At 60.0% G+C, this 56,602-nt stretch carries 52 protein-coding genes (2 of these 52 cut by a window edge); 27 read left to right on the top strand and 25 right to left on the bottom strand.

The features are described from left to right. From ACA068_RS24265 to lpxC, 12 genes are all read left to right on the top strand, one after another. A protein-coding gene (locus tag ACA068_RS24265) for a UDP-N-acetylmuramoyl-L-alanyl-D-glutamate--2,6-diaminopimelate ligase (protein WP_497305339.1) crosses the window boundary here: on the top strand, window positions 1–1,367 show its 3' portion. The gene continues 97 nt to the left of window position 1, outside the view; the window shows 1,367 of its 1,464 coding nt (coding positions 98–1,464); the start codon falls outside the window, past its left edge; its stop codon occupies window positions 1,365–1,367. Continuing rightward, window positions 1,360–2,727: a UDP-N-acetylmuramoyl-tripeptide--D-alanyl-D-alanine ligase gene (locus ACA068_RS24260; RefSeq protein ID WP_497305338.1), complete on the top strand. Its 1,368-nt coding sequence runs from the start codon at window positions 1,360–1,362 to the stop codon at window positions 2,725–2,727. The genes ACA068_RS24265 and ACA068_RS24260 overlap by 8 nt, the downstream gene beginning before the upstream one ends. Beyond that, a complete protein-coding gene (gene mraY, locus ACA068_RS24255) occupies window positions 2,727–3,809 on the top strand; it encodes a phospho-N-acetylmuramoyl-pentapeptide-transferase (RefSeq protein WP_403107801.1) in 1,083 nt (360 codons plus the stop codon). Before ACA068_RS24260 ends, mraY begins: the two co-directional genes overlap by 1 nt. A gap of 5 nt (window positions 3,810–3,814) precedes the next feature. Next, window positions 3,815–5,161: a UDP-N-acetylmuramoyl-L-alanine--D-glutamate ligase gene (gene murD / locus ACA068_RS24250; RefSeq protein ID WP_497305337.1), complete on the top strand. Its 1,347-nt coding sequence runs from the start codon at window positions 3,815–3,817 to the stop codon at window positions 5,159–5,161. After that, window positions 5,158–6,375: a putative lipid II flippase FtsW gene (gene ftsW, locus ACA068_RS24245; RefSeq protein WP_497305336.1), complete on the top strand. Its 1,218-nt coding sequence runs from the start codon at window positions 5,158–5,160 to the stop codon at window positions 6,373–6,375. The genes murD and ftsW overlap by 4 nt, the downstream gene beginning before the upstream one ends. After that, window positions 6,365–7,435 carry an undecaprenyldiphospho-muramoylpentapeptide beta-N-acetylglucosaminyltransferase gene (gene murG / locus ACA068_RS24240; protein WP_219094429.1) on the top strand — a complete coding sequence of 357 codons (1,071 nt, stop codon included), beginning with the start codon at window positions 6,365–6,367 and terminating at the stop codon, window positions 7,433–7,435. Before ftsW ends, murG begins: the two co-directional genes overlap by 11 nt. Then, window positions 7,428–8,888 (top strand): UDP-N-acetylmuramate--L-alanine ligase, encoded by a 1,461-nt coding sequence (murC, locus tag ACA068_RS24235; RefSeq protein ID WP_497305334.1) that lies wholly within the window; start codon window positions 7,428–7,430, stop codon window positions 8,886–8,888. The genes murG and murC overlap by 8 nt, the downstream gene beginning before the upstream one ends. Further along, the gene (locus ACA068_RS24230; protein ID WP_497305332.1) at window positions 8,885–9,853 is read left to right on the top strand and encodes a D-alanine--D-alanine ligase; all 969 of its coding nucleotides are present in this window, start codon (window positions 8,885–8,887) and stop codon (window positions 9,851–9,853) included. Before murC ends, ACA068_RS24230 begins: the two co-directional genes overlap by 4 nt. Window positions 9,854–9,857: 4 nt before the next feature. Then, window positions 9,858–10,727 carry a cell division protein FtsQ/DivIB gene (locus ACA068_RS24225; protein WP_219094435.1) on the top strand — a complete coding sequence of 290 codons (870 nt, stop codon included), beginning with the start codon at window positions 9,858–9,860 and terminating at the stop codon, window positions 10,725–10,727. 15 nt (window positions 10,728–10,742) lie between these two features. Further along, window positions 10,743–12,002, top strand: coding sequence for a cell division protein FtsA (gene ftsA, locus ACA068_RS24220; RefSeq protein WP_046048247.1), 1,260 nt, complete (start codon window positions 10,743–10,745; stop codon window positions 12,000–12,002). Between the two features lie 72 nt (window positions 12,003–12,074). Next, window positions 12,075–13,268, top strand: a complete 1,194-nt coding sequence (gene ftsZ / locus ACA068_RS24215; RefSeq protein ID WP_033061342.1) for a cell division protein FtsZ — start codon at window positions 12,075–12,077, stop codon at window positions 13,266–13,268. A gap of 112 nt (window positions 13,269–13,380) precedes the next feature. Continuing rightward, entirely contained in the window at window positions 13,381–14,292 is a 912-nt protein-coding gene (gene lpxC, locus ACA068_RS24210) for a UDP-3-O-acyl-N-acetylglucosamine deacetylase (protein ID WP_008147525.1), read from the top strand. Window positions 14,293–14,410: 118 nt separating this feature from the next. Here lpxC and ACA068_RS24205 read toward each other — a convergent pair whose 3' ends face one another. From ACA068_RS24205 to ACA068_RS24175, 7 genes are all read right to left on the bottom strand, one after another. Then, window positions 14,411–15,907 (bottom strand): sensor domain-containing diguanylate cyclase, encoded by a 1,497-nt coding sequence (locus ACA068_RS24205; protein WP_497305330.1) that lies wholly within the window; start codon window positions 15,905–15,907, stop codon window positions 14,411–14,413. A gap of 147 nt (window positions 15,908–16,054) precedes the next feature. Next, window positions 16,055–17,374, bottom strand: a complete 1,320-nt coding sequence (locus tag ACA068_RS24200; protein WP_497305328.1) for an OprD family porin — start codon at window positions 17,372–17,374, stop codon at window positions 16,055–16,057. A gap of 195 nt (window positions 17,375–17,569) precedes the next feature. Next, complete coding sequence (locus ACA068_RS24195; protein WP_497305327.1) at window positions 17,570–17,794, bottom strand: hypothetical protein; 225 nt, start codon at window positions 17,792–17,794, stop codon at window positions 17,570–17,572. A 274-nt stretch (window positions 17,795–18,068) separates the two neighbouring features. Continuing rightward, window positions 18,069–19,433 carry a heavy metal sensor histidine kinase gene (locus ACA068_RS24190; protein WP_497305325.1) on the bottom strand — a complete coding sequence of 455 codons (1,365 nt, stop codon included), beginning with the start codon at window positions 19,431–19,433 and terminating at the stop codon, window positions 18,069–18,071. Then, on the bottom strand, window positions 19,423–20,100 hold the full coding sequence (locus ACA068_RS24185; RefSeq protein WP_007916978.1) for a heavy metal response regulator transcription factor: 678 nt from the start codon (window positions 20,098–20,100) through the stop codon (window positions 19,423–19,425). The genes ACA068_RS24190 and ACA068_RS24185 overlap by 11 nt, the downstream gene beginning before the upstream one ends. Window positions 20,101–20,109: 9 nt before the next feature. Continuing rightward, complete coding sequence (locus ACA068_RS24180) at window positions 20,110–23,211, bottom strand: multidrug efflux RND transporter permease subunit (protein WP_497305323.1); 3,102 nt, start codon at window positions 23,209–23,211, stop codon at window positions 20,110–20,112. Beyond that, window positions 23,208–24,368: an efflux RND transporter periplasmic adaptor subunit gene (locus tag ACA068_RS24175; RefSeq protein ID WP_497305321.1), complete on the bottom strand. Its 1,161-nt coding sequence runs from the start codon at window positions 24,366–24,368 to the stop codon at window positions 23,208–23,210. The genes ACA068_RS24180 and ACA068_RS24175 overlap by 4 nt, the downstream gene beginning before the upstream one ends. 1,682 nt (window positions 24,369–26,050) lie before the next feature. Between ACA068_RS24175 and ACA068_RS24170 the strand changes: the two genes are divergently transcribed. Continuing rightward, entirely contained in the window at window positions 26,051–26,422 is a 372-nt protein-coding gene (locus ACA068_RS24170) for a DUF6124 family protein (protein WP_497305320.1), read from the top strand. A 202-nt stretch (window positions 26,423–26,624) separates the two neighbouring features. Then, window positions 26,625–26,882, top strand: coding sequence for a hypothetical protein (locus ACA068_RS24165; RefSeq protein ID WP_007943495.1), 258 nt, complete (start codon window positions 26,625–26,627; stop codon window positions 26,880–26,882). Between the two features lie 155 nt (window positions 26,883–27,037). On the opposite strand, the gene ACA068_RS24160 is transcribed toward ACA068_RS24165, so the two are convergent. The 5 genes from ACA068_RS24160 to norR all read right to left on the bottom strand — a co-directional run bounded on the left by ACA068_RS24160 (window position 27,038) and on the right by norR (window position 31,589). Next, a complete protein-coding gene (locus ACA068_RS24160) occupies window positions 27,038–27,787 on the bottom strand; it encodes a YkgJ family cysteine cluster protein (RefSeq protein WP_497305318.1) in 750 nt (249 codons plus the stop codon). 83 nt (window positions 27,788–27,870) lie between these two features. Further along, on the bottom strand, window positions 27,871–28,197 hold the full coding sequence (locus tag ACA068_RS24155) for a hypothetical protein (protein ID WP_497305316.1): 327 nt from the start codon (window positions 28,195–28,197) through the stop codon (window positions 27,871–27,873). Between the two features lie 167 nt (window positions 28,198–28,364). After that, complete coding sequence (locus ACA068_RS24150) at window positions 28,365–28,823, bottom strand: GNAT family N-acetyltransferase (protein ID WP_497310657.1); 459 nt, start codon at window positions 28,821–28,823, stop codon at window positions 28,365–28,367. A 27-nt stretch (window positions 28,824–28,850) separates the two neighbouring features. Next, window positions 28,851–29,753, bottom strand: a complete 903-nt coding sequence (locus tag ACA068_RS24145; RefSeq protein WP_461955629.1) for a chemotaxis protein CheV — start codon at window positions 29,751–29,753, stop codon at window positions 28,851–28,853. Window positions 29,754–30,038: 285 nt separating this feature from the next. Continuing rightward, on the bottom strand, window positions 30,039–31,589 hold the full coding sequence (gene norR / locus ACA068_RS24140; RefSeq protein WP_497305314.1) for a nitric oxide reductase transcriptional regulator NorR: 1,551 nt from the start codon (window positions 31,587–31,589) through the stop codon (window positions 30,039–30,041). Between the two features lie 157 nt (window positions 31,590–31,746). Between norR and hmpA the strand changes: the two genes are divergently transcribed. From hmpA to cyoE, 7 genes are all read left to right on the top strand, one after another. Continuing rightward, window positions 31,747–32,928, top strand: a complete 1,182-nt coding sequence (gene hmpA / locus ACA068_RS24135) for an NO-inducible flavohemoprotein (RefSeq protein ID WP_497305312.1) — start codon at window positions 31,747–31,749, stop codon at window positions 32,926–32,928. A gap of 271 nt (window positions 32,929–33,199) precedes the next feature. Then, window positions 33,200–33,709, top strand: coding sequence for a disulfide bond formation protein B (locus tag ACA068_RS24130; protein ID WP_497305311.1), 510 nt, complete (start codon window positions 33,200–33,202; stop codon window positions 33,707–33,709). Between the two features lie 817 nt (window positions 33,710–34,526). Further along, a complete protein-coding gene (gene cyoA / locus ACA068_RS24125; RefSeq protein WP_497305309.1) occupies window positions 34,527–35,471 on the top strand; it encodes a ubiquinol oxidase subunit II in 945 nt (314 codons plus the stop codon). Window positions 35,472–35,474: 3 nt separating this feature from the next. After that, entirely contained in the window at window positions 35,475–37,505 is a 2,031-nt protein-coding gene (gene cyoB, locus ACA068_RS24120) for a cytochrome o ubiquinol oxidase subunit I (protein ID WP_497305307.1), read from the top strand. Between the two features lie 3 nt (window positions 37,506–37,508). Beyond that, window positions 37,509–38,135 (top strand): cytochrome o ubiquinol oxidase subunit III, encoded by a 627-nt coding sequence (locus tag ACA068_RS24115; protein ID WP_497305306.1) that lies wholly within the window; start codon window positions 37,509–37,511, stop codon window positions 38,133–38,135. Next, on the top strand, window positions 38,136–38,471 hold the full coding sequence (cyoD, locus tag ACA068_RS24110) for a cytochrome o ubiquinol oxidase subunit IV (RefSeq protein WP_497305304.1): 336 nt from the start codon (window positions 38,136–38,138) through the stop codon (window positions 38,469–38,471). Between the two features lie 11 nt (window positions 38,472–38,482). Beyond that, window positions 38,483–39,370, top strand: a complete 888-nt coding sequence (cyoE, locus tag ACA068_RS24105; RefSeq protein WP_497305302.1) for a heme o synthase — start codon at window positions 38,483–38,485, stop codon at window positions 39,368–39,370. A 208-nt stretch (window positions 39,371–39,578) separates the two neighbouring features. Here the strand turns inward: cyoE and ACA068_RS24100 are convergent, their stop codons facing one another. After that, the gene (locus ACA068_RS24100) at window positions 39,579–40,982 is read right to left on the bottom strand and encodes an aminotransferase-like domain-containing protein (protein WP_497305300.1); all 1,404 of its coding nucleotides are present in this window, start codon (window positions 40,980–40,982) and stop codon (window positions 39,579–39,581) included. Window positions 40,983–41,103: 121 nt separating this feature from the next. On the opposite strand from ACA068_RS24100, the gene ACA068_RS24095 reads away from it, so the two are divergent. Next, window positions 41,104–41,598, top strand: coding sequence for a RidA family protein (locus ACA068_RS24095; RefSeq protein WP_497305298.1), 495 nt, complete (start codon window positions 41,104–41,106; stop codon window positions 41,596–41,598). Between the two features lie 225 nt (window positions 41,599–41,823). Here ACA068_RS24095 and ACA068_RS24090 read toward each other — a convergent pair whose 3' ends face one another. From ACA068_RS24090 to ACA068_RS24080, 3 genes are all read right to left on the bottom strand, one after another. After that, on the bottom strand, window positions 41,824–42,528 hold the full coding sequence (locus ACA068_RS24090; RefSeq protein WP_497305296.1) for a hypothetical protein: 705 nt from the start codon (window positions 42,526–42,528) through the stop codon (window positions 41,824–41,826). Between the two features lie 120 nt (window positions 42,529–42,648). Continuing rightward, window positions 42,649–44,190 carry a sensor histidine kinase gene (locus tag ACA068_RS24085; RefSeq protein WP_497305295.1) on the bottom strand — a complete coding sequence of 514 codons (1,542 nt, stop codon included), beginning with the start codon at window positions 44,188–44,190 and terminating at the stop codon, window positions 42,649–42,651. After that, window positions 44,187–44,903 (bottom strand): response regulator transcription factor, encoded by a 717-nt coding sequence (locus ACA068_RS24080; RefSeq protein ID WP_497305293.1) that lies wholly within the window; start codon window positions 44,901–44,903, stop codon window positions 44,187–44,189. The genes ACA068_RS24085 and ACA068_RS24080 overlap by 4 nt, the downstream gene beginning before the upstream one ends. 152 nt (window positions 44,904–45,055) lie before the next feature. Between ACA068_RS24080 and msrB the strand changes: the two genes are divergently transcribed. From msrB to msrA, 3 genes are read left to right on the top strand one after another with little or no spacing between them, the layout of a single operon-like run. Then, the gene (msrB, locus tag ACA068_RS24075; RefSeq protein ID WP_497305291.1) at window positions 45,056–45,574 is read left to right on the top strand and encodes a peptide-methionine (R)-S-oxide reductase MsrB; all 519 of its coding nucleotides are present in this window, start codon (window positions 45,056–45,058) and stop codon (window positions 45,572–45,574) included. Window positions 45,575–45,617: 43 nt separating this feature from the next. Then, on the top strand, window positions 45,618–47,381 hold the full coding sequence (locus ACA068_RS24070; protein ID WP_497305289.1) for a cytochrome c biogenesis protein DipZ: 1,764 nt from the start codon (window positions 45,618–45,620) through the stop codon (window positions 47,379–47,381). 31 nt (window positions 47,382–47,412) lie between these two features. After that, window positions 47,413–48,120: a peptide-methionine (S)-S-oxide reductase MsrA gene (gene msrA, locus ACA068_RS24065; RefSeq protein ID WP_497305287.1), complete on the top strand. Its 708-nt coding sequence runs from the start codon at window positions 47,413–47,415 to the stop codon at window positions 48,118–48,120. A 12-nt stretch (window positions 48,121–48,132) separates the two neighbouring features. Here msrA and ACA068_RS24060 read toward each other — a convergent pair whose 3' ends face one another. The 3 genes from ACA068_RS24060 to ACA068_RS24050 form a co-directional block, all read right to left on the bottom strand. Continuing rightward, complete coding sequence (locus ACA068_RS24060; RefSeq protein ID WP_497305285.1) at window positions 48,133–48,537, bottom strand: GNAT family N-acetyltransferase; 405 nt, start codon at window positions 48,535–48,537, stop codon at window positions 48,133–48,135. Then, on the bottom strand, window positions 48,534–49,547 hold the full coding sequence (locus tag ACA068_RS24055; protein ID WP_497305284.1) for a sensor domain-containing diguanylate cyclase: 1,014 nt from the start codon (window positions 49,545–49,547) through the stop codon (window positions 48,534–48,536). The genes ACA068_RS24060 and ACA068_RS24055 overlap by 4 nt, the downstream gene beginning before the upstream one ends. Window positions 49,548–49,622: 75 nt before the next feature. Continuing rightward, window positions 49,623–50,528 (bottom strand): LysR family transcriptional regulator, encoded by a 906-nt coding sequence (locus ACA068_RS24050; RefSeq protein ID WP_497305282.1) that lies wholly within the window; start codon window positions 50,526–50,528, stop codon window positions 49,623–49,625. A 102-nt stretch (window positions 50,529–50,630) separates the two neighbouring features. Here ACA068_RS24050 and ACA068_RS24045 point away from each other — a divergent pair, with 102 nt between their 5' ends. Beyond that, complete coding sequence (locus ACA068_RS24045; RefSeq protein WP_497305280.1) at window positions 50,631–51,806, top strand: aspartate aminotransferase family protein; 1,176 nt, start codon at window positions 50,631–50,633, stop codon at window positions 51,804–51,806. 68 nt (window positions 51,807–51,874) lie between these two features. Here the strand turns inward: ACA068_RS24045 and ACA068_RS24040 are convergent, their stop codons facing one another. The 6 genes from ACA068_RS24040 to ACA068_RS24015 all read right to left on the bottom strand — a co-directional run bounded on the left by ACA068_RS24040 (window position 51,875) and on the right by ACA068_RS24015 (window position 56,396). After that, the gene (locus ACA068_RS24040) at window positions 51,875–52,309 is read right to left on the bottom strand and encodes a bleomycin resistance protein (RefSeq protein ID WP_497305278.1); all 435 of its coding nucleotides are present in this window, start codon (window positions 52,307–52,309) and stop codon (window positions 51,875–51,877) included. A gap of 12 nt (window positions 52,310–52,321) precedes the next feature. Beyond that, a complete protein-coding gene (locus tag ACA068_RS24035; protein WP_497305277.1) occupies window positions 52,322–52,831 on the bottom strand; it encodes a P-loop NTPase family protein in 510 nt (169 codons plus the stop codon). Window positions 52,832–52,845: 14 nt separating this feature from the next. Beyond that, window positions 52,846–54,768 (bottom strand): alkaline phosphatase D family protein, encoded by a 1,923-nt coding sequence (locus ACA068_RS24030; protein WP_497305275.1) that lies wholly within the window; start codon window positions 54,766–54,768, stop codon window positions 52,846–52,848. A 113-nt stretch (window positions 54,769–54,881) separates the two neighbouring features. Continuing rightward, entirely contained in the window at window positions 54,882–55,247 is a 366-nt protein-coding gene (locus ACA068_RS24025) for a hypothetical protein (protein ID WP_497305273.1), read from the bottom strand. A 104-nt stretch (window positions 55,248–55,351) separates the two neighbouring features. After that, complete coding sequence (locus ACA068_RS24020) at window positions 55,352–55,615, bottom strand: hypothetical protein (RefSeq protein ID WP_497305271.1); 264 nt, start codon at window positions 55,613–55,615, stop codon at window positions 55,352–55,354. Continuing rightward, a complete protein-coding gene (locus tag ACA068_RS24015; protein ID WP_497305269.1) occupies window positions 55,605–56,396 on the bottom strand; it encodes an MlaA family lipoprotein in 792 nt (263 codons plus the stop codon). Before ACA068_RS24015 ends, ACA068_RS24020 begins: the two co-directional genes overlap by 11 nt. 167 nt (window positions 56,397–56,563) lie before the next feature. On the opposite strand from ACA068_RS24015, the gene ACA068_RS24010 reads away from it, so the two are divergent. Next, on the top strand, window positions 56,564–56,602 hold the beginning of the coding sequence (locus ACA068_RS24010; RefSeq protein WP_094470782.1) for a response regulator. Its footprint extends 672 nt past the window's final position; the window shows 39 of its 711 coding nt (coding positions 1–39); its start codon is at window positions 56,564–56,566; its stop codon lies off the right edge, out of view.

The raw sequence follows: 56,602 nt of genomic DNA, 5'->3' as shown, positions 1-56,602 counted from the left end.
TGTTTCTCGCCGTCCCTGGCGGCAAGTTCGACGGGCGTGCGCACATTGCCGATGCCTTGCAGCGCGGTGCTGCTGCCGTGGCTTACGAAGTCGAAGGCGCTACCGTTTTGCCGATCACCGACGTTCCGCTGATTCCGGTCAAAGGCCTGGCGGCGCAGCTGTCGGACATCGCCGGTCGCTTTTATGGCGACCCGAGCCGTCACCTGAACCTGGTCGGCGTGACCGGCACCAACGGCAAAACCAGCGTTACGCAATTGGTTGCGCAAGCTCTGGATTTGCTCGGCCAACATTGCGGCATTGTCGGCACCCTGGGCACCGGTTTCTACGGCGCACTGGAAAGTGGCCTGCACACCACGCCGAACCCGATCGCCGTGCAAGCGACCTTGGCCGACCTGAAAAAGGCCGGCGCCAAAGCCGTCGCCATGGAAGTGTCTTCCCACGGCCTTGACCAAGGCCGCGTGACCGCGTTGGCGTTCGATGTGGCGGTGATGACCAATCTGTCCCGCGATCACCTCGATTACCACGGCACCATGCAAGCCTACGGCGAAGCCAAGGCCAAGCTGTTTGCCTGGAACGATTTGAAGTGCCGGGTGATCAATCTCGACGACGAGTTCGGCCGCCAGCTGGCTGCGGACAAACGTGAATCGCGCCTGATCACCTACAGCTTGGAAGATGCCAGCGCCTACCTTTATTGCCGTGAATCGCAGTTCGACGACGAAGGCGTGCGCGCCACGCTGGTCACGCCGCAGGGCGAACACCATTTGCGCAGCACCTTGCTGGGTCGCTTCAACCTGAGCAACGTGCTGGCCGCCGTCGGCGCTTTGCTCGGCCTGGACTACGCGCTGGACGAAATCCTCAAGGTCCTGCCGAAACTCGAAGGTCCGGCCGGTCGCATGCAGCGCCTCGGCGGCGGTACTCAGCCACTGGTGGTGGTCGATTACGCCCACACGCCGGATGCGCTGGAAAAAGTCTTGATGGCCCTTCGTCCACACGCCAAAGGCCGTTTGCTGTGCCTGTTCGGTTGCGGTGGTGATCGTGATCGCGGCAAACGTCCGCTGATGGCTGAAGTGGTCGAGCGTCTGGCGGACGGCGTGCTGGTCACCGATGACAACCCGCGTACTGAAGATCCTTCGGTGATTTTCGACGACATCCGCGCCGGTTTTACCGCTGTGGATAAAGTCACCTTCGTCGCCGGCCGTGGTCAGGCGATTGCCCAATTGATCGCCAGTGCTTCGGCGGATGACGTGATTGTCCTGGCTGGTAAAGGTCACGAGGACTATCAGGAGATCAACGGCCAGCGTCACGCTTTCTCCGATCTGGTCGAGGCCGATCACGCCTTGACCGCGTGGGAGGTGGCCCATGCTTAAAGCCCTGAAACTGAGCGAGCTGACCGGCGCGCTGAATGCCCGCTTGGTCAGTGCCGATGCCACGTTCGATGGCGTCAGCATCGACAGCCGCGCGATCAAGCCAGGTCAGCTATTTATTGCCCTGACCGGTCCGCGCTTCGACGGTCATGACTATTTGAACGACGTTGCCAGCAAAGGCGCGGTCGCTGCACTGGTCGAGCGCGAAGTCGCCGACAGCCCGCTGCCGCAATTGCTGGTCAAGGACACCCGCCAGGCGTTGGGCCAGTTGGGCGCGATGAACCGTGCCGCGTTTACCAACCCGGTCGCGGCGATCACCGGTTCCAGCGGTAAAACCACGGTCAAGGAAATGCTCGCCAGCATCCTGCGCACACGCGGTCCGGTCCTGGCGACCCGTGGCAACCTGAACAACGACCTCGGCGTCCCGCTGACCCTGCTCGAACTCGCGCCGGACCATACCGCCGCTGTCATCGAACTCGGTGCTTCGCGTCTCGGCGAAATTGCCTACACCGTCGGCATGACCAAGCCGCATGTGGTCGTGCTCAACAACGCCGGGACCGCCCACGTCGGCGAGTTCGGCGGGCCGGAAAAAATCGTTGAAGCCAAGGGCGAGATCATTGAAGGGCTGGAGGCCGATGGCGTCGCCGTGCTCAATCTTGACGACAAGGCGTTCGGCATCTGGAAGACCCGTGCGGCCGGTCGCAAAATCCTTTCGTTCGCCCTGAACAACCCAAGCGCCGACTTCTACGCCAGCGACCTGGATCGCGATGCGCGCGGTTGCCCGGCTTTCAATCTGCACAGTCCTGAAGGTGTGGAGCGCGTTCAACTGAACCTGCTCGGCACCCATAACGTCGCCAATGCCATGGCCGCCGCCGCTGCCGCGCATGTCTTGGGCGTGTCGCTGTTCGGCATCGCCACCGGCCTCGGCGCGGTGCAACCGGTCAAGGGCCGTACCGTCGCGCAACTGGCCAGCAATGGCATGCGCGTGATCGATGACACGTACAACGCGAACCCCACCTCCATGTGCGCCGCCGTTGATATACTCGCCGGCTTTTCCGGCCGCACCGTTCTGGTGCTCGGGGATATCGGTGAGTTGGGCGATTGGGCAGAGCAGGGGCACCGCGATGTGGGCGAGTACGCCCGCGGCAAGGTTTGTGCGCTATACGCCGTCGGGCCGCTGATGGCTCACGCCGTGAACGCTTTCGGCCAGCAGGCTTATCACTTCGCCACTCAGGCTGAGCTGATCAAGGCCCTGGGCGCCGAGCAAGACACAAACACCACCATTTTGATCAAGGGCTCGCGCAGCGCAGCGATGGAAAACATCGTCGCCGCTTTGTGCGGGTCCAGCCTGGAGAAACATTAATGCTGCTGCTGCTAGCGGAGTATCTGCAACAGTTCTACAAAGGCTTCGCGGTCTTTCAGTACCTGACCCTGCGCGGGATCCTCGGTGTGCTGACCGCGCTGGTTTTGTCGCTGTGTTATGGCCCGTGGATGATCCGCACTTTGCAGAACCGTCAGATCGGTCAATCCGTTCGCAACGACGGTCCACAATCCCACCTGTCCAAGTCGGGCACTCCGACCATGGGTGGCGCACTGATTCTGTCGTCCATTGGTGTCAGCACCTTGCTGTGGGCTGACCTGAGCAACCGCTATGTCTGGACCGTTTTGCTGGTGACGTTGCTGTTCGGCGCCATCGGCTGGGTCGACGACTACCGCAAAGTCATCGAGAAGAACTCCCGTGGCTTGCCGAGCCGCTGGAAGTATTTCTGGCAGTCGGTGTTCGGCCTCGGCGCGGCGATCTTCCTTTATATGACCGCTGCAACGCCGGTGGAAACCACCCTGATCCTGCCGATGCTCAAGGACTACAGCATTCCGCTGGGCATAGGCTTCGTCGTTCTGACCTATTTCGTGATCGTCGGCTCGAGCAACGCGGTCAACCTGACCGACGGCCTCGACGGTCTGGCGATCATGCCGACGGTAATGGTCGGCGGCGGTCTGGGCATCTTCTGCTACCTGTCGGGTAACGTGAAATTCGCTGAATACCTGCTGATCCCTTATGTACCGGGCGCCGGTGAGTTGATCGTGTTCTGCGGCGCGTTGATCGGTGCGGGGCTCGGTTTCCTCTGGTTCAACACCTATCCGGCACAAGTCTTCATGGGCGACGTCGGCGCGCTGGCGCTGGGCGCGGCCCTGGGCACCATCGCGGTGATCGTCCGTCAGGAAATCGTCCTGTTCATCATGGGCGGCGTGTTCGTGATGGAAACCCTGTCCGTGGTTATCCAGGTGGCTTCCTTCAAGCTGACCGGTCGCCGTGTGTTCCGCATGGCACCGATTCACCACCACTTTGAACTCAAGGGCTGGCCCGAGCCGCGTGTGATCGTCCGTTTCTGGATCATCACCGTGATTCTCGTACTGGTCGGCCTTGCCACCCTGAAGCTGAGGTAGAACGAGTGTCTCTGATCGCTTCTGACCACTTCCGCATCGTTGTCGGCCTCGGCAAGAGCGGCATGTCCCTGGTTCGCTTCCTGGCGAACCGGGGCACGTCGTTTGCTGTGGCTGATACGCGGGAAAATCCACCGGAACTGGCCGCGCTCAAGCGTGACTATCCGCACGTGGAAGTGCGTTGTGGCGAGCTGGACGTCGAATTCCTGTGCCGTGCCGACGAGCTCTACGTGAGTCCCGGCCTGGCGCTGGCGACCCCGGCCCTGCAGGCTGCCGCCGCCCGTGGCGTGAAATTGTCCGGTGACATCGAGTTGTTCGCGCGTAACGCGAAGGCGCCGATTGTCGCCATCAGCGGTTCCAACGCGAAAAGCACCGTCACCACCCTGGTCGGCGAGATGGCTGTGGCGGCGGGCAAGCGTGTCGCTGTGGGGGGCAACCTCGGTACGCCGGCACTGGATTTGCTCAGCGACGACGTCGAGTTGTACGTGATGGAGTTGTCGAGCTTCCAGCTCGAAACCACCGATCAACTCAACGCCGAAGTAGCGACCGTGCTCAACGTCAGCGAAGACCACATGGACCGCTACAGCGGTCTGCCGGCCTATCACCTGGCCAAGCACCGGATCTTCCGTGGCGCCAAACAGTTTGTAGTCAATCGTCAGGATGCCCTGAGCCGTCCATTGATCGGCGAGGGCCAGCCATGCTGGACCTTCGGTTTGAGCAAACCTGATTTCAAGGCCTTTGGTATCCGCGAAGAAGACGGCGAGAAGTACCTGGCCTTCGAGTTCCAGAACCTGATGCCGGTGCGCGAGTTGAAAATTCGCGGTGCCCACAACCAGTCCAACGCCTTGGCGGCTTTGGCGCTGGGCCATGCTGTCGGCCTGCCGTTCGACGCCATGCTCTCGAGCCTGCGCACCTTCGCCGGGTTGGAGCATCGCTGCCAGTGGGTCCGTGACCTGGACGGCGTGAGCTATTACAACGATTCCAAAGCCACCAACGTCGGCGCCGCACTGGCCGCCATCGAAGGCCTGGGCGCGGACATCGACGGCAAACTCGTGTTGATCGCCGGTGGCGACGGCAAGGGTGCCGAGTTCAAAGATCTGCGTGACCCAGTGGCGGTCAACTGCCGCGCCGTGGTGCTGATGGGCCGCGACTCCGACTTGATCGGTCAGGCCATCGGCGACGCCGTGCCGCTGGTTCGCGTCAGTTCGCTGGAGGAAGCGGTTGCACAATGCCGCGCCCTCGCCGAGCCAGGCGACGCCGTGCTGCTGTCGCCTGCCTGCGCCAGTTTCGACATGTTCAAGCATTACGAAGACCGTGGTCATCAGTTCGTCCGCGCCGTGGAGGAACTGACATGAGCCTGCTCAATATCATCAAGCCTTATCCGTCGCCGATCATCACCGGGCGCGGCATCGACCTCGACTTCCCGATGCTCGCCGGTTGCCTGGCGTTGATCGGCCTCGGACTGGTCATGATCGCCTCGGCTTCGACGGAAGTGGCGGCCGTGCAGTCGGGCAGTGCCCTGTACTACATGATTCGCCACCTGATCTACATCGTGCTGGGCCTGGGTGCCTGCATCGTCACCATGATGATTCCGATCGCCACCTGGCAACGCCTGGGCTGGCTGATGCTGATTGGTGCGTTCGGTTTGCTGGTGATGGTGATCATCCCGGGGATCGGCCGTGAAGTGAATGGTTCGATGCGCTGGATCGGCTTCAGCTTCTTCAACGTTCAGCCGTCCGAGATCGCCAAAGTATTTGTGGTGATCTACCTCGCCGGTTATCTGGTGCGTCGCCAGAAAGAAGTGCGGGAAAGCTGGATGGGCTTTTTCAAGCCGTTCATCGTTCTGCTGCCAATGGCCGGCCTGTTGCTGATGGAGCCGGACTTCGGCGCCACCGTTGTCATGATGGGCGCGGCGGCGGCGATGCTGTTCCTCGGCGGTGTCGGACTGTTCCGTTTCTCCTTGATGGTGGTCCTGGCGGTCGGCGCGGTGGTGCTGTTGATTCAAGTGCAGCCGTATCGAATGGCGCGTCTGACCAACTTTGCCGATCCATGGGCTGACCAGTTCGGTGCCGGCTATCAGTTGTCGCAGGCATTGATCGCGTTCGGTCGCGGCGAATGGCTGGGCGTTGGCCTGGGCAACAGCGTGCAGAAACAGTTCTACCTGCCGGAAGCCCACACCGACTTCGTGTTCTCGGTCCTGGCCGAAGAACTGGGTGCCGTGGGTTCCTTGTGTACGGTGGCGTTGTTCGCCTTTGTTTGTGTGCGTGGCATGTACATCGGTTATTGGGCCGAGAAGGCCAAGCAATTCTTCGCCGCCTACATCGCTTACGGCCTGTCGTTCCTGTGGATCGGCCAGTTCCTGATCAACATCGGGGTGAACGTCGGCCTGTTGCCGACCAAAGGCCTGACCCTGCCGTTCCTCAGTTATGGCGGCAGTTCGCTGGTGATCTGCGGTGCCTGTCTCGGCTTGTTGTTGCGCATTGAGTGGGAGAGTCGGACCCACCTGGGCAGCGAGGAGATGGAGTTCCATGAGAGCGACTTCGCCGAGGAGCCGACCCATGGGCGCTAACGTCTTGATCATGGCGGGCGGCACCGGTGGCCACGTGTTCCCGGCGCTGGCGTGCGCTCGCGAATTCCAGGCACGCGGTTACACCGTGCACTGGCTCGGAACGCCACGCGGGATCGAGAACGAGCTGGTGCCGATGGCCGGTATCGAGCTGCATCGGATCAATGCCACCGGTCTACGCGGCAAGGGCAAATTGTCCCTGCTCAAGGCCCCGTTCATGGTGCTCAAATCCGTCTGGCAGGCGCGGGCGATCATTCGTCAGCTGCGGCCAGTGTGCGTGGTCGGCTTCGGTGGTTATGTGACCGGCCCCGGCGGCGTTGCAGCCAAACTGGCCGGCGTGCCGGTGATCGTTCATGAGCAGAACGCTGTGGCCGGTACCGCCAATCGGTTGCTGGTGCCGTTGGCCGCCCGAGTCTGTGAAGCGTTCCCCGACACCTTTACCCTGTCGGACAGCCGTCGGACCACCGGTAACCCGGTGCGCACCGAGCTGTTCCTCGAAACACAGCGCCCCGCCCTGGCGGGTCGCAAGGCGCGTTTACTGATTCTGGGCGGAAGCCTGGGCGCAGAGCCGTTGAACAAGTTGCTGCCTGAAGCCCTGTCGCAAGTCGCCCCCGACCTGCGCCCGGAAGTGTTTCATCAGGCCGGCAAAAACCACGATGAAGTGACTGCAGAGCGCTATCGCGCGGCTGGCGTCGAGGCGCAAGTGCAGCCTTTCATAAAAGACATGGCCCAAGCCTATGGCTGGGCCGACCTGGTGGTGTGCCGCGCAGGCGCATTGACCATCAGTGAACTGGCTGCCGCCGGTCTGCCCTCGATGCTGGTGCCTTTGCCCCACGCGATCGACGATCACCAGACCCGCAACGCCGATTATTTGGCCCGTGAAGGCGCTGCCTTCCTGATGCCGCAAAGAACGACTGGCGCAGCGGATCTTGCCGCACGCCTGACAGAGGTCCTGATGCAACCACAACGACTCAACGACATGGCCACTGCGGCACGCCGCCTGGCCAAACCCGATGCAACCCGTAACGTGGTCGATACCTGCCTGGAGGTGGCCCATGGTTGAGAAACAGAAAGCCATGCCGCAACCGGAAATGCGCCGCATCCGTCGCATCCACTTCGTCGGCATTGGTGGCGTGGGCATGTGCGGCATCGCCGAAGTGTTGCTGAACCTGGGCTATGAAGTGTCCGGTTCCGACCTGAAAGCATCGCCGGTAACCGAGCGTCTCGAGTCCTTTGGCGCGCACATCTTTATTGGCCACCGTGCCGAGAACGCCGCTACTGCTGATGTGCTGGTGGTGTCGAGCGCCGTGAACACGTCCAACCCGGAAGTGGCCACCGCTCTGGAGCGCCGAATTCCTGTGGTGCCACGCGCTGAAATGCTGGCCGAGCTGATGCGCTATCGCCACGGCATTGCCGTCGCCGGTACGCACGGCAAAACCACCACCACCAGCCTGATCGCTTCGGTGTTCGCGGCCGGTGGCCTGGACCCGACGTTCGTCATCGGTGGCCGTCTGAATGCCGCGGGCACCAATGCTCAGCTCGGCACCAGCCGCTACCTGATCGCCGAAGCCGACGAAAGCGATGCCAGTTTCCTGCACTTGCAGCCGCTGGTGGCCGTGGTCACCAACATCGACGCCGACCACATGGCGACCTACGACGGTGACTTCAACAAACTGAAGAAAACCTTCGTCGAGTTTCTCCACAACCTGCCGTTCTACGGTCTGGCGGTGGTGTGCCTGGACGATCCGGTGGTGCGTGACATCCTGCCGCTGGTGAAGCGCCCAACCGTCACTTACGGCTTCGGCGATGACTGCGACGTGCGCGCAATCAATGTGCGCCAGCAAGGCATGCAGACCTTCTTCACTGTGTTGCGTCCTGATCGCGAGCCATTGGATGTCTCGGTGAACATGCCGGGCAACCACAACGTATTGAACGCGCTGGCCACCATCTGCATCGCCACCGATGAAGGCGTCAGCGATGAAGCCATCGTCCAGGGCCTGTCCGGCTTCCAGGGTGTCGGCCGACGCTTCCAGGTCTACGGCGAACTGCCGGTAGAAGGCGGCAACGTGATGCTGGTCGACGACTACGGTCACCACCCGACCGAAGTCGCGGCGGTGATCAAAGCCGTCCGCGGTGGTTGGCCGGAGCGCCGTCTGGTGATGGTGTACCAGCCGCACCGTTACAGCCGCACCCGCGACCTGTACGACGATTTCGTCAATGTACTGGCCGACGCCAACGTCCTGCTGCTGATGGAAGTCTACCCGGCCGGAGAAGAGCCGATCCCGGGCGCCGACAGCCGCAAGCTGTGCAACAGCATCCGTCAGCGCGGTCAGCTCGACCCGATCTACATCGAACGTGGTGTCGACCTCGCACCGATCGTCAAGCCGCTGTTGCGTGCCGGCGACATCCTGCTGTGCCAGGGCGCCGGTGATATCGGTGGTCTCGCCCCGAAACTGTTGGCCAGTCCGCTATTCGCGGGTGCTGTTGCCGCGCCGACTGCGGGGAAGTTGAAATGACTGCTGCCTACGCCAACCTCGTCTCCACAATCGCGCCGAAAGACTTCGGCCGCGTCGCCGTGCTGTTCGGCGGCAAGAGTGCCGAGCGTGAGGTGTCCCTGAAGTCGGGCAACGCGGTACTCGACGCACTGCTGAGCGCCGGTGTGGATGCGTTCGGCCTCGATGTGGGCGATGACCTTCTGCAGCGTTTGCTGAACGAAAAGATCGACCGCGCCTTTGTCATCCTCCACGGTCGTGGCGGTGAAGACGGCAGCATGCAGGGCCTGCTCGAATGCCTGGGCATTCCCTACACCGGCAGCGGCATTCTGGCGTCGGCGCTGGCCATGGACAAGCTGCGCACCAAACAGGTCTGGCACAGCCTCGGCATCCCGACGCCGCGTCACGCGGTACTGAGCTCCGAGGCTGATTGTATTTCGGCAGCGACGGAACTGGGCTTCCCTTTGATCGTCAAACCGGCCCATGAAGGTTCAAGTATCGGGATGGCCAAAGTGACGTCCGCGTCGGAATTGATCGACGCCTGGAAAGCGGCCAGTACCTACGATTCGCAAGTGTTGGTCGAGCAATGGATTCAAGGTCCGGAGTTCACCATCGCCACCCTGCGTGACCAGGTGTTGCCACCGATTGCCCTGGGCACCACGCACAGCTTCTACGACTACGACGCCAAGTACGTGGCTTCCGATACCCAGTACCGGATCCCGTGTGGCCTGGACAGCAACAAGGAAAAAGAACTGATGGACCTCACGGCGAAAGCCTGTGAGGCGCTAGGTATCGCCGGCTGGGGCAGGGCAGACGTGATGCAGGACGCCGACGGGCAGTTCTGGTTCCTCGAAGTCAACACCGCACCGGGCATGACCGATCACAGCCTGGTGCCGATGGCGGCCCGTGCTGCCGGTCTGGATTTCCAGCAACTGGTTCTGGCGATTCTGGCGGCAAGTACTGCCAGCAACCAAGAGCCGCGAGGTTAAGACCATGCAAGGCGCACAGCTGAGACATCAGCCCCCTCCAGCACCCGGCCGCAAGCCGGTGCCGCGGGGTGCGAGCCGAATGGTGGCCAAAGAGCCGATGTCTGCGCGCCTGCCGAAAGCCAATTTTGGTTTTCTGAAAAGCCTGTTTTGGCCAGTGCTGTTGGTTGCGCTGGGGTTCGGCACTTACGAAGGCGCGCAGCGTTTGCTGCCCTACGCCGACCGGCCGATCACTAAAATCGCGGTGCAAGGCGACTTGAGTTACATCAGCCAGCAAGCGGTGCAGCAGCGAATCGCCCCTTATGTGGCGTCGAGCTTCTTCACCATCGATCTTGCGAGCATGCGCACCGAACTTGAAACGATGCCATGGATTGCCCACGCCGAAGTGCGTCGGGTGTGGCCGGATCAAGTCGTGATCCGCCTGGAAGAACAACTGCCGGTGGCCCGTTGGGGCGATGAATCGCTGTTGAACAACCAGGGCCAGGCGTTCACCCCGCGTGAGCTGGCCAATTACGAACACTTGCCACAGCTGTTCGGCCCACAACGGGCACAACAGCAAGTGATGCAGCAATACCAGGTGCTGAGCCAGATGCTCAGGCCGTTGGGCTTCTCGATTGCACGCCTGGAGTTGCGTGAACGAGGCAGCTGGTTCCTGACCACCGGCGCCGGCAGCGCGGGCCCAGGGATCGAACTGCTGCTGGGACGCGGCAAGCTGGTGGAAAAGATGCGCCGCTTCATTGCCATCTACGACAAGACGCTTAAAGAACAGATTACGAACATTGCGCGCATCGATCTGCGCTACGCCAACGGCCTCGCTGTTGGCTGGCGGGAACCTGTAGCGCCCACGACAGCCCAACCCGCTGTCGCGAAGAATTAAGAAGAGGCAGGACCCATGGCAAACGTGCAAAGCGGCAAAATGATCGTCGGTCTCGATATCGGCACCTCCAAGGTGGTGGCGCTGGTCGGCGAGGTCTCGGACGACGGCACGCTCGAAATCGTCGGGATCGGCACTCATCCGTCCCGTGGCCTGAAGAAAGGCGTGGTGGTGAACATCGAGTCCACCGTGCAATCGATCCAGCGCGCGATCGAAGAAGCGCAGCTGATGGCCGGTTGCCGGATCCACTCGGCGTTCGTCGGCGTGGCGGGCAATCACATCCGCAGCCTGAACTCCCACGGCATCGTGGCGATTCGTGATCGTGAAGTCAGTGCTGCCGACCTTGAACGCGTCCTCGACGCCGCCCAGGCCGTGGCGATCCCGGCTGACCAGCGCGTGCTGCACACCTTGCCGCAGGATTACGTGATCGATAACCAGGAAGGCGTTCGTGAGCCGCTGGGCATGTCGGGCGTGCGTCTGGAAGCCAAGGTCCATGTGGTGACCTGCGCCGTCAACGCCGCACAAAACATTGAAAAATGCGTGCGTCGCTGCGGTCTGGAAATCGACGACATCATTCTTGAGCAACTGGCGTCGGCCTATTCGGTCCTGACCGATGACGAGAAAGAGCTGGGCGTGTGCCTGGTGGACATCGGCGGCGGTACCACAGACATCGCGATCTTCACCGAAGGCGCGATCCGTCACACCGCGGTGATCCCGATTGCGGGCGACCAGGTGACCAACGACATCGCCATGGCGTTGCGCACCCCGACCCAGTACGCCGAAGAAATCAAGATTCGCTACGCCTGCGCCCTGGCCAAGCTGGCCGGTGCCGGTGAAACCATCAAGGTGCCAAGCGTTGGCGACCGTCCACCGCGCGAGCTGTCCCGCCAGGCCCTGGCCGAAGTGGTTGAGCCGCGTTATGACGAGCTGTTCACGCTGATCCAGGCCGAACTGCGCCGCAGTGGCTACGAAGACCTGATCCCGGCCGGCATCGTGCTGACCGGCGGTACCTCGAAAATGGAAGGCGCGGTCGAACTGGCCGAAGAGATCTTCCACATGCCGGTCCGCCTGGGCGTGCCCCATGGCGTCAAGGGCCTGGACGACGTGGTCCGCAACCCGATTTATTCCACCGGCGTAGGCCTGTTGATGTACGGCCTGCAGAAGCAGTCCGACGGGATTTCGTTCTCGGGCATCAGCAGCCGCGACAGCTACAGCAATGAAGAACCGAAAGCCGCCTTGCTCGATCGCATCAAGAGCTGGGTACAAGGCAACTTCTAAAAGATTTACCGCAGCACCGTTGTAGATACAGGCAGTAGGCGAAAAAACTAGAGAAATGAAAGGAGAGGGAAAATGTTCGAACTCGTAGACAACATCCCCGCAAGCCCGGTTATTAAAGTTATCGGTGTTGGCGGAGGCGGCGGCAACGCCGTCAACCACATGGTCAAGAGCAACATTGAAGGCGTTGAGTTCATCTGCGCCAACACTGATGCCCAGGCGCTGAAATCCATCGGCGCGCGGACCATCCTGCAACTGGGCACCGGTGTGACCAAAGGTCTGGGCGCCGGCGCCAACCCTGAAGTAGGTCGTCAGGCCGCTCTCGAAGACCGTGAGCGCATTGCCGAAGTCCTGCAGGGCACCAATATGGTGTTCATCACCACCGGCATGGGCGGTGGTACCGGTACCGGTGCTGCGCCGATCATTGCTGAAGTGGCCAAGGAAATGGGGATCCTCACCGTTGCGGTGGTGACTCGTCCGTTCCCGTTCGAAGGTCGCAAGCGCATGCAGATCGCCGACGAAGGTATTCGTCTGCTGTCTGAAAGCGTCGACTCCTTGATCACCATTCCAAACGAGAAGCTGCTGACCATCCTTGGCAAGGACGCAAGCCTGCTGTCCGCATTCGCCAAGGCCGACGATGTACTGGCCGGAGCCGTTCGCGGTATCTCCGACATCATCAAGCGTCCAGGCATGATCAACGTCGACTTTGCCGACGTACGGACCGTGATGAGCGAAATGGGCATGGCGATGATGGGCACTGGCTGCGCCAGCGGTCCGAACCGTGCACGTGAGGCCACCGAAGCGGCCATTCGCAACCCGTTGCTCGAAGACGTGAACCTGCAAGGTGCACGCGGCATCCTGGTGAACATCACCGCCGGTCCTGACCTGTCTCTGGGTGAGTACTCCGACGTGGGTAGCATCATCGAAGCCTTTGCTTCCGAGCACGCGATGGTCAAGGTCGGTACCGTTATCGATCCGGACATGCGCGACGAACTGCACGTGACCGTGGTTGCCACTGGTCTGGGCGCGAAAATCGAGAAGCCTGTGAAGGTTATCGACAACACCATGCACACGTCCGTGGCATCGCAGCCGCAGCAACAAGCGCCTTCGCGTCAGGAAGCGCCTGCTGTGAACTATCGTGACCTGGACCGTCCGACCGTCATGCGCAACCAGGCTCAGGCCGGTGCTGCGACTGCCGCGAAGATGAATCCGCAAGACGATCTGGATTACCTGGACATCCCGGCTTTCCTGCGTCGTCAGGCTGATTGATGGAATGTATCAGGGCTATGAAGGTGATTGGTGTTCAGCAAAGGTCTGGTCTGCTATCATCGCCAGCCTTTGTTGATACCAGTTCGCAATTTGCGCTGAAGCGGCCCAAGCCATGATTAAACAACGCACACTGAAAAATATTATCCGTGCTACAGGTGTAGGCCTGCACTCCGGGGAGAAGGTATACCTGACCCTCAAGCCCGCGCCTATCGACACCGGCATTGTGTTTGTTCGTGCCGACCTCGACCCTGTGGTGCAGATTCCTGCCCGCGCGGAAAACGTTGGTGAAACCACGATGTCGACCACATTGGTCAGTGGTGACACCAAAGTGGATACGGTGGAGCACTTGCTCTCGGCCATGGCTGGCCTGGGCATCGATAACGCCTACGTCGAGCTCTCCGCGTCCGAAGTCCCGATCATGGATGGTAGCGCTGGACCTTTCGTATTCCTGATTCAGTCGGCCGGCCTGGAAGAACAGGACGCACCGAAGAAGTTCATCCGGATCCTGCGGGAAGTGACAGTGGAAGACGGCGACAAGCGCGCCACTTTCGTCCCTTTCGAAGGCTTCAAGGTGAGTTTCGAGATCGATTTCGATCACCCGGTTTTCCGTAACCGCACACAAAGTGCAAGCGTGGATTTTTCCAGCACTTCGTTCGTAAAAGAAGTCAGCCGCGCCCGTACCTTTGGTTTCATGAGTGACATCGAGTACCTGCGCAAGCACAACCTCGCACTCGGCGGCAGCGTTGAAAACGCTATTGTGGTCGACGCGGATGGTGTACTGAACGAAGACGGCCTTCGCTATGAAGACGAATTCGTGAAGCACAAGATCCTCGATGCAATTGGTGACCTCTACCTGCTGGGCAATAGCCTGATTGGTGAGTTCAAGGGCTTCAAGTCCGGACATGCATTGAACAACCAGCTGCTGCGCAAGTTGATTGAGCAGACAGATGCTTGGGAAGTCGTGACTTTCGAAGACGCCAGCACTGCACCGATCTCTTACATGCGTCCCGTAGCGGCCGTGTAAGTAAAAAACCTCTCTAGTTTTTAAAGGCTGCCTTCGGGTGGCCTTTTTTTATGCTTGCGGGAAAGAGGTGCGGCGATCCGACTTGCCCGCGAAGAGGCCAGTAGCGACACCGCAGATTTCAAACCGTGGCGACCACCCGATTCCGCCCCTTTTCCTTCGCCTGATACAACGCCTTGTCCGCCGCAAACAGCAAACTCTCCAGGCTGATATCGTTCGATGTCGTCCAGGTGCTGATCCCGATACTGACAGTCATCGGCAACTCGGCGCCCTGAATCATCGGCAACTGCTCAACCGCCTTGCGGATGTGTTCGGCAATCTGCCGTGCACCCGCGCTATCGGTTTCCGCCAGGATCACTGAAAACTCTTCGCCGCCGTAACGGGCTGCCAGGTCCGCCGGTCGACGGATGTGGGCGCTGATGACGTTGGCCAACGAGCGCAGCGCTTCGTCGCCAGCCTGATGGCCATGAAGGTCGTTGAACGCTTTGAAATGGTCAGCGTCAATCATCAGCAACGACAAAGGCATGCCGGAACGTTGAGCGCGAAACCATTCATGGCGCAGCGCCTGATCCAGCGTTCGGCGGTTGGCCAGCCCCGTCAACGCATCGGTGGCGGCCAGTTGCGCCAGCTCCTGCTCGGCGTTGTGGCGCAGGCGCAGTTCCCGGCAAAACAGCCAGGTCAGCCACAGCAGGCTGATGCACAGCGCAAGGGTCGCAACGCTGACCACCACCGCCGTGCGTTTCCACGACGCAAACACTTCATCGCTGGAGAGGGCAACGATGACGATCAACGGCAAGTTGCCCACCTTGGAGAACGTGTACAGGCGCTTGTCCTGGTATTGGCTTGAAACACTGGTGAAGCTGCCGTTGCCTTCCTTGACGATGCGCTGGAAGTTGGGGCGGCTGCTGAAGTCCTTGCCCACCAGCTCCTCGGCCAACCCGGGCTCCTGGGCCAGAAGAATACCGTCCGAGCTGATCAGATTGACCGAACTGTCCCGACCGATACTCAAGCTGTTGAACAACTGATCGAAGTAACTCAAGCGCATGGCGGCTTCGGCCACGCCAAGGAATTCGCCCTGCGAGCCGCTGAGCCGACGACTGAAGCTGATTCGCCATTCGTGTTCAGCCTGCCTGGATTGGAAGGGGCGGCTGATAAACATGCCCGGGTCAGGATTGTTGATATGGGACTGAAAATACTCTCTGTCGGCAAAATTGCCCTTTCTGGGCTCCACCGACGCTGAGTCGGCGATCACGTCGCCCTTGTTGTCGAGCAGCAGAATGTCGCCCTTGTACGGTGCGGCAGTGGCGCGGTCGAACAAGGCCAGATGGCGGATGACGGGGGAGACGCGCTTGAGGTCCTCTCGCTGCGAGGCCGCGATCAGGCCGAGCAAGGACAGGTCATAGAGTTCAACATTGCGCAGCACGTCGGCGTCGATCAATTGCACGATGTTGGACGCTGAGCGCGTGGCAGACAATTGTGCGTTGGCGCGCTCGCGCACCAGCAGGAACGCGACGATGCTCAGGATTGCGATCACCAGCAGCAAACTGCCGAGAACCAGAAGCCGCTCCGACCGGGTCGAACGGATCGGATCGTGAGGTTGTGTACGGCTCACACTCATGGTTCTGGCTTCTGCTGATAAGCGTTATGAAAGTAGTGCTGCAAGCATCGGGCAGAACCCCGGGAGCCATTTGCGTTCAGGGCGCCTGTATAAGGCCCTGATAAACAAAAGGCCAGCAAAACGTGCTGGCCTCTTGTTTGTTCAAGCTTAGAAGACATTGAGCGGGTAGTCGACGATCACCCGGTATTCATCGGTGTCTTGATCCAGTGCGCCATAGCCATTTCCGCCACGGTTGGTGGCCCATTGCAGGCGCACCGCCAGGTCTTTGGCCTTGCCTTCCTGGATCACGTACCTGAGATCAATGTCACGTTCCCAGTGCCTGGCGTTTTTGCCGTCGGCGCTGTACCACGAGGCATAACCACGGCTGTCCGGATCGACTTTGGTCAGGTCCAGTTCACCCCGGGAGTAAGACAACGCCGAAGTTAGGCCGGGCAAGCCGAGGCCCGCGAAGTCGTAGGCGTACTTGAGTTTCCACGAGCGCTCGTTCGGGCCGTTGAAATCCGAATACTGCTGGGAGTTGTCGAGGAAGACGCTGTCGCCCTGACTGATGTAGTCGAACGGCGTGTTGCCGTTGACCCGCTGATAGGCGGCAGTGACGCTGTGATTGCCCACGCCGACGGTGAAATGCAGGCTGTAGGTGTTGTTGTCGATGTTACCCAGCAGCGCATCGCCGGTGTCTTGCGTGTGATAGAAGTGCAGGCCCGGGTTGAGGCTGACCAGGTCGTTCAGCGCGTAGGTGTAATCCAGGTCGTAGTAGTACTGGTTCCAGATGTCCTTGAGTTCGGACGCGTACAGGCTGCTGGTCAAACCTGGCAGGCCGCTCCACGCCACGCCGGCCCAGTTCAGGTGCTGACTGTCGTCACCGTCTGCCAGGCTGCCGTAGGAGGTGGCGATGCGGGTGTGGCCGCTCTGGTTGTACGGCTTGGTGAAACTCGCCTGGCCACCTTCGATCAGGAAGCCGTCGACGCTGTGGTTGGTCAGGCTGACGCCGCGGAAGGTCTGCGGCAGCATGCGGGTCTCGCCGCCGGCAATTACCGGGTTGGCGAGGAACAGGTCGCCGGCCTTCAACTCGGTATCAAAAGCACGCATTTTCAGCGTGCCCCCCGCCGTCGAAAACGACCGCGGCGCTTTGCCGTTGCCATCGCTGATCGGCAGGATGCTCGAGCCATCCGTACCGCCACCGCCGTCGAGCTTAAGCCCGAGCATGGCGTGGGCATCAACGCCGAACCCGACGGTGCCCTGGGTGAAACCCGATTCAAAGAGACCAAGGAAACCCTGGCCCCACTCGATGTTGTCGTCCGCCTGCTGCAGGCGGTTACGGTTCATGTAGTAGGTTCGGGCATTGAGGTTGAGGCTCGAACCTTCAACAAAACCTTCCTGACTGGATTCGTCGGCGGCGTGTGCGGCGGGGGTAATCGTTGCAGCGATTGCAATGAACAGCGGGTTGAAGCGGAGAGGGAAACGCACTTGCAGTAAAGCTCCTTGGGTCAACTAAACACTTCATATGCTTGAAGTGCAAAATGTTTCTTGTTAGTGAAGACGAACCGGACGGCGTTTAAACCACAACGAAAAAAAGCCGCTGATAGCAGCGGCTTTGAAGACAACTTTTCAAAGGGAAGAGCCAATGAAAAGTGTCGAGGGAAAAGGAGCGATTACGCGGGATCAGCTGTCTTTCTCAACCCGTGGCTGGGTCGTAGAGGTTGACGTTTGAGGGGTTTGCGCAGCGTCCTGAGCCTTGGCTGTCATTTCGCTCTGATGCTCTTCATACGCCGCGGCGCGCGCAGCATTTTGCGCGACGAACGTCTGCGACTCTTCAGCCAGGGCGAACGGAGACAGGAACAAAGAGGACAAGACGAAAGCGCTGGCAATACCCATAGTGTTGGACATCTTTAAAACCTTCTTGCTTGGCAAGTGCTGTTTGGTGCGGGCAAAGGTAAGGGGGATTGGACAGGGGAAAAAGAGCGGATTCATGAAAGGACTGTTGCGTGAATAGCAACAGTAGTCATTAAGTTGGCAAAATTGCTTTTGTGGCGAGGGAGCTTGCTCCCGCTCGGCTGCGAAGCAGTCGCAAACTTCCCGGTTTTCCTGAGGATCCTGGGTGGCTGATTCGGGGCCGCTTCGCAGCCCGGCGCGAGCAAGCTCGCTCGCCACAGGGAAAGGGTTAAACCGGGAGGTGGATGCCGAAAGTGTTCATGCCGTGGTCACTGCGCACGAACACATCGCCGCCATGCATCAGCGCAATCGCCTTGACGATCGCCAGCCCTAACCCGTGGTTGTTTCCGCTGTTACTGCGCGACGCATCTACCCGGTAAAAGCGTTCGAACAATCGAGGCAAATGCTCGCTGGCAATCGGCGATCCCGGGTTAGCCACCCCGATGCTGACCTGATGCTCCTCAGCCTCGATGCGCACTTGAATCACCTGGCCAGGCTCGGTGTGTTGCACCGCGTTACTCAGAAGATTGATCAACGCCCGGCGCAGATGAGCAATCTCGATCCGCACCTGCGCATCACCACTGACCTGCACCTGAACCTGCGCATCCTCAAGAATGAAATCCAGGTATTCCAGGGTCGTGGCCACTTCATCGGCCAGTGAGGTGGAGGTCAGTTTGGTCGCCTTGCTGCCCTGATCCGCGCTGGCCAGAAACAACATGTCATTGATGATCGAACGCAGCCGTTCCAGCTCTTCGAGGTTCGATTGCAGCACTTCGAAGTAGTGTTCCGCCGAGCGTCCACGGGTCAGCGCGACCTGGGTCTGGCCGATCAGGTTGGTCAGCGGCGAGCGCAGTTCGTGGGCGACGTCGGCGTTGAACGACTCAAGGCGCGAATAGGCCTGCTCGACCCGCTCCAGCGTGGAGTTGAACGAATTGACGAACTGATTGAGCTCCGGCGGCAACGGCGATAAGCGCAAGCGCCCGGAACGTAACGGCGGCGCCAGTCGCTGGGCTTCCTGCGACAACTTGATCAACGGCTTCAGACCAATCCGCGCCACCCAATACCCCAGCGCCGACGCCAGCAACACGCCAATAATTGCCAGGCTGATCAGCGCGATCAACAAATGATGCTGGGTCTGGAAAAACGTCTCGGTGTCGATGCCGATCATGAAACGTAGCGGCGGTCGTTGATCCTTGGCCGGGAACTGGCTGACCAGCACTTTCAGCGGATAAGGCTGGTCCGGCAATGTCATGTCGCGCATCCCCAGCGGCCCTTCGGCAAAGGCGCGGATCTGCGGCGTCAGGTTGCCGTATTCGTAGTAAGGGTCGCCGCTGATGATCCAGAAACTGATGCGCTTGTCTTCTTCGCCGAGCAACTTGAGCTTGTTGTTGATCTTCACCCAATGCTCCGGCGTGCCGTATCGCCCGACCGTGGATTCGAGCACGCTGTAACGTGCGTCCAGCTCCGCCTCGGGCAGCAAACCCAGGCCTTTGTCGACCTGCTGGTACAAGGCCCAGCCGATCAACAGAAACACCAGCAACGCCACCAGCGTGAACATGGCGCTCAGACGCAGGGCAATCGAATTACTGGACACCGCGGCTCTCCAGCACGTAACCCATGCCCCGGATCGTGTGCAGCAGTTTCTCGTCGAACGGCCCATCGAGTTTGGCCCGCAGGCGCTTGATCGCGACTTCGACGACATTGGCGTCGCTGTCGAAATTGATGTCCCAGACCATCTCGGCAATCGCCGTTTTCGAGAGGATTTCACCCTGCCGACGGGCCAAAACGCTCAGCAGCGAGAATTCCTTGGCGGTCAGGTCCAGGCGCGTGCCGGCACGTGTGGCCTTGCGGCTGATCAAATCGATCCACAGGTCGGCGATGCTCACTTGCACCGGTTCATGACCGCCACTGCGCCGGGTCAGCGCTTGCAGGCGCGCCACCAGTTCGAGGAAGGAAAACGGTTTGCCGAGGTAATCATCGGCACCATCGCGCAGGCCTTTGATGCGGTCTTCGACCCGCTCGCGGGCGGTGAGCATGATCACCGGGGTTTGCTTGCGCGCACGCAGCGCGCGCAAGACGCCGAAGCCGTCGAGGCCCGGCAGCATGACGTCGAGGACGATCACCGCGTAGTCGCTTTCCAGCGCCAGGTGCAGGCCTTCGACGCCGTCGCGTGCCAGGTCCACGGTGTAACCCTGTTCCGTCAGGCCGCGGTGCAGATAATCCGCGGTTTTTTCTTCGTCTTCGATAATCAGAACGCGCATGACCCCGCCTCAGTCTGTGGTTGCCAGCGCCGGCATCGGTGCGGGTTTGGGCTTATGGAAAAGCCGCTCCAGCCACAAGTATATGACCGGAGTGGTGAACAACGTCAGCGCCTGGCTCACCAGCAAGCCGCCGACCACCGCGATGCCCAATGGCTGGCGCAGTTCGGCGCCAGCGCCATAGCCGAACATCAGCGGTAGTGCGCCGAGCAGGGCGGCGAGGGTGGTCATGATGATCGGCCGGAACCGCGTGATACAGGCCTGGTAAATCGCCTCTTCCGGCGCCAAGCCACGATTGCGCTGGGCATCGAGGGCGAAGTCGATCATCAGGATGCCGTTTTTCTTGACGATCCCGATCAGCAACACCAGCCCGATCAGCGCCATGATCGAAAAGTCCTGGCCGCAAATCCACAGCATGATCACCGCCCCGAGTCCCGCCGACGGCAGGGTCGAAATAATGGTCAGTGGATGGACGAAGCTCTCGTAGAGCACACCGAGAATGATGTACACCGCCACCAGCGCCGCCAGGATCAACCACGGCTGGCTGGCCAGCGAACTCTGGAACGCTTGCGCCGCGCCCTGGAAGTTGCCGCTCATGGCGGCCGGCATGCCGATATCGGCCTTGGCCTGGTTGAGCATGATCACCGCATCGCCCAACGCCACGCCGGGCGCCAGGTTGAACGACAAGTTGGCAGCCGGGAACATGCCGTCGTGGGCGATAGACAATGGGCCAACCGTCGGCGCACCGAATTTCGCCAAGGCCGACAGCGGCACCATTTCCCCGCTCAGCGGCGAGCGCAGGTAGAAATAATTGAGGCTTTCGGCGTTGCCGCGTTGCTGGGTGTCCAGTTCCAGAATCACGTTGTACTGGTTGATCTGGGTCTGGAATTCATTGATCTGCCGCTGCCCGAACGCATCGTACAGCGCTTCATCGACATCGCTGGCGGTCAGGCCGAAACGCGCAGCGGCGCTGCGGTCGATGCTGATGTGGGTGATGCTGCCGCCCAGTTGCAGGTCGTTGGAAATGTCGCGAAACGCCGGGTTGGCCCGCAGTTTTTCCGTGAGGCGCTGGGTCCAGGTGCTGAGGGTCGCACCGTCGTTGCTCTTGAGCACGTATTGATACTGTGCGCGGCTCGGGCCGGAGCTGAGGTTGATGTCCTGGCCGGCGCGCAGATAGAGCACGATGCCCGGGACTTTCATCAGTTGCGGACGGATCCGGTCAATGAACTGGCTGGCCGAGACGTCGCGGTCGCCGCGTTTTTTCAGGGAAATCCAGAAGCGGCCATTGGCGATGGTCTGGTTACTGCCCGAGACGCCCACCGAGTGGGAAAACGCCTGGACCGCAGGGTCCGCCGCGACGATTTCGGCCATCGCCAGATGTTTTTTTACCATGTCGCCGTAGGAAATATCGGCGGCGGCTTCCGTGGTGCCGAGGACAAAACCGGTGTCCTGCACCGGAAAGAACCCCTTGGGGATGAAGATGTAACCGGCGACCGCCAGGCCCAAAGACAGAAAGAAAACGCTGATCATCAGCTTTTGATGGGAGAGGGCGCGGCGCAGCAGTTTTTCATAGCCTGCCAGCAAGCGATCGCCAACTGTAGGTTTGCTGTGGGCGTGATGCACCGGCGCACGCATGAACAGCGCGGCAAGTGTTGGTGCCAACGTCAGCGAGACCACCACCGAAATCATGATGGTCGACGTGGCAGTCAGGGCGAATTCCTTGAACAGTCGCCCGACCACGCCACCCATAAACAGCAGCGGGATAAACGCCGCCACCAGCGAGAAACTGATCGAGACCACGGTAAAGCCAATCTCGCCGGCACCCTTGATCGCCGCCTCGCGCATGTCGTCGCCGGCCTCGAGATGGCGGTGAATGTTCTCCACCACCACGATCGCATCGTCGACCACAAACCCCACGGCCACCACGATCGCCACCAGCGTCAGGTTGTTCAGGCTGAAGCCCATGATGTACATCAGGGCGAAACTGGCGGTCAGCGACACGCCGAGCACCGCGGATACGATCAGCGTTGCCGACCACTGACGCAGGAACAGCGCCATCACCGCCACCACCAGCATGATCGCGATCAGCAGGGTGATTTCCACTTCATGCAACGACGCGCGGATGGTCTGCGTGCGGTCGACCAGCACCTTGACCTGCACCGAGGCCGGCAGCATGGCTTCGAGGCCGGGCAGGGCGGCCTGGATGCGATCCACGGTTTCAACGATGTTGGCACCCGGTTGCCGGGAAATCACCAGATTCACCCCGGGTTGATCACCGGCCCACGCCTGAACGTAGGCATTTTCTGAACCGTTGACGACTTTAGCGACGTCCTTGAGGTGAACCGGTGCACCGTCCTTGTAGGAAACGATGAGCTGACTGTATTCCTCGGGGTGGAACAATTGGTCGTTGGTCGACAGTGTCGAGATGCTCGACTCACCGTACAACGCACCTTTGGCCAGGTTGAGGCTGGTTTGCTGGATCGCCAGTCGAATGTCCGCGAGGGTCAGGCCGATGGCCGCGAGTTTGTCTGCCGAGACTTGAACACGGATTGCCGGACGTTGCTGGCCGGTGATGTTGATTTGGCCTACGCCGTCGATCTGACTGATCTGACGCGAGAGCAGCGTTTCCACCAAATCACTGAGTTCGGTGCCGGGCATCAAGGTTGAGTTGATGCTGAGAATAAGCACCGGGCTATCGGCCGGGTTGACCTTGCGCCACGTCGGCAGGGTCGGCATGTCCTTGGGCAGTTTGCCGGCGGCGGTGTTGATCGCGGCCTGCACTTCCTGGGCGGCGGTGTCGATGCTTTTGTCGAGGGTGAATTGCAGGGTCAGGTTGGTCGAGCCGAGGGCGCTGCTCGAGGTCATCTGGGTGACGCCGGGGATGGCGCTGAATTGCACTTCAAGCGGCGTGGCCACCGACGACGCCATGGTTTCGGGGCTGGCGCCGGGGAGTTGCGCGGCGACCTGAATGGTCGGGAATTCGGCTTCTGGCAGCGGCGCAATCGGCAGGCGCGGGAAGGCGATGACGCCGAGCAACACCAGGGCAAAGGTCAGCAGGATCGTCGCCACCGGATGATCGATGCACCAGGCCGAGACAGAACCGTGGCCCTTCATGGCTTGGGCTCCGATTGCACCACTTGCGGCGGCTCGGTCAGCACCTGCACGGTCGAGCCGGGTTTGAGCCGCGACTGGCCGTCGCTGACCAGCACGTCACCCGGTTCCACGCCTTTGATGATGTCCTGGCCGCTGCCTTGGTGGACCATTTGGACGGTGACGGTTTCGACCTTGTCGCCGTTGACGCGGTACACGAAATGTTGATCGAGGCCACGTTGTACGACGGTGGGCGGGACCACCAGCGCATCTTTATCCAGGGCTGTCTGAATTTTTACCGTCACCAGCAGGCCCGGCCAGAGTTTCTGCCCGGGATTGTTGAATTCAGCCTTGGCGCGGATGGTCCCGGTGTTGGCGTTGATCTGGTTGTCGATCAGGGTCAGGTGCCCTTCGCCCAGCAGGTTGCCGGTTTCACCGTCGGTGTCGGCGCCGATATAGGCCTTCACTTGTGCGCGCTCGGGGTCGCCGATCAGGCCTTGCAGGGTGGGCAGCATTTGCTGCGGCAGGGAGAATTCCACGGCGATCGGGTCGATCTGGGTCACGGTGAACAGGCCCAGGGTGTCGGTCATGCGCAGGAAGTTGCCTTCGTCCACCGTGCGAATACCGACGCGGCCGGTGACCGGGGAGCGAATCTGTGTGTAGGAAAGCTGCACTTGAGCGGCGTCGATTGACGCCTGATTGCCTTGGGCGGTGGCTTTGAGCTGGTTGACCAGGGCTTGTTGCTGGTCGTAGGTCTGCTTGGATACGCCGTCGTCGACGCTGAGCAGTTTGTAGCGCTTGAGGTTGACCTGCGCGACTTGCAGTTGCGCCTGGCTTTCGCCGAGTTGTGCCCGGGCCTGGTCGAGGCTGGCGCGGATCGAGCGGTCGTCGATGGTGGCGAGCAGGTCGCCTTGTTTCACCAGTTGGCCTTCCTTGACCAGGATTTTGGTGAGGATGCCGTCGATTTGCGGGCGGACCACTACGCTGTGCAGGGACAGGACCGAGCCGATGCCGCTGACGTAGCGGGGGACGTCTTTTTCGGTGACGCTGACGACCCGGACCGGGATCGCTGTAGGCGCGGCTAGTTTGGCGGTGGCGGGTTTGGTGAGGTACCAGGTGCCCAGCGCTGCCAAGGCGATCAACAGACCTGCGATGAAGGCGGTTTTTTTCTGAATTCGCATGCGAGTGGGGCGCCGGGCTAGGTGGTCGGGAGTCGGGTCAGGTTTATACCTTCCTTTATAAACCTGTTCGCCGGTCAGGAAGGTGACTGCTAACTGACGGCGCTGTCAGTTTGGGCTGTGCTGTGAGCTTTTGACCTTGGCGGCCTGATAGCCGACCAAGTTCTTGTTGAGGGCGTACATATCCATTTCTGCGGTAACGGCTGCTGGCGGTTTCGCTCTTACAGCGACTCCCTTTGGCAAACGCCCCAAAGGAAGCAAAGGTCTTCGCCCCAACGTCCGGCCCCTCGCCTAGGCTCGGCGTTCCTTCGCTCCGGCATTCATCTGGGGGCATCGCCTCCGGTCGGCTTCGCTTCGACCTCCTCTCGATGTGTGCGGCTTCGCCGCACGGCGCTACGCGCCTACCCCCCAGATAAACGCCTCCACTCAGCCTCCCGACGGGGCGGGTGGATCAAGATCAAGAGCTGCAGGCGAGCTAACGCTCGGCCTGATGAGTGGTGAGAAGCGTGCGGTGTGCACCGCCCCACTGTAGGAGCGAGGCTTGCCCGCGAAGGCGGCCTGATAGCCGACCAATCACTTGCAGACGTACATCATTCCCTGTGGGAGCCGGTCTGCCCGCGATGGCGGCCTGACAGACGACCAATCACTTGCAGACGTACATCATTCCCTGTGGGAGCTGGCCTGCCAGCGATGGCGGCCTGATAGCCGACCAATTTCTTGCAGACGTACATCATTCCCTGTGGGAGCTGGCTTGCCAGCGATGGCGGCCTGACAGCCGACCAATCACTTGAAGATGTACATCATTCCCTGTGGGAGCTGGCCTGCCAGCGATGGCGGCCGATAGCCGACCAATTTCTTGCAGACGTACATCATTCCCTGTGGGAGCTGGCCTGCCAGCGATGGCGGCCTGATAGCCGACCAATCACTTGAAGATGTACATCATTCCCTGTGGGAGCTGGCCTGCCAGCGATGGCGGCCTGATAGCCGACCAATTTCTTGCAGACGTACATCATTCCCTGTGGGAGCTGGCTTGCCAGCGATGGCGGCCTGACAGCCGACCAATCACTTGAAGATGTACATCATTCCCTGTGGGAGCTGGCCTGCCAGCGATGGCGGCCTGATAGCCGACCAATTTCTTGCAGACGTACATCATTCCCTGTGGGAGCTGGCCTGCCAGCGATGGCGGCCTGATAGCCGACCAATTTCTTGCAGACGTACATCATTCCCTGTGGGAGCTGGCTTGCCAGCGATGGCGGCCTGACAGCCGACCAATCACTTGCAGATGTACATCATTCCCTTGATCGTTCCCACGCTCCGCGTGGGAATGCCGCCCGGGACGCTCCGCGTTCCATTTTTGTGTGTTGAAAGATGTGTAAAAAACACAGCGTTTTCCCACGCACTTTTCAGGTTGCCGGGTAGGAAGCGTGTTCTCTAACCTTTGGCTGTCGCTGCAAATTCAGCGACCGGGCGTGAGATCCCCGGCAACTAGTATGCATCTAGCGCCAATGCCACCATAATTGGCGCCAGCTTATCCGCTGCCTGTAAATGCGTTATGGCGGCTGTGTGCGGGCAGACTTCGGTCTGGCCGGGTGCCTACTACCGGTGATCTCACACTGCACATAGCTGCCACCTCTTCGCCGCTTGAGATCCGGCGAGTGGTGGCACCCATTTCAGTAGGAGTTTGTATGGATAAGTTAATCCCCGATCCACCCATCGACACCACCACTCCCCGCGACGAAACCACCCAGGCCGAAGCGCTCATCAAAGACCACGAAGCCATGAAACGCGCGCTCGATTACTACCTCGATCCCCCCGAGCGCTACAGCGCAAAACCGCGCCGCCCGAGCACGATGTTTGTGGTCGCCCCCGATGTTGATTCGGAAAGCCTGTTGGCCCATGCCTGTGAATCTTTGGCGTCGGCGAGTGTGATGAGCAGTGATTTTGCGACGAGTCTGGAGGGGCCGCAGCGGCATACGGTGTTGGCGATTCAGCAGGTCATCATGCTGGCGGAGTTGGCGGTGAATCGGGTGTTGGATAGGGTTGAGGTTCCGGCGTAGGTAATAGCGTTCGGTCTGGTTGGCCGCGTTATCGTTCTTCGCGGGCAAGCCTCGCTCCCACAGGTGCGGGGGTTGCTCGCGATTGGCACAAAACCCGACGGACTCGCTCGTGGTGTGAAGCTTGCGGCTCTGGACACAGGTATACTGCCGCCTTTCGCGGCTCGCTGACCGGGCCCGACTTTTTGCATCACCCGGAGCTTTCATGACTTCCCCGACACAACCGCCGGTTGCCGACGCTTTGAGCGACGACCAGGCAGACCTGCCAGACAGCGTCGACTCCAGCGCAGACAGCGAAACCAAAGCCGCGATCCCGGCGTTCAAGTTCCCGTTCAAACCGGGTGATTTGGCCGCTGCGAAGAATGCCAGCCAGCCTTGGTACAAGAATGGCGCGAAGAATGGCCATACCAAGACGCCGGGGGCTGCGCCTCCAGGGACTCGTCGGTCGATGGGTAAGCGCTGAGTTTCAAGCTCTGCGGTGTCTGATCTATCGCCTTCGCGAGCAAGCCCGCTCCCACAGTGGATCTCCATAGGACACAAGTTTTGTGTACGACGAAGATCCACTGTGGGAGCGGGCTTGCTCGCGAAGGGGCCATCAAAGGCAATACACCCTCTGAATCAAGCCGCCCGCAACGATATAAACGCGTAGTTCACCGGCACTTCAGTCGCCACGTGCGCCCCAGCAGCCTGCACTTGCCCGGCGATATCCTCACCCGACACATGGAACTGCCAATCACTGCCTGAGCCCGCCAGCGGCTGCCCGGCAAGCTGATCGATAACCCTGGCAAACGCATTCATATCCGGCAGATAAGCCGTAAACCCATCCCCCTTCAACGCTGTAGTCCGAATCCCCAGCAGCCCGCAAATTGCATCTTTGGCCTGGATATCATCGCGATCCGCCTGACGTGAACGCTGGATCAACCCTGCGAGTTCCTGATCCACCAACTCACCGCCAATGATCAAGTCCGGCCCCTGTTCCCATGATTCGGGCGGGCATTCTTTCACTGCGGTGTTCAGCGCAATGTGAGGATTAATTTCCATCGGGTAGATGCGGCACACCAGCGGGCGGCGTTCGTAGATGCGGCAGAGGTTGTCTTCGTCAAGATTCCGGCAGGGGCCGACGTTGTACGCGGCAAAAGTGATCGCCACGTAAGCCTCGGATGTGCCGCTGCGAACCACCACTGAGCGGCGTTCGGCGTGTTCGCGTTGCTGCACGGGCAGGCCCAGGCCGTTGCCGAGGAAACCTTCCACCAACACGATCACCTGACCGCCGTCGGCCGCCCACATGCGGGCTTCGGCCAAGGTCAGGGGCACGTGGTGGTCGTTGCAGCATTTGCCGCAACCGACGCAGGAAAATGTCGTATTCATTGAACGGCCGATCGCTTCCGAGGGCATGAAACGGCGCCAGAAAGACACCGCGAAGGTGCGTTTCGAAGCAAGTTATGCGCCATTCACTGGGCTTTGGCGGCGGGGCGGATGGAGTCCCACTCGGTCACGTAGGCGGTCTTGCTCTTTTTGTTGTAGAGGCACAGCTCGGTGCCTTGCTGGCCTTTCATGTGTTTTTGCGGGTATTGGCCTTGCATCAGGAGTGCGGTGTAGCCGACCCGATCATCGAACTGCGCGGCGTTGCCGACGGGTTTGGCGTTTTTCAGGCCGCTGGCTTTGGTGCAGCTGGCGAGCACGGCTTTGTCGTAGGCGGCCCAGGCGTCGGGGCTGGAGGCGGTGGCCTGGGTGGCTATTGCGGTGAGGCAGAGGAAGGTCAGGGTAGCGGCTTTCATGGGTCAGGCATCCTTGGGCGTTGAGTTGGCCGGAAGGGGAGTATGCCTGATGGTTTTGTGTTGAATGTGTCGGCCTCTTCGCGGGCAAGTCAGATCGCCGCACCGCTCGCTCCTACAGGGATCGCGCATGACCTGTAGGAGCGAGGCTTGCCCGCGAAGGCGGGATATCAGGCCGGAACCGGCTCCCGGCGGACCACATACATCCCGGCACTTTCATACAGCCGCTGCGCCCGAAGGTTGTCTTCCAATACCTTCAAGTCCACAAAGCCTTCGCGACGTTGCTGAAACACGTTGAACGCGTGCAGTAGCAAGGCGCGACCCAATCCGAGACCTTGCGCTCGCTTATGCACCACCAGATTCTTGATATAGGCACTGGTCCAGCACTGGCATACGCCGACGATACTTTCGCCATACAGCGCAATGAAACACAAAGATGGATCGTATTCAGGATCGGTTTCAAAACGCTGCTGCCAGACATCCAGTGCTGGCACACGCCCGCCACCTTCCCGATAACCCAGTTCCATCAAACGATGAACAGCTTCAGCCAGTTCGGGGCGGTATGCGACGAGATCTATTCCTTGAGGCCAAGTGATCGCGGGCACAGCCTCAGCCAGGTTGCGCCGCATCAGCAAGCAAAAGCCTTCGGCCATGACTCAGTGACCTTGTTCGGCGACGGCCTTGGCCGCTTCGATCAGGCACCGGGTCAGCTCAGGCGAGGAGAACTTGGTCAGCACCGCGTTGGCTCCGGCAAGGCGCGCTTTTTCGCTGTTCATCGCACTGTCCAGCGACGTGTGCAGCAGCACATAAAGGTGCGAGAAGTCCGGCGTCTCGCGCAGGGTGCGGGTGAAGGCGTAGCCGTCCATCTCCGACATTTCGATGTCCGAGACGATCAGGTTGATCTGCTGCGCCGTGCCTTGCAGGTCCAGCAGGCAGTCGATGGCTTCCTTGGCGCTGCGGGCGGTGTGGCATTGCAGGCCGAGGTTACGCAGGGTGTGCACCGATTGCTGCAGCGCGACCTGGCTGTCATCGACCACCAGAATCCGCGCGTTACCCAGCACTTCAGCGTCTTCCATGCTCAGTTCGGTCGGCGCCGTTTCGATCTGCGCCGGGGCGATGCCGTGGATGACCTTTTCGATGTCGAGCACTTGCACCAGGGTGCCGTCGACCGAGGTCACGCCGGTGATGTACGAACGCACGCCACCGGAGCCAAAGGGGGGCGGACGGATGTCGGTGGTCAGGCAATGGACGATTTTGCTCACAGCCTGAACGTGCAGGCCCTGCTTGGAACGGCTGACGTCGGTGACGATCAGGCAGCCACCGTTCGGGTCTTCCAGCGGCCGCTCGCCGATGGCGCGGCTGAGGTCGATCACCGACAACGAGGCGCCGCGCAGGGTGGCGATGCCTTTGACGTGGGGGTGCGACTCCGGCAGCTTGGTCAGCGGCGGGCAGGGGATGATTTCGCTGACTTTCAGCAGGTTGATTGCCATCAGCTTGCCGCTGCGCAAGGTAAACAGCAGAAGCGAAAGTGAGTCTGCGCGGGCTTTGGTGGTGGACATAAAAACCTTCTGTGGAAAAAGGTGATGGGCGAGTAAAAAGTCGCCAAAAGCTATTGATGCCGGGTTATCGACTTGTTGGGGGCAGGCTTTAGGCTAATTCCCCGTCGCCGGCCAAACGGTGAATCCCTGTGGCGAGGGAGCTTGCTCCCGCTCGGCTGCGAAGCAGTCGCAAAACCTGTAAATGCGGACCGCCTGATACAACGCGGCGCCTGATTTTGGAGCGCTTCGCACTGGTGCGCCAGCCCGGTCCAGCGGGAGCAAGCTCCCTCGCCACAATGGATTGCGCTATTTCATCCCCAGCCGTTTCGCCATGCGCCCCAGATTCGCCCGATCCAAGCCTAGCTCACGCGCCGCGCTTGCCCAGTTGTCGTGATGCCGTTCCAGGCAAGCGCTGATCAATTGTCGTTGATAATTTTCGGTGGCCTCGCGCAAATCTCCCGCAACCAATACGGCGGGACTGGCGACCGGCTGCTCGGCCGGGAGCTCAACACTGCCATTGGGCAAATCCAGATCCGCCGCACTCAAACTGAGAATCTTCGGCCGTACCTTGCAGTTACCCAGCGCCTTCAACGCGCTGCGACCAATCAAATGCTCCAGTTCCCGCACATTGCCTGGCCAACCATACGCCAGCAATGCCGCCTGCGCGTCACTGTTCAGGCGCAGGCTGTTAAGGCCCATCCGCGAGCGGTTCTGTTCCAGGAAATAACCGCTGAGCAACAACACGTCGCGCCCGCGATCGCGCAGGGCCGGCACCAGCAGCGGGTAAACACTCAAGCGATGATAGAAGTCGGCGCGGTAGCGGCCGCTGCGCACTTCTTCGGCCAGGTCGCGGTTGGTGGCCGCGATCAGGCGCACGTCCACTTGATGTTCTTTATCCGACCCCAGGCGCTGCAACTGACCGCTTTGCAGCACCCGCAACAACTTGGCCTGCACGGTCAGGGACAGTTCGCCGACTTCATCGAGAAACAGCGTGCCGCCATTGGCCAGTTCGAACTTGCCGCGCCGATCATTGGTGGCGCCGGTGAAGGCGCCGCGCACATGGCCGAACAATTCGCTTTCCACCAGGGTGTCCGGCAGGGCGGCGCAGTTAAGGCTGATGATCGGTTTGTCTGCCCGAGGCGAGGCCGCATGTATTGCTTGCGCCACCAATTCTTTGCCAACCCCGGTTTCGCCGGTGATCAGCACGGTCAGGTCGCTGCCGCCTACCAGGCTGATCTCCTCCACCAGGCGTTTATGCGCCTTGCTCTGGCCGATCATCTCGCGAGTCTGTTGGCCGCTGGCCTGGCGGTACACCTCGGCGCGCTGATGTTCGTCTTCGGCACGATTGGCCAGGCGCTCGATGCGCTCGGCGGCGTTGACGGTGGCCGCCGCGAGGCTGGCAAAGGCATGCAGGGCGTCCAGTTCGATGGGTTCAAATTGTTCCGGGTCGAGGGCATCGAGGGTCAGCAAGCCCCATGGACGCTCGTCGATAAACAACGGACAGCCCATGCAGTCGTGGACTTCCAAATGATCGTCGAGGCCGGCGACCAGGCCGTCGTAAGGGTCAGGCAAGTCGCTGTCGGCGGCGAATCGCGTGGGTCCGGGGCTGCTGAGCAACGCTTCGAAGCGCGGGTGCTCGCTGACTTTGAAGCGGCGGCCAAGGGTGTCAGTGCTCAACCCGTCGACGGCCAGCGGCACCAGCCATTCGCCATCAAGGCGCAGCAGGGCGGCGGCATCGCAGGGGAGCAGGGCGCGCATGGCTTCGAGCAGGCGTCGATAGCGCTCGCCTTCAGGCAGTTCGCGGGACAGGTCGGAGACCAGCGGTAGCAGGGCGGTGAGCAAAGATTTTGCAGTCATAGTGACTCCGTGTAGTCGGGATGACTATAAGTCAGCCTGTGTCGATATGACTACATTGTTTTTAAGTTGTTGATTTTAAACGTTTAAATTTTTGGCATGGAAACTGATAAGCATAGGGTAATCAGTTAGCAATCCAAGAAGCCCCAGGAGTCACTTTATGCTTAGCGTCCAAGACCGTGCCATCGTCAAATCCACCGTGCCGCTGCTGGAAAGCGGTGGCGAAGCGCTGATCACTCACTTCTACCGCATGATGCTCTCCGAATACCCGGAAGTCCGCCCGCTGTTCAACCAGGCCCACCAGGCCAGCGGTGACCAGCCACGCGCCCTGGCCAACGGCGTTTTGATGTACGCGCGCCACATTGACCAGCTCGACCAGTTGGGCGACCTCGTCGCCAAGATCATCAACAAACACGTGGCCCTGCAAATCCTGCCTGAGCACTACCCGATTGTCGGCGCTTGCCTGCTGCGTGCGATCTCCGAAGTGCTGGGCGCCGAAATCGCCACCCCTGAAGTGATGAGCGCCTGTGGCGCGGCCTACGGTCAGTTGGCCGACATCCTGATCGGTGCCGAAACCAGCATCTACGATCAAAAAGAACAGGCACCCGGCGGCTGGCGCGGGGCGCGTGAATTCATCGTGACGGCCAAGGTCGAGGAAAGCGCGGAAATCACGTCGTTCTACTTCGAACCTGCCGACAAAGGCGCGATTCTGGCGGCGGAACCGGGCCAGTACATCGGCATGAAACTGATCCTCGATGGCGAAGAGATCCGTCGTAATTACTCGTTGTCGGCGTTGGCCAACAAGGGCCAGTACCGCATCAGCGTCAAGCGTGAAACCGGTGGCCGCGCCTCTAACCACTTGCACGATCAACTGCATGTCGGCTCGAGCATTCAACTGTTCCCGCCATCGGGCGAGTTCACCCTGACCGCCAGCGACAAGCCGTTGGTGCTGATCAGCGGCGGCGTCGGCATCACCCCAACGCTGGCGATGCTGGAAGCGGCGCTGGCGACCGAGCGGCCAGTGCACTTTATCCACTGCGCGCGCAACGGCAGCGTTCATGCCTTCCGCGACTGGATCGATGGTTTGGCTGAGCGTCACCCGCAACTCAAACGCTTCTATTGCTACGCCGAAGATGACGGCGTGAGCCCGGCGGCGGACAAGGTCGGGTTGTTGAGCCGCGAGCAGTTGGGCGAATGGCTGCCGGAGCAGCGCGATCTGGATGCTTACTTCCTGGGGCCGAAAGGGTTCATGGCGGCAATCAAGCGCCACCTCAAAGCTTTGGGTGTGCCGGAGAAGCAGAGCCGTTACGAGTTCTTTGGGCCGGCTTCGGCGTTGGAATAAACAGCAGTGGCGACTTGGGAGACCGAGTCGCCTGCTTCGCGAGCAAGCCCGCTCCCACATTGGATTTGCGTACGACGCGGTCAAGTGTGGGAGCGGGCTTGCTCGCGAATGGCCGCACCTCAGTCTAGATTCGTAAAAATCCCGCCAAAGTTAATCCGTTCTTAACCGCTTTATCGTCTATTCCCCGATCACCACCGGAGCGCACCGGGCTCTCAAAGGTTGGAGCCTGCGTGTAGACTTCCGGGCAATCGATTTTTAAAAGGGAAACGCGATGAGCGAGGAAACGATGCGGTTGGGACGTGAACGGCGCTATCTGGTGTTGCTGGGCATCATCTGCCTGGCGCTGATCGGTGGCGCGCTGTACATGCAAATTGTGCTGGGCGAGGCGCCGTGCCCGCTGTGCATCCTGCAACGTTATGCGCTGTTGCTGATTGCGCTGTTTGCCTTCATTGGCGCGGCCATGAGCACCCGTCGCAGCATCACGGTGTTCGAGACGCTGGTGGTCATCTGCGCCATCGCAGGCGTCGCGGTGGCCGGGCATCACGTCTACACCCAGTTCTACCCGGCGGTCAGCTGTGGCATCGATGTGCTGCAACCGATTGTCGATGGCCTGCCGCTGGCGAAGATCTTCCCGCTGGGCTTCCAGGTCGATGGTTTCTGCTCCACGCCGTACCCGCCGATCCTCGGTTTGTCGCTGGCGCAGTGGGCGCTGGTGGCGTTCGTGCTGATCGTGGTGCTGGTGCCGCTGCTCACTTCGCGTAACCGCAAAGCACTGCGCTGAGGTCATCCGCCACTCGCGCGGATAACGTGAAAAAAACGCCCCGGTCCTCATCAAGAGGACCGGGGCGTTTTGCATTTCAGGGCCCGCGCAAAAAGTTCGTGATGTGTGGCAGTGAAGGGTGCGACACGTGTGCGACATGTTGTCACAGCAGGACTGTCGCAACGCATTTCACGGGGCAGAATCGGTGCATAACCAGGCAACGAAATTGGTCTATTCAGGCGTCTGCCGATTTATAGGCTATTGCGCGCAAGCAGGCAGTTTTAACAGGGGCTGGCGAATCGCCAGAGCCCTTGTCTCATAGGGTCTAGGGCTCCGTCGAAGTGTCTGCGTCAGCCCCGATAGCTGTCTGAACTGCGCCCTGTAGACCTACAAATTTTGGTGTTTTTGTTGAGAATGAATTTCGATAAGATGCCGCACTTTTGCAAAATCCGTTAATGATTGTTGCTGGAATGGATAAAAATTATTTCGGGATGAGACATGGTTTATGAATCGCTACATATCTACAATCGCCCGCACTGAATTCCGGCACTGCTCACCTTGAGCAGGAAAACAGGGCGTCGAGGGGCTTGAACGCTTCGTGCGACTCCCAGGTGTCGGAGCCTTCCAACTATCCGCACCAAATGGAATTGGTCTGTAACAAGGCCTTTGACCACGAATTCGAATAAGAACTTACCGCTAGCCCAGGATTTGTCGAACAGCGTCTGACGCGCGACGGGCAGCCCTTATTCAATCCAAGAAAAATGCCAACCCTTGGCAGGGTGAAGTGTTGGCGATCAAAACCCAACTGCATTGCGCAAGCTGCTTTAGAGGTCGTGAGATGAGTAAAAACAGGTACCCCAGACTACTAGGCTTATTGCCGCTGCTCGGCACGTTGTTGCTGTCAGGCTGCAACATGACCTTGCTCAATCCCAAGGGCCAGGTTGGCCTGGATGAGCGAAACCTGATCATCACCGCTACGCTGCTGATGCTTCTGGTCGTGGTACCGGTCATCGTCATGACCTTCCTGTTCGCCTGGAAATACCGCGCGTCGAACCAGGACGCCGTCTACACGCCGAAGTGGTCGCACTCCACCAAGATCGAAATCGCAGTGTGGACGATCCCGGTACTGATCATCATTGCCCTGGGTTACATCACCTACAAGTCGACCCACGCGCTGGATCCTTACAAGCCGCTGGAATCCGACGTCAAGCCGATCACCATTGAAGTGGTCGCGCTGGACTGGAAGTGGATGTTCATCTATCCGGAGCAAGGCATCGCCACCGTCAACAAGATCGTGTTCCCGGCGCACACGCCGATCAACTTCAAGGTGACTTCGGACTCCGTGATGAACTCGTTCTTCATCCCGGCCCTGGGCGGCCAGATCTACGCAATGGCCGGCATGCAGACCAAACTGCACCTGATCGCCAACCAGAACGCTGAAATGGACGGTATCTCCGCCAACTACAGTGGCGCTGGTTTCACTGGCATGAAATTCAAGGCTATCGCAACTTCCCAGGAAGATTTCGACGCCTGGGTAAGTGAAGTCAAAAAGGCACCTAAACAGCTTGAAGAAGCTGAATACGCAGCCCTTTCCAAGCCGAGCCAGAACAACCCAGTCGAGCTCTACTCCTCGGTCACTCCGAACCTGTTCCAGATCATCGTCGACAAGTACGAAGGCATGAAACCGGGTCCGAAGGTCAAGCACGAGAAGAAAGAGAAAGAAGTGGCCGCTACGCAAGGAATGGACATGAACTCGCATTCAGCTGCCGGGGCAGAGGAGTAAACGATGTTTGGTAAATTAAGTTGGGAAGCGGTCCCATTCCACGAACCGATCGTGATGATAACCATCGCCATGATCGCGCTCGGTGGTCTGGCGCTGTTCGCTGCAATCACCTATTTCAAGAAGTGGACCTACCTGTGGTCCGAGTGGCTGACCTCGGTCGACCACAAGAAAATCGGCGTGATGTACATCATCGTTGCCATGGTCATGCTGCTGCGCGGTTTTGCCGACGCCATCATGATGCGTACCCAGTTGGCCATGGCCACCGAGGGTTCGCCTGGCTACCTGCCGCCTGAACACTATGACCAGATCTTCACCGCTCACGGTGTGATCATGATCATCTTCATGGCGATGCCATTCTTCACCGGCCTGATGAACCTTGCAGTGCCGCTGCAGATCGGCGCGCGTGACGTTGCCTATCCGTTCCTGAACTCCCTGAGCTTCTGGTTGCTGGTATCCGGCGTAGTGCTGATCAACCTGTCCCTGGGCGTCGGCGAATTCGCCAAGACCGGTTGGGTTGCCTATCCGCCGCTGTCGGGCCTGCAATACAGTCCGGGCGTGGGGATGGATTACTACATCTGGGCGCTACAGCTATCCGGGTTGGGTACGACGCTGACGGGGGTCAACTTCCTGGCCACCGTGCTGAAGATGCGTACCCCGGGCATGAAGCTGATGGACATGCCGATCTTCACCTGGACCTGCACCTGGGCCAACGTCCTGATCGTCGCTTCTTTCCCGATCCTGACCGCCACCCTGGCACTGCTGACGCTTGACCGTTACATGGATTTCCACATTTTCACCAATGAACTTGGTGGCAATCCGATGATGTACGTCAACCTGTTCTGGGCCTGGGGTCACCCCGAGGTTTACATCCTGATTCTGCCGGCGTTCGGGATCTTCTCTGAAGTCATCTCGACCTTCACCGGCAAGCGTCTGTTCGGCCACCACTCGATGGTCTACGCATCGGGCGCGATCTCGATCCTGGGCTTCATGGTCTGGCTGCACCACTTCTTCACCATGGGCTCGGGTGCGAGCGTCAACGCCTTCTTCGGTCTGGCGACGATGCTGATTTCGATCCCGACGGGTGTGAAGCTATTCAACTGGCTGTTCACCATTTACCAAGGTCGTCTGCGTTTCACCAGCCAGGTGCTGTGGACCCTGGGCTTCATGGTGACCTTCGCCATCGGCGGCATGACCGGCGTACTGCTGGCCATCCCGGGTGCGGACTTCGTCCTGCACAACAGCCTGTTCGTGATCGCTCACTTCCATAACGTGATCATCGGCGGCGCGGTATTCGGTTACATCGCAGGCTTCGCGTTCTACTTCCCTAAAGCGTTCGGCTTCAAGCTGCACGAAGGTTGGGGCAAGGCAGCGTTCTGGTTCTGGATCTCGGGCTTCTTCGTCGCGTTCATGCCGCTCTATGCACTGGGCTTCATGGGCATGACCCGTCGTCTGAACGCCACCACCAACCCTGAGTGGGTGCCGTACCTGTACGTGGCCATGTTCGGTGCGGTGATGATCGCCGTTGGTATCGCTTGCCAGCTGATTCAGCTCTACGTGAGCGTGCGTGATCGCAACAAGCCGGAAAACATGTGCGAACACGGTGATCCGTGGAATGCCCATACCCTGGAATGGTCGACCTCGTCGCCACCACCGTTCTACAACTTCGCGGTGCTGCCAAAAGCAGAAACCATCGATCCGTTCACTGAAGCCAAGGAAAACGGTACCGCGTACAAGGCTCCGGCCAAGTACGAACCGATCCACATGCCAAACAACACTGCGACTGGTGTGGTCATGGGGGCTCTGTTGACCGTGTTCGGTTTCGCGATGATCTGGCACATCTGGTGGTTGGCCATCGTCGGTCTGGTTGGCACCGTGGTGTATTTCACCATCCATGCTGCCCGTGACGATCAGGGCTACATGGTGCCGGTGGATGTCATCGAGCGCATCGAAGCCGAGCAGCACAAACGTCTGGTAGCGGCCGGAAAAGTTCCAGCCTCCGCCACCCGTGTTGAAACCTCGTTGGAACAGGCTTAAACCATGTCGAACTTAGTGACCAATGCTGGACACACCCATGTCGATGGACATGGGCACGATGACCATCACCACGACTCGGGCGAGATGACCGTCTTCGGTTTCTGGCTCTACCTGATGACCGACTGCATTTTGTTTGCGTCGATCTTTGCGGTGTACGCGGTACTGGTTAACAACGTAGCGGGTGGCCCGTCGGGCCACGACATCTTCGAGCTGCCATACGTACTGGGCGAAACCGCTCTGCTGCTGTTCAGCTCGATCACCTACGGCTTCGCCATGCTGGCGTTGTTCAAGGGCAAGAAGACTCAGGTCCTGGGCTGGCTGGGCATGACTTTCCTGCTAGGCGCCGGCTTCATCGGTATGGAAATCAACGAGTTCCACGTACTGATTTCCGAAGGCTACGGCCCTAGCCGCAGCGGCTTCCTGTCCGGGTTCTTCACCCTGGTCGGCACCCACGGTCTACACGTGACCAGCGGTCTGATCTGGATGGCGATCATGATGTATCAGGTGCAGAAAAACGGCCTGACGGCGACCAACAAGACTCGTCTGAGCTGCCTGAGCCTGTTCTGGCACTTCCTGGACGTGGTGTGGATCTGCGTATTCACCGTTGTTTATCTGATGGGGACTATGTAAATGGCTAACGCTCATTCCCACGATAGCCACGACGCCGGCCACGGCAGCGTCAAGTCCTACGCTATCGGTTTCATTCTGTCGGTGATCCTGACCGTCATTCCTTTCGGCCTAGTGATGTACCCGTCGCTGCCGAAAGCCATGACCCTGTGGATCGTACTGATCTTTGCAGTGATCCAGGTGCTCGTTCACCTGGTGTACTTCCTCCACCTGGACCGCTCCGCCGCCCAGCGTAGCAACGTGATCGCGTTTGTCTTCGCAGCGCTGGTCATCGTCCTGTTGGTAGGCCTGTCGCTGTGGATCATGTTCAGCATCCACACCAACATGATGGCGCAGTGAGGTAAATCCGGATGTCCTTGAAGCACTTTATCCAAATCACCAAACCGGGGATCATTTTCGGTAACGTGCTTTCAGTGGCAGGCGGATTTTTCCTGGCCTCCAAAGGGCATGTCGATCTGGCCATCTTCCTGGCTGCAATGATCGGCACGTCCCTGGTGGTGGCTTCCGGTTGCGTGTTCAACAACTGCATCGACCGCGACATCGACCTGAAGATGGAACGCACCAAGAACCGCGTACTGGTCCAGGGCTTGATCTCCCTGAAACTGGCGCTGATCTTCGCGACCGTCCTCGGTGTGGCCGGCGTTGCGTTGTTGTACAAAGTGGCGAATCCACTGGCCGCGCTGTTCGCGGTGATCGGTTTCGTCATCTACGTCGGTTTCTACAGCCTTTACCTCAAGCGCAAGTCGGTTCACGGCACGCTGGTGGGCAGTCTGTCCGGCGCGATGCCGCCGGTGATTGGCTACGTGGCCGTGACCAACAGCTTTGACATGGCCGCACTGACGTTGCTGGTGATGTTCAGCCTGTGGCAGATGCCGCATTCCTACGCCATCGCGATCTTCCGCTTCAACGATTACCGGGCCGCATCGATTCCGGTGTTGCCCGTGAAGCGCGGAATCCAGGTGGCCAAGAGGCACATCCTGCTCTACATCCTGGCGTTCCTCGTGGCGACCTTGATGCTGACCTTCAGCGGCTACGCCGGCATGAGCTACCTCGCCGTCGCCGCCGCCATGGGCATGTACTGGTTGTACATGGCCTGGACCGGCTACAAGGCAGTGGATGACACGGTCTGGGCACGCAAGCTGTTCGTGTTCTCGATCTTCACCATTACCGCGTTGAGCGTGATGATGTCGCTGGACTTCAAAGTGCCAAGCGAGTTGTTGCTGACGTATGCGCCTTAAGCGTCGGATGCTGTAAATAAAAGCCCCGCCCTTCGAGAGAAGCGGCGGGGCTTTTTGTTGGCCAGCTTTCTGTTGGACCGTGTTGCCCCAATCGCGAGCAGGCTCGCTCCCACATAGGATCGGCGTTGCCGCCATTTTCGAGCACGACGCTGGACCCTGTGGGAGCGGGCTTGCTTGCGAAGGCCGCCCCTCGGTGCATCAGGAAACCTCAGCGTTCGAGCAGCCTGAAAAACCGCTCGCGCACCTGCAGGCTATCGCTGTGCGCGACGTTGAAACGCAGAAAGCTGCTGGCATCGGCGGCTTTACTCAGCAAGGTGCCCGGCGCCAGCACCAGATTGTTTTCGAGGCCTTTGCTAGCCAGCGTTTCGGCATGCAGGCCTTCGGGCAATCGTGTCCAGATAAACAGCCCTTCGCCCGGTATCGATGACACCGAGCATCCAGCCTCGACCAGCCATCTCGTCACGCGACTGCTCGATTCATACAGGCGATCAACCGTGCGCCGGGTGTGTTTGGCGTAGCTGCCGTTACTGAGCAGGGTGCAGGTGATCTGCTCCGCCAGTTCCGAGGTGACGCCACCGCAGGCCATTTTCAAGGTGATGATTCGTGCGGCCAGTTGCGGCGATAACACGGCAAAGCTGACCCTGCTGTTGGCGGTCAGGGTCTTGGAGAAGCCGGACACGTAACTGACATTGTCCAGACCGCTGGCGGCCAGGCGCGGGGTGCGTCTTTGCTGGATGTCGCCATACAAATCATCTTCGAGGATGTGGACGCCGTAACGGTGACTCAGCTCCAGCAAGCGATACACCTGGGCGGCGGAGAACGAGTGCCCGGTCGGGTTGTGCAGCGTGCTGTTGGTCATGTACAGCACGGGGCGATGGGCGATCAGCAATTGCTCGAACGCTTCCAGATCCAGCCCGTCGCAATCCCGGGCGATGGTGATGACCTTGGCGCCGTGCAGTGCCAGATTGGTGTGCATGTTGAAGTAACACGGGTCGTCGAGCAGTACGGTGTCGCCGGGTTTTATCAACAGGCGCATCAGCAGGTCGATGGCCTGCACGGTGTTGGCGGTGGTGATGATCTGCGCCACCGGCACCTCGATGCCAACGGTCGACAGCTTAACCCGCAACGCCTCGCGCAACGGGAGGTAGCCGCCGACCTCACCGTATTCGCCCATGCGCAGCGCGGTCGCGCGAAGGGTGGTGCGCACGGCTTTGAGCAATTCATCGGCAGGCAGCCACGAGGCGGGCAGAAATCCGCAGCCGGGGCGCAGCGCGCCGTTGTCCAGCAGCAAGGCGCGGCGGACCCGGCTGAGTGTGTCTTGGGGTTGTAGATCCGGGCCAGCGGCAGGTTGGGGCTGGATGCCAGGGCGGTGAATGTAATGCCCCGAACCCTGGCGCGAAACCACCAGTCCCTTGGCCCGCAAGCGGTCGAGGGCGTCGACCACCGTGGACTTACCGACGTTCATCAACTCGGACAGTTCGCGAATCGGCGGCAACTTGGCCCCGTTAGGCAGGCCACCCTGGTTGATGGCGACGGTCAGCTGATCGACGATTTGCTGCACCAGCGGCACTCCGGGCTGGAACTCGATGGCGGCGATGACGGCGCGCTGCATTTTACTGGTCTCCCTGGCAGTAAAGTTTGTTGGATCTTATACGAAGTTGCCCTGATCAAGACACGCATCTGTCTCTACCATCGTTTACGCGTGTGCATGATTGATTAAGAGGGTTCGGTTAATGGGTAATCAAATGAGTCGCGACGAGCGCTTCCTCGCGATGGCGAGAGAACTCGGCTTTGATATCTACGACGAGAACTCTGCCGGCGGGCATTACGCGCCGCTGATTCGGCACGATGACGAACTTTATGTCAGTGGGCTGGTGCCGCGAATGAACGGCAAAATCCAATACCCCGGTCGGGTGGGGCTGGAACTCAACCTGGCCGATGCCCAAGAGGCTGCCGGTATCAGCGCGATACGCGGGCTTGCCCTGATCCGTGAGGCCATCGGTTCGCTGGATAACCTCAAGGCATTGCTGCGCATCACGGTCTATGTGAAATCCACGTTCGATTTTGTGGACCTCAGTGAAGTTGCCAACGGCGCGTCAGACGTCTTCACGCATGTGTTGGGGGAGGCTGGTAAACACACCCGAACGACCGTCGGTGTTTACCAGTTGCCAAAAAACGCGCCGATAGAAGTGGACATGATCGCGGCCCTGCATCCGTCTGCGCGGTGATTCTTTCGGGCAATAAAAAGCCCCGCTTCAGGGGCTCGATGCTGTTCACTCAAACGCAACACCATATCTGTGGCGAGGGAGCTTGCTCCCGCTGGGTCGCGAAGCGACCCCAAAAAAGGGACTGCTGCGCAGCCCAGCGGGAGCAAGCTCCCTCGCCACAAATGCAGGCTCGCGCTCAAGTAAACGGCATTACGCCCCGGAAGCGGGGCTTTCTGGTGAATCGAGTTACTGCGCTGCGATGCTGTAGCCTTCGAACGCGGTTTGCTGCTGAAGTGCGGTGATGATGTTCTTGCGGTTGACCGCTTGTTCGGCCCCGGTATTGTCCAGGAACGTTTCGTTTTCAATGGCCGCGTCATCACCTTCGCCGACGAAAGTGAAACCGAGGAACTCCAGCGCTTTGCGATCAACGTTCAGGCTCGCACGTGGCGTGCGTAGCGGCAGCGTGACGCTCTCGCCATCCTTGATGATGGTGAATACTTCGAGGTCTTTCTTGGCGCGAGCGACTTTGCTCTTGCCGGTGCTTGGGTTGCTGATGGCCTGGTGAGTCTGGTTCAGCACCTTTAATGCCAGACCATAGACGATTTCCTGAAAAGCCGGGTCGTCCTTGAAACTGGAAAGAATACGGCTGATCGGAAACTTGCTGCTCAGGTCTTCCAGCGCGGCAATGTCAGACGCTTCAGCGTCTTTCAGTTGTTTGAGTTCGCCCATCAGTTCATAGGCTTTATCGTCGTCGAAGCTGTCATGCGCCTGGCGAATCGCAGCGCGCAACTCGCGGATCTGGTCGCTTTCCCGGGTGGATTGAAAAGCGTCCAGGACCATCTCGCTGATGGTCTTGGCCTGTGGCACATGCTGTGAAAGATTGATGGAGTTTTCGTATTCCGCTTTGGACGACAAGGTGACTACGGATTCAGCGGTATTGGAATCGGACATTGAAATTTCACTACTTCTTTTAACTTGGGTTTAGGCGAGAAAGCACAGGGCCTTTTCAGGCCGCCTAATCTATTGGACCTGACTTGAGTTGTCACGGATGAACAGGCGGTTGGTCATTATTTAGCTGTGACCGCTGAAACCGGGCGATTTCCCCATCGAATTCAGGTTCATCGAGCGAACAGCCCATTTTTCCGCCGTTTGCTCATCCACCGGCAAGGAGAAACGGAACGTCGCCCCCCGCCCCGGAACGTCGATCAACTGAATCTCGCGACCGTGCAATTGCAGGATCCGATGCACGATGCGCAGCCCCAGTCCGCCATCGCGCCGGGCACCGCCGATGTTGAACGGGCGCAGAAACAAACCTTCGCGCAATTCGGGAGCGATGCCGGGGCCGGTGTCGCTGACGGTGACTTCGATAAAAGGCCCTTGAGGGCGCAGGCTCAGTTCGATTTCTCCACCCTGCGGGGTATCGCGCAAGGCGTTGTCGAACAGGTTGGTCAGCACGCGCTCGATCAGCCCCAGGTCGGCGCAGGCGGCCGAGACGTTGGGCGCGAAGGTGGCCTTGAGTTCAATCTGTCGCGCTTCGGCGGTGAGTTCGAATTTCTGGAAGATGTCCTGCACCAGATCGGTCAGGGAGAAACGCTCCAGCACCGGTTGCACAAAACCGTGCTCCAGCCGCACCAATTCGAGCAGCGATTGGGCCAGGCCACCAACCTTGCGGCTTTGATCCAGGGCGATGCCCAAATAGCGACGGCGGTCGGCGGGGGACAGCGTGGTGTCTTTGAGCGACAGGGTTTCCAGATAACCGTGCAGCGAGGCCAGCGGTGTGCGCAGGTCGTGGGAGATATTCGCCACCAATTCGCGGCGTTCCTGATCCTGGCGAGTCAGCGAGCGCCATTGTTCGCCGAGGCGGGTTTGCATCTGGCGGAAAGCGGCGTCGAGTACGGCTATTTCATCAGGACTGGACGTTTTTTCTACCGGGTCCGAGGCGGGCGGGGTGGAGGGGACGCCGTCGATGTCGAACTGGCTGACTCGATCGGTCAGTCGACGCAACGGTCGGGTGATCAAGGCAAATGCGGCAAGGCCGGCGATCAGGCACAACAACGCCACCAGACCGATGGACAGCAGCGCCGTATTGAGCGCGGCGCTGGTGGCACCGCGTGCGGCGAAGCGGTCGTGTTCTTCACTGAGCAATACCACATAGAGGTAACCTTCAGGCTTGCCGTTGACCTGCAACGGCGCGGCGCTGAACACCTTGCGTCCGTCGACGCTGCGCGGGTCGTCGCCGAGAATCGGCAGCGCCTCGCCCTTGAGCAAACGCTGGATCGGTGCCAGATCGACCCGCTCCCGATGCATCCGGCCTTCGGGGGCGGCGCTGCCGACGATGTGCCCCTCGTTATTAAGCAGATAGACCTCGACACTGGGATTGACCAGCATGAGTTTGCTGAACAATTCGCGCACGGCATTGGGCATCAGGCCGTTGGTGTCCATAAGCACCGTGTCGCGGGCGATGTGCTGGGCGAGATCACGTGACAGCCCTTGAACCACCTCCAGTTCGTGCATTTTGTTGGAGCGCACTTGCATCCAGGCCGAGGTGCCACAGCACACCAGCAACAGAACGGCGAACACCAGGGACAGGCGCTGTGTCAGGGTCAGCCTCATGGCTGCTCCTCCTTGGCTGCGAATTTATAGCCACGACCCCACACCGTCAGGATGCGCGCGGGTTGTGCCGGATCGGCTTCGATCTTGGCCCGCAGACGATTGATGTGGGTGTTTACCGTGTGTTCGTAGCCTTCGTGGCTGTAGCCCCAGACCGCGTTGAGCAGGTCCATCCGCGAGAACACCTTGCCAGGCTGGCGGACGAAGAAATACAGCAGGTCGAATTCCCGCGGCGTGAGGTCAAGGCGACGACCATCGAGAGAAACGTCGCGGGTGATCGGGTCGATGGAGAGGCCGTTCGTGATCAGGCTGCCGGCGTCCATTTTCAGGTTGCGGGCCATGGCGTCGACGCGTCGCAGCAGGGCTTTGACCCGGGCGACCAGTTCAAGCATGGAAAAAGGCTTGGCCAGGTAATCGTCGGCCCCGAGTTCCAGCCCCAGGATCCGGTGCATTTCGCTGGAGCGGGCGCTGGTGATGATGATCGGTGTGTAGCGGGCCATGGCCCGCGCCCGACGGCAGATTTCCAGGCCGTCGACGCCGGGCAACATCAGGTCGAGGATCAGTGCGTCCCAGCTTCCTTGCTGCAGCAGTCGCATGCCTTCATCACCGTCGGCGCAGTGCACCACTTCGAACTGCTCATCGCGTAGATGAAGGCAGATAAGGTCGGCGATGTGCAGGTCGTCCTCGACTACCAGGACACGTTTGTTCTGTTCCATAAAGCTCAATCCTTTGTAGCGCAATGGGCACATTGTGCGGGTTTTCCCCGGGGCGAGTTATCACGAATTGTTTAACTGTCCGTGAGGATTTGGCGATCAACCCAAGCCTAGGCTGTGTTCCTTATCAGGCACCTGGAATTTTGGAGATGGCCATGTTTTCACGGCGACAGTTTCTTGTAGCGAGCGGCGGGCTGGGCGCTGCAGCCCTGGTGATCGGTGTGTTGCCAAAATTTGCCGCCCGTACTGCGCTGGTCAGCGACGCCAATGCGTCGGAGGTGTTCGAGGTGATGCACAGCGACAGCGAATGGCGCGCCATGCTCAGCGCCGAGCAGTATGAAATCCTGCGGGAAGAGGGCACCGAGCGGGCCTACAGCAGCCCGTTGAACAACGAGCATCGCGAGGGTGTTTTTGCCTGTGCCGGTTGTAACTTGCCGCTGTTCTCTTCCGACACCAAGTTCGATAGCCGCACCGGTTGGCCCAGTTTCTGGGCGCCGCTGGACAAGGCGGTGGCGACCCGTCAGGACCGTTCCTTCGGCGTGCTGCGCGAAGAAGTCCACTGCCGACGTTGCGGTGGCCATCTGGGCCATGTCTTTGATGACGGGCCCAAACCCACCGGATTGCGTTACTGCATGAACGGGCTGGCGATGACCTTCGAGCCCCAGGCGGCGTGACCCATGGGCACTTCCTTTCACTCATTTAATGCAGGTCGATGCTATGTGGCTTCTGGTTCTCGCTTATCTCGGTGGTGTGCTGACGATTGTCAGCCCGTGCATTCTGCCGGTATTGCCCTTTGTCTTCGCTCGCACCGGGCAGCCGTTTATGAAAAGTGGCTTGCCACTGTTGGCGGGGATGGCGCTGACCTTCGCGCTCGTCGCCTCGTTGGCGGCGGTGGGCGGCGGCTGGGTGGTGCAAGTCAATCAGTACGGTCGCTGGCTCGCGTTGCTGTTTGTGGCACTGTTCGGGCTGACGCTGCTGCTGCCTCGGTTGGCCGAGCGCCTGACACGCCCACTGGTGGCGGCCGGCAGCCGACTGTCGGAAGCCGCGGGCGCCGATGCTCGTCCGCGTCCCGGCGCTTCGTTCCTGATCGGCGTCGCCACGGGCTTGCTCTGGGCACCGTGTGCCGGGCCGATTCTCGGCCTGTTGCTGACCGGGGCGGCGCTGCAAGGGGCAAGCCTCGCCACCACGTTGCTGTTGCTGGCTTACGCCGTGGGTGCCGCCACGTCCCTCGCAGTGGCGTTGTTGCTGGGCGGTAAAGTATTCGCCGCAATGAAACGCTCGATCGACGCGGGTGAATGGGTACGCCGAGGTTTGGGCGCAGCGATGCTGGCCGGTGTGGCGGCGATTGCCCTCGGGCTGGATACCGGGATTCTGGCGCGGGTTTCGACAGCGTCCACCGGCGGCATCGAGCAGGCGTTGGTGGGACGGTTGGCGGATAAGTCACCGAACAACAGCGGGGCGATGATGGCCGCTGCCGGGGCGATGAAAATGGCGGCGAAGGCGCCGGGGGCATTGCCGATTGAAGGCAACCTGCCGCCGCTGGATGGCGCCGTGCAGTGGCTCAATTCGCCTCCACTGACCGCACAGGCACTGAAGGGCAAAGTCGTGCTGGTGGATTTCTGGACTTACTCCTGCATCAACTGCCTGCGCACCTTGCCGTATGTCAAAGCCTGGGCCGAGAAGTACCGCGATCAGGGTCTGGTGGTGATCGGTGTTCATGCGCCGGAATTCGCGTTCGAGCGGGATGTGGGCAATGTCACCAAAGCCATGAAAGACCTGGGCATCACCTACCCGGTGGCGATCGACAACGACTACAAGATCTGGCGTGCCTTCAACAATGAGTACTGGCCGGCTCACTATTTTGCCGACGCGCAGGGGCGCATTCGTTATCACCACTTCGGTGAAGGCGAGTACGCCGAATCGGAGCGCGTCATCCAGCAGCTGCTGCGTGAAGCGGGCGCTACAAAGGTCGCCGACGGGTTGATCAATGCCGACGCCACCGGGGTTCAACTGGCCCCGGACATGAATGAAGTCCAGTCGCCGGAAACCTATGTCGGCTACCAGCGTGCAGAGCACTTCGTGCCTGAAACAGGTCTGGTGCCAGACAAGGTCTCGGCGTACAGCACGCCGGCGCAATTGGCACTCAATGATTGGGGGCTGGACGGTCAATGGAACGTCGGCTCGGAACGCGCGACCTCAAGCGCGCCGGCCAGTCGCATCGTCTACCGCTTCCACGCTCGGGATCTGCATCTGGTACTGGGCCCCGGCGCAGACGGTAAACCGGTGCGCTTCAAGGTGCTGATCGACGGAAAAGCCCCCGGCGATGCCCACGGTACCGACGTCGCCCCCGATGGCAGCGGCAGCGTTACCGAGCAACGGTTGTATCAATTGGTGCGCCAGAGCGGCGGAGTGACAGACCGCACCTTCAGCATCGAGTTTCTAGATCCGGGTGTGTCGGCGTATGCCTTTACGTTCGGTTGATCGCCCTATCATCTGTTCAGGAGTCAGACTCATGAAAATCCCGGTTACCTGGCGCCGCACCTTGTTGGGTTTGGCGGCTGCAGGCGTCATCGGCCAATGCTCGGCGTTTTCTTTCGGCGCTGCTGAAGAGGCGGTCATCATCCCGCCGCCTGCCCTGGATGAAACCACCCAGGCCCACAGCGAAACCGCGGTCTTCGCCGGCGGTTGTTTCTGGGGCGTCCAAGGGGTGTTCCAGCACGTCAAAGGCGTGAAAAAAGCCGTCTCCGGTTACGCTGGTGGTGAAGCCAACACCGCTCGGTATGAGCGTGTCAGCGACGGCGATACCGGTCATGCGGAATCGGTCGAGGTCACCTTCGATCCGTCGCAGGTCAGTTACGGCACGTTGCTGCAGATCTATTTCTCAGTGGCGCACAACCCCACCGAGTTGAACCGCCAGGGCCCCGACAGCGGCACGCAGTATCGGTCGGCGATTTTCCCGGCGAACACTGAACAGCAGCGCGTCGCCCAGGCCTACATTGCCCAGCTCGACGCCGCCCGTTCGTTCAACAAACCCATTGTGACCAAGCTGGAAACCTACAACGGTTTCTACCCGGCGGAAGAGGAACATCAGGACTTTCTGACCGAACACCCGACGTATCCATACATCGTCATCAACGACCTGCCGAAAGTGGCGCGACTGAAGCAGCTGTATCCGGATCGGTATCAGGATAAACCGGTGCTGGTGAAGGCGGGTATGTGAAGGGCGTTTTGGCTATCGCCTGCGCGGGCGCTCCATCGCGATGCTCGACGGTTCAAAGCCCAGGCGCGAAAAGAATTCCGCAGCGCCTTCACGGCCCGCGCGCAGAAGCCAGGTGATGTCGGTGTTCTCACCCATGACATGCTCAACCAGTGCCCGACCAACGCCTTCACGTCGATGCTGCCCGGACACGACAACCATCGACAGATAACCGTTGGACAGGCCGTCGGTGATGCCACGGGCGAAACCAACGATGTGGGCGTCCTTCACGGCAAGCGCAGTGCGTTGGGAGTTGGCGATCAACTGCGCAAAATGGTCGATTGATTCCAGGCGGTGAGCCCAGCCGTTCTGCTCAAGAAAAAGCCGCACGGATTCCACTTCCGAGGGCAGTACATCACGGACATGCAGGACGGTGCTCATCCGAAAACCACATTCTTACCCGCGATCTTCGACCTATACAGCGCCTGATCGGCCCTGGCCAGAAGGCCGGTCTGTTGCTCTTCTTCAAAGCGCTCGACCACGCCCAAACTCATGGTCACCTGAAACTCGCCCACAGGCGGCAGGCTTGCGAGGCCCTGGCGGATTTTTTCGGCGAAGGATCTGGCGTCAGCCAGCGAGGTATTGGGCAGGATGAGGATGAACTCGTCGCCGCCCCAGCGCGCCAGCAGATCGCCTTCGCGCACGCAACGCTTCACGCTCTCGACGACCTGCACCAACGCCGCATCTCCCAGCGCATGGCCGTAGTAATCGTTGATGTTCTTGAAGTCATCGATGTCCATGGCAATCAGTGACAGCGGCTGCCGAAAGCGCTGGGCACGCTCGCATTCCTGGGGCAGGGTTTTTTCCAGGCGATAGCGATTGGCGATCGATGTCAGCGCATCGGTTTCTGCCAGTTTGCGATTTTCTTCCAGTTGAATTTGCAGCTGCTGATTGACCCGCGACAACTCCCGGGTGCGTTCTTCGACGATGGCTTCAAGGGATTGATTGCGCCGTTCCATCTCCTCGAAGAGACGCTTCTTGTCATCGATGCTGCGGTGCGCGCCGACCATCCGTGCCACCGATCCGTCAGCATTGCGTGCCAGCACGTAGCCGCGATCTTCGATCCAGGTGTAACTGCCATCCTGCTTGCGGCAGCGGTACTCGGCTTGATAGCCCGGCGCGTGTTGATTCAGGTACGCATCAAACAACGCCATCACCCGCGGGTAATCGTCGGGGTGCATCACGTTTTCCCAAGTAAATACGGTGTTGTCCAGGGAGTGAGGCGCATAACCGAGCATCACGTACCACCCGGGATTGCGGTAGACGAACCCGGTGTTGGCGTTCCAGTCCCAAATGCCGTCACTGACCAGTTCCAGAATGGTGTGCAGCATGTCTTCGTTCAGATCCGACACATTGAATTTCAACGGCTCGATATTTGATGCCTCACCCATCACCGCTCTCCCTGCCGCACTGATATCAAAGTGACCCGTCAGTTGGGGAGATTAGTGCATGGTGTATTGCCCCGGCTAGTGTTTGGCCCACATCTGCATGGCGAAGTCGACGAAGCGACGCAATTTCGGCAAGCGGTAACGATCCTGAGCGTATACCAAGTGCATCGGCCGACTCGGCAGTCGATAGTCCTGCATCAACGCCACCAGGTTTCCGTTGAGCAAATCCTGCTCGACCAACGCATCGGGCAACATCACGATGCCCATCCCGGTTCGAGCGGCCTGATGTAGGCCGGCCGAGCTGTTGATCAGCATCGGGCCCCTCACGGCCACCATGACTTCGCCTTCCGGCCCGCTCAGGCGCCATTGTTTTTCCACGGATTGCCAGTCATCGCCGACCGGATAGGCAAAGGACAAGCAGTCGTGGTGTTGCAGGTCGTCGGGTTTTTCCGGTGTGCCCCGGCGTGCCAGATAGGCCTTCGAAGCGCACATGGTCAGTGTGTAGTCGATGAGCGGGCGGGCGATCAGGTTGGACGGTTCAATAGCGCCCAGGCGAAACGCCACGTCGAGGCCGTTCTCGAGAAGGTCGGGGCGCCCGTTGGTGAGCACCACGTCCAGTTTGACTTGCGGGTAACGCAGGGTGAACTCGCTGAGTGCCGGCGCAAGCTTTTCAGTGCCGAAGGTCAGCGGGGCCGTGATGCGCAAGGTCCCACTCGGTGTGTCCTGACTTTGTTCGGCCAGGCGCTCGGAATCGGCCACCAGGCCCAGCACCTCCAGACAACGCTGGTAATAAGCGGAGCCGAATTCCGTCAACCGCTGACGCCGTGTCGTCCGGTTCAACAAACGCACACCCAGACGTTGCTCCAGCGCGCGAAGGTGATTACCGACCATGGTGGTGGACATTTCGCACTGCTGGGCGGCGGCCGTCATGCTGCCGGCTTCTACCACTCTGACGTAAACCGTCATTGCCTGGAATAAATCCATTATCAAGCTCAGCTTTAAGATGATTGAAGTGTTGCAGCGTTTATCCAGCTCAGGTGGCTAACCATACTGCAAAAACACCGACAATTGATGGAGCTTGATGTCATGACCGCCGCTTGCCTGATGACCACTTACCAACCCCTGGCCCTGAGTTTCAGCAAAGGATTGGGCACCCGACTTTGGGATCAGGCGGGACGTGAGTATCTGGATGCGGTAGCGGGTGTGGCGGTGACCAACGTCGGCCACTCTCATCCCAAAATCGTGTCGGCGATCAGCGAGCAGGCCGGGCTGCTGTTGCACACCTCCAACCTCTACAGCATCGACTGGCAGCAGCGGTTGGCGCAGAAGCTGACGAAGTTATCGGGAATGGAGCGGGCGTTCTTCAACAACTCCGGTGCCGAAGCCAATGAAACCGCGCTGAAACTTGCGCGGCTTTATGGCTGGCACAAAGGCGTCGAGCAACCGCTGGTGGTGGTCATGGAAAACGCCTTCCATGGCCGGACGCTGGGCACGTTATCCGCCAGCGACGGCCCGGCCGTGCGCCTGGGGTTCAATGAATTGCCCGGCGACTTTGTCAAAGTGCCTTTCGGCGACCTCAACGCGCTGGAAAAGGTGCGGCAAGCCCATGGCCCGCGCATCGTGGCCATTCTGATGGAACCGATTCAGGGTGAAAGCGGCGTCCAGTTGGCGCCTGCCGGCTATTTGAAAGCCGTGCGCGAACTGTGCAACCGGCGCGGCTGGCTGATGATGCTCGACGAAATCCAGACCGGCATCGGTCGTACCGGCCAGTGGTTCGCCTTCCAGCACGAAGGCATCGTCCCGGACGTCATGACCCTCGCCAAGGGTCTGGGCAACGGCATCCCCATCGGCGCCTGCCTGGCCCGGGGCAAAGCCGCCGACCTGTTCACCCCCGGCAGCCATGGCAGCACCTTCGGCGGCAACCCGCTGGCGTGCCGGGTCGGCTGCACGGTGCTGGACATCATTGAAGAACAAGGCCTGCTGGAAAACGCCAGGCTTCAGGGCGAACGTCTGCTAACAAGACTGCGCGCCGAACTGTCAGACGACCCGAACGTCCTGGCGATTCGCGGCCAAGGCCTGATGATTGGCATCGAGCTCAAGCAACCGATCCGCGACCTGACCCTGATCGCCGCACGCGACCACGGCTTGCTGATCAACGTGACACGGGGCAAGACCATCCGCCTGCTGCCACCGCTGACGATTGATGAGCGGGAAGTGGAGATGATTGTCAGAGGGGTTTGTCGGGCGGTGAGCTCGGCCTAGTGGAAGGATCGTTCCCTCGCGCGTGGGAACGATCACGCGTCACGCTACAGATCTAGTACATTGCGACCTCAACAACCTGACAAACACCGTCGCTCCCCCAAACTCTCCACCAACCGAACCAGATACCCATCCGGATCCTGTACCAGAAACTCACGTTGCCCAACTTCCACCGCATCAGCGCGATACCAGACATCGGCACAGGGACGAAACAACGGCCATTCAGCATCCGCCAATCGTTGGAGTATCGGCTCGACGAGATCAACGGTGATCTGAAAGTTGATGCCCCGGCCAAACGGCGCTTGCAATGCTCCGGTCATCCACTGGCCTTCGTCCGGCGCGTATTGCTCCAGCATGATTTGCACGCCGTTGTTATCGAGGTAGGCGAAACCCGCTTCCGGGCGCTCGTAAGCGATCTCGAAACCGATTAACGAGGTCCAGAAATGCAGGCTTTTCTTGATGTCGGTGACCATCAGTTCGGGCACCAACTTGCTCCGTGCAAACATACCTATCCTTTTTTAAACGCTATGAGATGAGTCACGAAAGGTGTTCGCGAAGGCCGTGATTTCACTTCGATTTATGAGTCTGATTTTTGAACCGCTGAACCCTTCAAACAATTGCCGGTGCGCGGAAAACCCACTGGAGTCTTCGCGAACACGATAACTGCCGGCCCATTCCAGCAACGCGATCAGCAACTCGTCATCGTCCCGCCTGTTTTCTCGCTGACGGATATTAGCGACGCACGTTTGGTCTTCAACACACAGCCAGACAAGCACTGTCGCACGGTGGATCAGTTCGCTGACGATCCAGCCGTAAACACCCTCAATCACCCAGCGTTCTTCATCGGCCAGCACGCGCGCCATGCCCAATGCTTCGGAGCGAGGTCGGGCGATGCTGCATTCATCCGACACCCAGTGAACCCGATCAAGATCGGTCCACGGCGCATGAAGGTGTTCGGCCAGTCGTTTAGCCAGCCAACTTTTGCCAGCGCCAGAGTTGCCGATGATTAGGGTTCGGGTGAGGTTCATGGTGGCTCACACGTTCAGTCGTCATTGTCAGGTGCAATCATCCGCGTCTTCGGCGCACCGTTTGAGTTGTGCTGATAGATGTCCTGCGGCTGTCCCTTTTCATTGAAGAACACTTGGCCGATCCCTGCCGAATTCCACAACCGTTCACCCGCTTCGGCATGTTCAGGGGTGTGCGGGATGATGCGCATGCGGCGGCGTTTGGTCAGCCAGTTGAGCGGCGAGCGCGGCGAGTAGAGCCAGCGGTTGAGGCGGTCGAACCATTCGAGCAGCGCGGGCGGGAATTCGTTTTTGATGCCGCTGCTGGTGATCTGCCAGATCCTCGGACCTGCCTTGCGGTGTCGGATCAGTACTTCGTAGACGAAGGAATAATGCACATCACCTGACAGCACCACGTAGTTACCCGGTGTGCGCGAGTGTCGGAAAATGTTCAGGATCACCTGGGCGGCGCCGCGATGGGCCATCCAGTTTTCCGCGTCGACCAGCAGGGGATAACCGCACCAGCTGAAGACGCGTTGCACGCTTTCGATCAGTTTGACGCCGAAGATCGGTGCCGGCGAAACGATGATCGCCGACGGGTGATCGAGCAGTTCCTGTTGCAGTTCGCTGAGCGCTTCCCAGTCCAGCAGACCCGAGGGTTGCTTGAGATTCATCTCGCTGCGCCAGCGTCGGGTGCGGGTGTCGATGACCACCAGCGCCGGAGTGGTCGGCAGCACGTAATGCCAGTGTTGAAAGCCGAGCAACTCATCGATCAGAGAGTCCTGGACGTCGCTGTCGAGATAATCGTCGTGCCCCGTGGCACTCAACAATCGGGCTTTTTCCAGCACATCGCCGAACGCATCCGGGTTGTTGCCCCAGCCCTGGCACAGCATGTAGGCGAGCAGCGCGTTGCCGATGATGCGCTTGGAGAACGGATGGCCGTAGGCCGTTTCTTCCCATTGCGCAGACAGATTCCAGTCATCGGTAATGTCATGGTCGTCAAAAATCATCAGGCACGGCAGATGCGCCATCGCCCGCGCGACACCCCCCAGGCCCACCTTGAAGTCATCAATGCGCGTCTGTTCAAGGGCATAACGTTTGCGTCTTTCAGGCGTCAGCGTCGGTGGTTGTGGCGCGATCAGCGTCCAGGGTGTCGGCGACCAGACCAGCAGGTACATGGCCATGACTTCGGCGAATGTCACCAGATGGTTGTCGGCACTGCTGCTGGTGAAAATCGGCTTGCGCGCCCCGCCGAAAAATCGCTCGCGCAGGGTTTTGTTGCTCTCAAGCGCCGGTAATAAATCCGCACGGTGGTAATAACTGGCAGGGTGTTCGTAGAGTTTGGCGCTGTCGCTGACCACCGCGCCTTCGAGGTGTTCTTCGAACAGCCCCAGTTGTGTGATCAGGGCATGGATTGCTCGCAACATCGGGCCGGCAACATCGTCGGCGTACACCTGATCGCCGCTCATCATCAGCAAGGCCGGGCGCTCTGTCGCGGAGTGCGCTGTCGCCAGAAAACGATCCACGCACAGCAAACCGTCGGCTGCCGGGTGGTGAGGTTTACGGCAGGAACCGTGCAGCAACTGATCGATGCGCGAACGCAAGACAAAATTCGGGCAACGCGCTTCGCCGTACAGCAAATGAGGCGCCCAGTCGGCGATGCCTTCCAATGCGTCATCAATCAGCAGGTCATAGTCGATCAGGGTGTCGCAGGGCAGGGCGGTTGTCAGCGGCACATCGATCAGGTGAACGAAGGCATGCTTGCCCACCGGGATGACCGTGCATTGCCCGGCATCGAGGCGAATGTCGCCGACACCTTGCAGGCGCAAGGTCAGCGACAAGGCCCGGGTTCCCACCAGCCAGAGCACCAGGCGGGAGGGCTCCAGACGCCGTAACAGCGGGCCGGCGAGGACCGGTGGCAGAGAGCGATGACTGTCGGGGAATGGCGAAGACATGGGCATGCAGGTTCAAGACTCTTGGTGCACAGAGCGCGCGATGATAGCGCAGCCAGCGCCCAGGATGTCTGATAGCCACTGGCTTGCAGCTGAAGCTGTCACGCAGCGCCGGGTGGTCGTCATTTGGGCGGAAAGATCACTGCCCACAACACCAACGTGAGGAATGCCGTCACCAGACTGCAGGTTCCAGCAATCAAATGACGGCCAACCGGATACTCATCCTGCTTGAACCTGGCGGCTACGAAGAGCCAGGTGCCGATGAAGACGCCGATGATCGTCATGAACGAATAAAGAAAGTAGGCCGGCGCCCGCGTTTCTGGATCATCGGGGCTAATAAAAATCAGCACGACAACCCCGATCATGAAACTGGCCAGAGCACCTGCCAGGTTGGCGAACCACAGATTGAAGCTGCCACGGTTCCTGACGATCCAGAACCAACTTCCCGCTGATGCAGCCAAGAACACCAACATTGCGACGAGTACCATTCATTCTTCCTTGTTAACAATGGCGTCCATTGTTCTTTGAGGTGAAGCGACGGCGTGCACGATAGCAAATCAGTGGCTTGGAGTTGAAGCAAGAGGCGCGACCCTCAAGGCCGCGAAAGGCTGTCCGCTCTCATGACACTGGTTTCCCCATTGGCCACCAGCCAGCGAAACAGCTCGCTCAGCGACACCGTATGACTGCGCTCGATCCAGCGCACCACCGCCGGGCCGTAGTTTTCGGTGTAGCGGCTGAGCACCAGTTGGCGGCAGTCCGGTGACAGGCGCAGGGTGATTTCCCGGCAGTGCACATTAGCCCCGTCGTGCCGTGTCACTCGCTGTTGCAGTGTTAAATGATTGCTTTCAGAAACCATCGGCGGGTGCTCCTTCGCATTGAGGTTTGGTTGCTTGCGCTGAGCCTTGCTTGCCATCCGCCACATAAGCGGCTCGATGCTCGGCGACCACGTTGCGCAAGGCGCTGTAGTAATCCGGCAGTTTTTCCAGGCTGTCGGTCAGTGGTAACGCTTCTGCTCGACCATCGACGATGCCGCCGACCGTGTTGATCGTGGACAGCGTGTCCACGGTATCGCTGTTGCTGCCAAACGGGTCGACCACAAAACCGAGCACCCGCCCGGCCGCATCGCGGCTGTTCGAGGTGCCGAGCAAGGGCAGCTCGACGATCGGACCGTTGCCGATGCCCCACACCCCGAAAGTCTGGCCGAAATCTGCGTCGTGACGCGGGATGCCGGCCATGCCGGACACATCGATCAAGCCCACCACACCCACCGTGGTGTTGAGCGCGAAACGTCCCAACGTGTTGACCGAGCGCATCGGGTTGCCTTGCAGCAGGTCATTGATAAAGACCTTGGGCTCGCCAAAGTTCGCCACAAAGTTATGCACACCTATCTGGAAAAAGTCCGGCAAGTAGCGATAGCCACGGGCGACCGGCGCCAGGGCATAGTCATCGGCCACCCGATTGAAGGCGAAGACACCACGGTTGAACGGTTCCGCCGGGTCGTACACCGAATAGCTGATTTCGGCACAAGTCACGTTGGCGGTCGCAGGCGGTTGGCTGCTGCAACCCGCCAACCCGGCGGCCAGCACGGCCATCGACGTGTTGCGGGTCAGCCAGGGAGCACATTTGAAAGGCAACATGGACGCAAGTCTCGGGAGGAATTCGCCGAGAGGCTGAGCCCCAGGCCTTGCACAAAGATGTCTGCTTTATTGCGGCGCTGATGTTTTATTGCAGGATTGAAATATATGACGCGCTGCCGTGAATGGTTTTAGATGGCGGTTCCATTCGGCCCCTTAAGTGACCTTCGGTGAACAGCCTTTTAATTGTGGACGACGACCTTGAAGTC

This window comes from Pseudomonas sp. LBUM1660 (genome assembly GCF_059695935.1).
This window is presented reverse-complemented; position numbering and strand designations above follow the sequence as displayed.

What these genes read in the sequence shown, in the direction of transcription:
- ACA068_RS24060 (WP_497305285.1), bottom strand. Translation starts at nt 48,537, where the DNA reads ATGAGCACCGTCCTGCATGTCCGTGATGTACTGCCCTCGGAAGTGGAA.
- ACA068_RS24100 (WP_497305300.1), bottom strand. Translation starts at nt 40,982, where the DNA reads ATGCAGCGCGCCGTCATCGCCGCCATCGAGTTCCAGCCCGGAGTGCCG.
- ACA068_RS24170 (WP_497305320.1), top strand. Translation starts at nt 26,051, where the DNA reads ATGGATAAGTTAATCCCCGATCCACCCATCGACACCACCACTCCCCGC.
- ACA068_RS24165 (WP_007943495.1), top strand. Translation starts at nt 26,625, where the DNA reads ATGACTTCCCCGACACAACCGCCGGTTGCCGACGCTTTGAGCGACGAC.
- ACA068_RS24020 (WP_497305271.1), bottom strand. Translation starts at nt 55,615, where the DNA reads ATGGTTTCTGAAAGCAATCATTTAACACTGCAACAGCGAGTGACACGG.
- ACA068_RS24095 (WP_497305298.1), top strand. Translation starts at nt 41,104, where the DNA reads ATGGGTAATCAAATGAGTCGCGACGAGCGCTTCCTCGCGATGGCGAGA.
- msrA (WP_497305287.1), top strand. Translation starts at nt 47,413, where the DNA reads ATGAAAATCCCGGTTACCTGGCGCCGCACCTTGTTGGGTTTGGCGGCT.
- ACA068_RS24080 (WP_497305293.1), bottom strand. Translation starts at nt 44,903, where the DNA reads ATGGAACAGAACAAACGTGTCCTGGTAGTCGAGGACGACCTGCACATC.
- murC (WP_497305334.1), top strand. Translation starts at nt 7,428, where the DNA reads ATGGTTGAGAAACAGAAAGCCATGCCGCAACCGGAAATGCGCCGCATC.
- ftsW (WP_497305336.1), top strand. Translation starts at nt 5,158, where the DNA reads ATGAGCCTGCTCAATATCATCAAGCCTTATCCGTCGCCGATCATCACC.
- hmpA (WP_497305312.1), top strand. Translation starts at nt 31,747, where the DNA reads ATGCTTAGCGTCCAAGACCGTGCCATCGTCAAATCCACCGTGCCGCTG.
- norR (WP_497305314.1), bottom strand. Translation starts at nt 31,589, where the DNA reads ATGACTGCAAAATCTTTGCTCACCGCCCTGCTACCGCTGGTCTCCGAC.
- mraY (WP_403107801.1), top strand. Translation starts at nt 2,727, where the DNA reads ATGCTGCTGCTGCTAGCGGAGTATCTGCAACAGTTCTACAAAGGCTTC.
- ACA068_RS24045 (WP_497305280.1), top strand. Translation starts at nt 50,631, where the DNA reads ATGACCGCCGCTTGCCTGATGACCACTTACCAACCCCTGGCCCTGAGT.
- murG (WP_219094429.1), top strand. Translation starts at nt 6,365, where the DNA reads ATGGGCGCTAACGTCTTGATCATGGCGGGCGGCACCGGTGGCCACGTG.
- cyoD (WP_497305304.1), top strand. Translation starts at nt 38,136, where the DNA reads ATGGCTAACGCTCATTCCCACGATAGCCACGACGCCGGCCACGGCAGC.
- ACA068_RS24030 (WP_497305275.1), bottom strand. Translation starts at nt 54,768, where the DNA reads ATGCCCATGTCTTCGCCATTCCCCGACAGTCATCGCTCTCTGCCACCG.
- ACA068_RS24055 (WP_497305284.1), bottom strand. Translation starts at nt 49,547, where the DNA reads ATGGGTGAGGCATCAAATATCGAGCCGTTGAAATTCAATGTGTCGGAT.
- ACA068_RS24070 (WP_497305289.1), top strand. Translation starts at nt 45,618, where the DNA reads ATGTGGCTTCTGGTTCTCGCTTATCTCGGTGGTGTGCTGACGATTGTC.
- lpxC (WP_008147525.1), top strand. Translation starts at nt 13,381, where the DNA reads ATGATTAAACAACGCACACTGAAAAATATTATCCGTGCTACAGGTGTA.
- ACA068_RS24180 (WP_497305323.1), bottom strand. Translation starts at nt 23,211, where the DNA reads ATGAAGGGCCACGGTTCTGTCTCGGCCTGGTGCATCGATCATCCGGTG.
- cyoE (WP_497305302.1), top strand. Translation starts at nt 38,483, where the DNA reads ATGTCCTTGAAGCACTTTATCCAAATCACCAAACCGGGGATCATTTTC.
- ACA068_RS24225 (WP_219094435.1), top strand. Translation starts at nt 9,858, where the DNA reads ATGCAAGGCGCACAGCTGAGACATCAGCCCCCTCCAGCACCCGGCCGC.
- ACA068_RS24130 (WP_497305311.1), top strand. Translation starts at nt 33,200, where the DNA reads ATGAGCGAGGAAACGATGCGGTTGGGACGTGAACGGCGCTATCTGGTG.
- ACA068_RS24085 (WP_497305295.1), bottom strand. Translation starts at nt 44,190, where the DNA reads ATGAGGCTGACCCTGACACAGCGCCTGTCCCTGGTGTTCGCCGTTCTG.
- ACA068_RS24230 (WP_497305332.1), top strand. Translation starts at nt 8,885, where the DNA reads ATGACTGCTGCCTACGCCAACCTCGTCTCCACAATCGCGCCGAAAGAC.
- ACA068_RS24050 (WP_497305282.1), bottom strand. Translation starts at nt 50,528, where the DNA reads ATGGATTTATTCCAGGCAATGACGGTTTACGTCAGAGTGGTAGAAGCC.
- ACA068_RS24115 (WP_497305306.1), top strand. Translation starts at nt 37,509, where the DNA reads ATGTCGAACTTAGTGACCAATGCTGGACACACCCATGTCGATGGACAT.
- ftsZ (WP_033061342.1), top strand. Translation starts at nt 12,075, where the DNA reads ATGTTCGAACTCGTAGACAACATCCCCGCAAGCCCGGTTATTAAAGTT.
- ACA068_RS24260 (WP_497305338.1), top strand. Translation starts at nt 1,360, where the DNA reads ATGCTTAAAGCCCTGAAACTGAGCGAGCTGACCGGCGCGCTGAATGCC.
- ACA068_RS24205 (WP_497305330.1), bottom strand. Translation starts at nt 15,907, where the DNA reads ATGAGTGTGAGCCGTACACAACCTCACGATCCGATCCGTTCGACCCGG.
- ACA068_RS24150 (WP_497310657.1), bottom strand. Translation starts at nt 28,823, where the DNA reads ATGCGGCGCAACCTGGCTGAGGCTGTGCCCGCGATCACTTGGCCTCAA.
- cyoA (WP_497305309.1), top strand. Translation starts at nt 34,527, where the DNA reads ATGAGTAAAAACAGGTACCCCAGACTACTAGGCTTATTGCCGCTGCTC.
- ACA068_RS24035 (WP_497305277.1), bottom strand. Translation starts at nt 52,831, where the DNA reads ATGAACCTCACCCGAACCCTAATCATCGGCAACTCTGGCGCTGGCAAA.
- ACA068_RS24025 (WP_497305273.1), bottom strand. Translation starts at nt 55,247, where the DNA reads ATGGTACTCGTCGCAATGTTGGTGTTCTTGGCTGCATCAGCGGGAAGT.
- ACA068_RS24175 (WP_497305321.1), bottom strand. Translation starts at nt 24,368, where the DNA reads ATGCGAATTCAGAAAAAAACCGCCTTCATCGCAGGTCTGTTGATCGCC.
- ftsA (WP_046048247.1), top strand. Translation starts at nt 10,743, where the DNA reads ATGGCAAACGTGCAAAGCGGCAAAATGATCGTCGGTCTCGATATCGGC.
- ACA068_RS24090 (WP_497305296.1), bottom strand. Translation starts at nt 42,528, where the DNA reads ATGTCCGATTCCAATACCGCTGAATCCGTAGTCACCTTGTCGTCCAAA.
- ACA068_RS24195 (WP_497305327.1), bottom strand. Translation starts at nt 17,794, where the DNA reads ATGTCCAACACTATGGGTATTGCCAGCGCTTTCGTCTTGTCCTCTTTG.
- msrB (WP_497305291.1), top strand. Translation starts at nt 45,056, where the DNA reads ATGTTTTCACGGCGACAGTTTCTTGTAGCGAGCGGCGGGCTGGGCGCT.
- cyoB (WP_497305307.1), top strand. Translation starts at nt 35,475, where the DNA reads ATGTTTGGTAAATTAAGTTGGGAAGCGGTCCCATTCCACGAACCGATC.
- ACA068_RS24160 (WP_497305318.1), bottom strand. Translation starts at nt 27,787, where the DNA reads ATGAATACGACATTTTCCTGCGTCGGTTGCGGCAAATGCTGCAACGAC.
- ACA068_RS24040 (WP_497305278.1), bottom strand. Translation starts at nt 52,309, where the DNA reads ATGTTTGCACGGAGCAAGTTGGTGCCCGAACTGATGGTCACCGACATC.
- ACA068_RS24015 (WP_497305269.1), bottom strand. Translation starts at nt 56,396, where the DNA reads ATGTTGCCTTTCAAATGTGCTCCCTGGCTGACCCGCAACACGTCGATG.
- ACA068_RS24145 (WP_461955629.1), bottom strand. Translation starts at nt 29,753, where the DNA reads ATGTCCACCACCAAAGCCCGCGCAGACTCACTTTCGCTTCTGCTGTTT.
- ACA068_RS24185 (WP_007916978.1), bottom strand. Translation starts at nt 20,100, where the DNA reads ATGCGCGTTCTGATTATCGAAGACGAAGAAAAAACCGCGGATTATCTG.
- ACA068_RS24155 (WP_497305316.1), bottom strand. Translation starts at nt 28,197, where the DNA reads ATGAAAGCCGCTACCCTGACCTTCCTCTGCCTCACCGCAATAGCCACC.